This window comes from Psychromonas sp. psych-6C06 (genome assembly GCF_002835465.1).
In the GTDB taxonomy this organism is placed as follows: Bacteria; Pseudomonadota; Gammaproteobacteria; order Enterobacterales; family Psychromonadaceae; genus Psychromonas.
On sequence record NZ_PIZM01000007.1, the window covers coordinates 115,343 to 173,013 of the forward strand.

The 57,671-nt window shown below is 40.6% G+C and carries 42 protein-coding genes (2 of these 42 running past the window's edge); 26 read left to right on the forward strand and 16 right to left on the reverse strand.

The window, feature by feature from the left end; translation table 11 throughout:
- The 3 genes from CW745_RS11505 to CW745_RS11515 form a co-directional block, all read right to left on the reverse strand.
- Positions 1-6,913, reverse strand: partial view of a hypothetical protein gene (locus CW745_RS11505; protein ID WP_101108829.1) — the 5' portion only. It extends 5,945 nt beyond the left edge of the window; the window shows 6,913 of its 12,858 coding nt (coding positions 1-6,913); the start codon lies at positions 6,911-6,913; the stop codon falls past the left edge of the window.
- Positions 6,914-7,064: 151 nt separating this feature from the next.
- Positions 7,065-7,580 carry a hypothetical protein gene (locus tag CW745_RS11510; RefSeq protein ID WP_101108830.1) on the reverse strand — a complete coding sequence of 172 codons (516 nt, stop codon included), beginning with the start codon at positions 7,578-7,580 and terminating at the stop codon, positions 7,065-7,067.
- Between the two features lie 25 nt (positions 7,581-7,605).
- Positions 7,606-9,120, reverse strand: a complete 1,515-nt coding sequence (locus CW745_RS11515; RefSeq protein WP_101108831.1) for a YifB family Mg chelatase-like AAA ATPase — start codon at positions 9,118-9,120, stop codon at positions 7,606-7,608.
- A 235-nt stretch (positions 9,121-9,355) separates the two neighbouring features.
- Here CW745_RS11515 and ilvG point away from each other — a divergent pair, with 235 nt between their 5' ends.
- The 5 genes from ilvG (at position 9,356) to CW745_RS11540 (ending at position 22,391) form a co-directional block, all read left to right on the forward strand.
- A complete protein-coding gene (ilvG, locus tag CW745_RS11520) occupies positions 9,356-11,002 on the forward strand; it encodes an acetolactate synthase 2 catalytic subunit (RefSeq protein WP_101108832.1) in 1,647 nt (548 codons plus the stop codon).
- Complete coding sequence (gene ilvM, locus CW745_RS11525; RefSeq protein ID WP_101108833.1) at positions 10,999-11,256, forward strand: acetolactate synthase 2 small subunit; 258 nt, start codon at positions 10,999-11,001, stop codon at positions 11,254-11,256. The genes ilvG and ilvM overlap by 4 nt, the downstream gene beginning before the upstream one ends.
- A gap of 201 nt (positions 11,257-11,457) precedes the next feature.
- Complete coding sequence (gene ilvD / locus CW745_RS11530; protein ID WP_101108834.1) at positions 11,458-13,296, forward strand: dihydroxy-acid dehydratase; 1,839 nt, start codon at positions 11,458-11,460, stop codon at positions 13,294-13,296.
- A 396-nt stretch (positions 13,297-13,692) separates the two neighbouring features.
- Positions 13,693-22,038, forward strand: coding sequence for an RCC1 domain-containing protein (locus CW745_RS11535; RefSeq protein WP_101108835.1), 8,346 nt, complete (start codon positions 13,693-13,695; stop codon positions 22,036-22,038).
- A 47-nt stretch (positions 22,039-22,085) separates the two neighbouring features.
- Positions 22,086-22,391 carry a hypothetical protein gene (locus CW745_RS11540; RefSeq protein ID WP_193755596.1) on the forward strand — a complete coding sequence of 102 codons (306 nt, stop codon included), beginning with the start codon at positions 22,086-22,088 and terminating at the stop codon, positions 22,389-22,391.
- An 87-nt stretch (positions 22,392-22,478) separates the two neighbouring features.
- Here the strand turns inward: CW745_RS11540 and CW745_RS11545 are convergent, their stop codons facing one another.
- Complete coding sequence (locus tag CW745_RS11545) at positions 22,479-23,507, reverse strand: DUF2860 family protein (protein ID WP_101108837.1); 1,029 nt, start codon at positions 23,505-23,507, stop codon at positions 22,479-22,481.
- A gap of 187 nt (positions 23,508-23,694) precedes the next feature.
- Positions 23,695-25,683, reverse strand: a complete 1,989-nt coding sequence (gene tkt, locus CW745_RS11550) for a transketolase (RefSeq protein ID WP_101108838.1) — start codon at positions 25,681-25,683, stop codon at positions 23,695-23,697.
- A gap of 181 nt (positions 25,684-25,864) precedes the next feature.
- Between tkt and CW745_RS11555 the strand changes: the two genes are divergently transcribed.
- On the forward strand, positions 25,865-27,124 hold the full coding sequence (locus CW745_RS11555; protein ID WP_101108839.1) for a chloride channel protein: 1,260 nt from the start codon (positions 25,865-25,867) through the stop codon (positions 27,122-27,124).
- Between the two features lie 13 nt (positions 27,125-27,137).
- Here the strand turns inward: CW745_RS11555 and CW745_RS11560 are convergent, their stop codons facing one another.
- Entirely contained in the window at positions 27,138-27,488 is a 351-nt protein-coding gene (locus CW745_RS11560) for a DUF6572 domain-containing protein (RefSeq protein WP_101108840.1), read from the reverse strand.
- A 17-nt stretch (positions 27,489-27,505) separates the two neighbouring features.
- A complete protein-coding gene (gene glpE / locus CW745_RS11565; protein ID WP_101108841.1) occupies positions 27,506-27,811 on the reverse strand; it encodes a thiosulfate sulfurtransferase GlpE in 306 nt (101 codons plus the stop codon).
- Between the two features lie 159 nt (positions 27,812-27,970).
- On the opposite strand from glpE, the gene rfaD reads away from it, so the two are divergent.
- From rfaD to CW745_RS11595, 6 genes are all read left to right on the forward strand, one after another.
- Complete coding sequence (rfaD, locus tag CW745_RS11570; RefSeq protein ID WP_101108842.1) at positions 27,971-28,924, forward strand: ADP-glyceromanno-heptose 6-epimerase; 954 nt, start codon at positions 27,971-27,973, stop codon at positions 28,922-28,924.
- A gap of 138 nt (positions 28,925-29,062) precedes the next feature.
- Positions 29,063-30,253, forward strand: a complete 1,191-nt coding sequence (locus tag CW745_RS11575) for an O-antigen ligase family protein (protein ID WP_101108843.1) — start codon at positions 29,063-29,065, stop codon at positions 30,251-30,253.
- Between the two features lie 27 nt (positions 30,254-30,280).
- Positions 30,281-31,327 (forward strand): lipopolysaccharide heptosyltransferase II, encoded by a 1,047-nt coding sequence (gene waaF, locus CW745_RS11580; RefSeq protein ID WP_101108844.1) that lies wholly within the window; start codon positions 30,281-30,283, stop codon positions 31,325-31,327.
- Positions 31,321-32,604, forward strand: coding sequence for a lipid IV(A) 3-deoxy-D-manno-octulosonic acid transferase (waaA, locus tag CW745_RS11585; protein ID WP_101108845.1), 1,284 nt, complete (start codon positions 31,321-31,323; stop codon positions 32,602-32,604). The genes waaF and waaA overlap by 7 nt, the downstream gene beginning before the upstream one ends.
- A gap of 3 nt (positions 32,605-32,607) precedes the next feature.
- Positions 32,608-33,729: a glycosyltransferase family 9 protein gene (locus CW745_RS11590; protein WP_101108846.1), complete on the forward strand. Its 1,122-nt coding sequence runs from the start codon at positions 32,608-32,610 to the stop codon at positions 33,727-33,729.
- Positions 33,726-34,538 (forward strand): glycosyltransferase family 2 protein, encoded by an 813-nt coding sequence (locus CW745_RS11595; RefSeq protein WP_101108847.1) that lies wholly within the window; start codon positions 33,726-33,728, stop codon positions 34,536-34,538. The genes CW745_RS11590 and CW745_RS11595 overlap by 4 nt, the downstream gene beginning before the upstream one ends.
- Positions 34,539-34,766: 228 nt before the next feature.
- On the opposite strand, the gene CW745_RS11600 is transcribed toward CW745_RS11595, so the two are convergent.
- The 3 genes from CW745_RS11600 to CW745_RS11610 all read right to left on the reverse strand — a co-directional run bounded on the left by CW745_RS11600 (position 34,767) and on the right by CW745_RS11610 (position 37,535).
- Positions 34,767-35,762, reverse strand: a complete 996-nt coding sequence (locus CW745_RS11600) for a glycosyltransferase (protein WP_101108848.1) — start codon at positions 35,760-35,762, stop codon at positions 34,767-34,769.
- A gap of 13 nt (positions 35,763-35,775) precedes the next feature.
- Complete coding sequence (locus CW745_RS11605; RefSeq protein WP_202973192.1) at positions 35,776-36,729, reverse strand: glycosyl transferase family 90; 954 nt, start codon at positions 36,727-36,729, stop codon at positions 35,776-35,778.
- 107 nt (positions 36,730-36,836) lie between these two features.
- Entirely contained in the window at positions 36,837-37,535 is a 699-nt protein-coding gene (locus CW745_RS11610) for a 3-deoxy-D-manno-octulosonic acid kinase (protein ID WP_101108850.1), read from the reverse strand.
- A gap of 37 nt (positions 37,536-37,572) precedes the next feature.
- Here CW745_RS11610 and CW745_RS11615 point away from each other — a divergent pair, with 37 nt between their 5' ends.
- Positions 37,573-38,628, forward strand: a complete 1,056-nt coding sequence (locus CW745_RS11615; protein WP_101108851.1) for a glycosyltransferase family 9 protein — start codon at positions 37,573-37,575, stop codon at positions 38,626-38,628.
- A 27-nt stretch (positions 38,629-38,655) separates the two neighbouring features.
- Here the strand turns inward: CW745_RS11615 and pgi are convergent, their stop codons facing one another.
- Complete coding sequence (gene pgi, locus CW745_RS11620) at positions 38,656-40,308, reverse strand: glucose-6-phosphate isomerase (RefSeq protein ID WP_101108852.1); 1,653 nt, start codon at positions 40,306-40,308, stop codon at positions 38,656-38,658.
- 223 nt (positions 40,309-40,531) lie between these two features.
- Between pgi and ubiE the strand changes: the two genes are divergently transcribed.
- The 6 genes from ubiE (at position 40,532) to tatC (ending at position 45,109) form a co-directional block, all read left to right on the forward strand.
- A complete protein-coding gene (gene ubiE, locus CW745_RS11625) occupies positions 40,532-41,287 on the forward strand; it encodes a bifunctional demethylmenaquinone methyltransferase/2-methoxy-6-polyprenyl-1,4-benzoquinol methylase UbiE (protein WP_101108853.1) in 756 nt (251 codons plus the stop codon).
- Between the two features lie 58 nt (positions 41,288-41,345).
- On the forward strand, positions 41,346-41,948 hold the full coding sequence (locus CW745_RS11630; RefSeq protein ID WP_101108854.1) for an SCP2 sterol-binding domain-containing protein: 603 nt from the start codon (positions 41,346-41,348) through the stop codon (positions 41,946-41,948).
- Between the two features lie 67 nt (positions 41,949-42,015).
- Entirely contained in the window at positions 42,016-43,656 is a 1,641-nt protein-coding gene (gene ubiB, locus CW745_RS11635) for a ubiquinone biosynthesis regulatory protein kinase UbiB (protein WP_101108855.1), read from the forward strand.
- Between the two features lie 59 nt (positions 43,657-43,715).
- Positions 43,716-43,958, forward strand: coding sequence for a Sec-independent protein translocase subunit TatA (tatA, locus tag CW745_RS11640; RefSeq protein ID WP_101108856.1), 243 nt, complete (start codon positions 43,716-43,718; stop codon positions 43,956-43,958).
- The gene (gene tatB, locus CW745_RS11645; protein WP_101108857.1) at positions 43,958-44,332 is read left to right on the forward strand and encodes a Sec-independent protein translocase protein TatB; all 375 of its coding nucleotides are present in this window, start codon (positions 43,958-43,960) and stop codon (positions 44,330-44,332) included. Before tatA ends, tatB begins: the two co-directional genes overlap by 1 nt.
- On the forward strand, positions 44,333-45,109 hold the full coding sequence (gene tatC / locus CW745_RS11650) for a twin-arginine translocase subunit TatC (protein ID WP_101108858.1): 777 nt from the start codon (positions 44,333-44,335) through the stop codon (positions 45,107-45,109).
- A gap of 42 nt (positions 45,110-45,151) precedes the next feature.
- Here the strand turns inward: tatC and CW745_RS11655 are convergent, their stop codons facing one another.
- From CW745_RS11655 to hrpB, 5 genes are all read right to left on the reverse strand, one after another.
- Positions 45,152-45,871, reverse strand: a complete 720-nt coding sequence (locus tag CW745_RS11655) for a GGDEF domain-containing protein (protein ID WP_101108859.1) — start codon at positions 45,869-45,871, stop codon at positions 45,152-45,154.
- 97 nt (positions 45,872-45,968) lie between these two features.
- Positions 45,969-46,883 carry a 23S rRNA (adenine(1618)-N(6))-methyltransferase RlmF gene (rlmF, locus tag CW745_RS11660; protein WP_101108860.1) on the reverse strand — a complete coding sequence of 305 codons (915 nt, stop codon included), beginning with the start codon at positions 46,881-46,883 and terminating at the stop codon, positions 45,969-45,971.
- On the reverse strand, positions 46,876-47,292 hold the full coding sequence (locus tag CW745_RS11665; RefSeq protein ID WP_101108861.1) for a SufE family protein: 417 nt from the start codon (positions 47,290-47,292) through the stop codon (positions 46,876-46,878). The genes rlmF and CW745_RS11665 overlap by 8 nt, the downstream gene beginning before the upstream one ends.
- A 27-nt stretch (positions 47,293-47,319) precedes the next feature.
- Positions 47,320-49,500: a penicillin-binding protein 1B gene (gene mrcB / locus CW745_RS11670; RefSeq protein ID WP_101108862.1), complete on the reverse strand. Its 2,181-nt coding sequence runs from the start codon at positions 49,498-49,500 to the stop codon at positions 47,320-47,322.
- A gap of 11 nt (positions 49,501-49,511) precedes the next feature.
- Positions 49,512-51,971, reverse strand: a complete 2,460-nt coding sequence (gene hrpB / locus CW745_RS11675) for an ATP-dependent helicase HrpB (protein ID WP_101108863.1) — start codon at positions 51,969-51,971, stop codon at positions 49,512-49,514.
- Positions 51,972-52,218: 247 nt separating this feature from the next.
- Here hrpB and dksA point away from each other — a divergent pair, with 247 nt between their 5' ends.
- The 7 genes from dksA to panD all read left to right on the forward strand — a co-directional run.
- The gene (gene dksA, locus CW745_RS11680) at positions 52,219-52,668 is read left to right on the forward strand and encodes an RNA polymerase-binding protein DksA (RefSeq protein WP_101108864.1); all 450 of its coding nucleotides are present in this window, start codon (positions 52,219-52,221) and stop codon (positions 52,666-52,668) included.
- 64 nt (positions 52,669-52,732) lie between these two features.
- Positions 52,733-53,626, forward strand: coding sequence for a tRNA glutamyl-Q(34) synthetase GluQRS (gene gluQRS / locus CW745_RS11685; RefSeq protein ID WP_101108865.1), 894 nt, complete (start codon positions 52,733-52,735; stop codon positions 53,624-53,626).
- Positions 53,627-53,809: 183 nt separating this feature from the next.
- Positions 53,810-55,138, forward strand: coding sequence for a polynucleotide adenylyltransferase PcnB (gene pcnB, locus CW745_RS11690; RefSeq protein ID WP_238596795.1), 1,329 nt, complete (start codon positions 53,810-53,812; stop codon positions 55,136-55,138).
- An 86-nt stretch (positions 55,139-55,224) separates the two neighbouring features.
- Positions 55,225-55,719, forward strand: coding sequence for a 2-amino-4-hydroxy-6-hydroxymethyldihydropteridine diphosphokinase (gene folK / locus CW745_RS11695; RefSeq protein ID WP_101108867.1), 495 nt, complete (start codon positions 55,225-55,227; stop codon positions 55,717-55,719).
- Positions 55,720-55,751: 32 nt separating this feature from the next.
- Positions 55,752-56,546, forward strand: a complete 795-nt coding sequence (panB, locus tag CW745_RS11700; RefSeq protein ID WP_101108868.1) for a 3-methyl-2-oxobutanoate hydroxymethyltransferase — start codon at positions 55,752-55,754, stop codon at positions 56,544-56,546.
- A 57-nt stretch (positions 56,547-56,603) separates the two neighbouring features.
- Positions 56,604-57,470 (forward strand): pantoate--beta-alanine ligase, encoded by an 867-nt coding sequence (panC, locus tag CW745_RS11705; protein WP_101108869.1) that lies wholly within the window; start codon positions 56,604-56,606, stop codon positions 57,468-57,470.
- Between the two features lie 72 nt (positions 57,471-57,542).
- On the forward strand, positions 57,543-57,671 hold the start of the coding sequence (gene panD / locus CW745_RS11710) for an aspartate 1-decarboxylase (protein ID WP_101108870.1). 252 nt of this gene lie beyond the right edge of the window; only the first 129 of its 381 coding nucleotides appear in the window; the start codon lies at positions 57,543-57,545; the stop codon falls past the right edge of the window.

Genomic DNA, 57,671 nt, shown 5'->3' on the forward strand with positions numbered 1-57,671 from the left:
TAATAAGCAGGTTTTGATCGCTGATATCGTTATCGCCATCGGTCACACTGACCACAATAGGAATATTCAATATATCTACGTGTTGACCATTATTTGAAAGCTGATCAATAGCTTTAAAGAGTGTCACTTGGTAATCTAAGTCGCTCATCGTTTGTGTTTCTAGAGAGCCAATAATTTCAACCGTAAACACGGTTTCTTCAGGATTATCCGTATAAGCGATCAGCTTGCTGTTTACATCAACTTTATAAAGGATACTCAACCCACCGGCAGTCAAAGAAGGCTGCTTACTAATATCAAAAGCCACTGATACAGTTTCATCACTGCCAGGATTTACACTAAAACTGCCTTGTCCAATGACTGCACCAAGCGTTAGATCAGCTTCATCTAGCGTGGCTTCGCTATCATTGGTTATAATCGCATTATCGCCATCATTAACCGCCCAATTTAAGACCCCATAGGTTATCTCTGTTCCATCGATATCAAAGGCCGTAATACCCAATGCTAGAAACACTTTATCGCTACTTGTATGATCAATTGGTTGGTTTTGTGTGAAGGTAGCAGTCGCTTTTAAATCAGCACCTTGGCTGACTGCATTTAATGAAATACTAAAGACAGCCCCATTAACTGTCATAGCAGTAATGATATTTTCTTGTACATTCAAGCTGTAAGTAATAGTTTCGCCATTACTTTGTAAACTTAAGTTATTTAAGGCATCAATAGTACTACTGAGAAAGACAATGCTACTGGCCACTAAATCATCCGAGCCCGCATTGATAATAAACACTTTTTGATGGTCAGTTTGTTGTGCGACCGTACTTTCACGGTGCGCCATACTCTGATTACTCATGATCCCAGAGTGGCCATCAACAATATCAAAAACCACATTAGCATCGCTCGTATCGCCATCATAATCGATGATTTGATAATCAAAACTGATTTGTTGTAATACGGTATTGTCTAAATTGTTACTGGCAACGAAGCGCCAACTACCGTCATAGGCAACACTTAAAATGCCTTTTCCTGTATCAATAACGGCATCATTACCCGCTGTTATAGGCCATGTCACACCATTAAAAGTGACATTATTAACGACCGGATCACCATCGATCGCAGTATCATTACTTAATAAGTTCCCAGTCGCTGTCTGCGCCTCTGTCAGTGTATAAGTATCATTAACCGCATTGGGAATGGAATCATTAATCGTAAATACAATCGGCATTACAGAACGTTCAGTTGTACCATCATCATCTGTTTGCAACGCTTTAATAAATAGTTCAGTCACTAAGCTATCACTGCCTAACGAATGATCCACCGCTTCGAAAATTGTTACCGATGCACTGCTACTTACAGGGTCAATGGTGGCATTTAAAACTAAGCGACCATCTTCATCTCGCCTTACTTCAATTGATAAACCATCGCTAGATAACGTCGCAGTCACTGATTGCCCCTCGGAAGTGATTGCAGCTAATTGAGGTTGATTATCGGTAAAAGAGAGAACTGTATTATCGCTATGAATATCTAACAATGTTGATGCAGAGGCAGAAGTACGATTTAATGCTTGTTCATCCAAGATCATTTCATCTGCTAAGTTGAGGGTTGGCATCGCATCGGAGGCATGATTTCCAGCAATATCATCCACATCAACCTGCATCTGCCAAGTCAGGCTGTTATCAAGTGGACTGATATCGATATTTTCAACTAGCCATCGTCCACTATTGTCCACTGCTGCTGTAAAACTAACGCTATTGGTGCCATCACTCACTGTGAGCGTCACCACTTGTCCAACTTCTGCATTAGTCGTACCGCCAAGTGTGGTATGTGCACCAGTCATGAAATCATAAGTGTTGTAGCCAGGGTAATTTGTAAAGCCGTTATTACTGTCAGTATCGATATCGATGGTCACATCAGTATCTTTTTCGACATTATCAATCGCGTTCGCAACATTACCAGCGGTATCATAAGCCTGTGCATCTACTTCAAGTAATCCATCTTCCAGGCCACTTAAGTCGACATTAAGCGCTTCAAATTGCCCCCCCGCAATAACTGCAGTGGTAAGAACGGTATTACCCGATTGGTCACTAATAGTGAGTGATACCTGCTTGCCCTCTTCAATCCCCGTTGCATCACCAAAAATTCGACTACCCGATGTGATTTCAGCGCTGTTTAAATAATTATCGTTGCCAGAATCAATAGTAACGGTCAACGTTGCGAGGGTATCTTTTGAAGTACTATCTACCGCTTGTACGCTATTTCCTGCAATATCGCTCACCGTTGCTGTCGCACTAATATTGTTCGTACCATCCACTAAGCTGCTTAGATCAACTGCGGGTAATGTCCATATCCCAGCATTTACCGTCGTAGTAAATGTTAAACTGTTGCCAGCCCCATCTACCACAACGACGGTGACTAGCTGACCATCTTCAACATTTACGACACTGCCACTAATCTCTGTTTGTTTACTTTCAGGGCGGTTGATCACTTGATCAACCGTATCGCTGTCGGTTTTTATATCGATGGTAATGCCGGCCAAAGTATCTTTTAGCACGGTGCTATTAGCATTAAAAACGTTACCAGCAATGTCACTGACCGTGGCATTGACTGTGATAGTACCTTCATTAAAACCACTAAAATCGATATTCGCTACCGACCAAACGCTACCAGTAACAGTGGCTGTGTAAACCGCAGATGTATTGACACCATCGGTGATGGTAAAGCTAACAACTCGCCCATCTTCAACATCATTTACATGGCCAAATACACGCACAGCATCAACTTCTGAAGCATTGAGGGTATTATCTCCGGCGCTAAAGATCCCCACAGAAAGCTGAGCTAGGGTATCGATAACGATATCATCAGAAGCACTAGCAGTGTTGCCTGCAACATCCTGCACAGTCACTTGAGCCTCAAGTATCCCCTCAGCAAAATCACTGCCCGTTGGGCTTAAATCCACACCGGTTACTTCCCAGCGTCCATTGGTCACAATAGCGGAAAGCGTCTCGGTGCTACCTTGGCTATCCGTTAGAACGATAGTCACGCTTTGGCCATCTTCAATATGCGTAACGGAGCCTGAAAAAACGACATTACTCAGCTCTAATTTATTAAGATAACCATCGCCCTGATCATCAATAGTTATTGATGTTTCAGCCAGTACATCTTTAACGGCAGTGGCACTTGATACTGCGATATTTCCAGCAATATCACTCACAGAGACATCCACATTAAAAGGACCGTCATCCAGCATGCTTAAATCGATATTATCAACAGACCAAAGGCCACCAATTACAACTGCGGTTGGGGTGAGTGAAAGGCGGTTACCATTAATATCAGTAATAATTAGTGACACAGTTTGACCATCTTCAACATCGGTCACAGTGCCATGAATATGCACTGCACTTACTTCTGCACTATTGATAAATTGATCGTTGCCACTTTCGATGATGACATTAATAGCAGCGCTGGTATCTTTTATAATCGAAGTTTGTGCAGTACTACTGTTACCCGCTTTATCTATCGCAGTCACCTGTGCAATTAACTCACCATCTACCAAACTTGTTAATTCGCTTTTAGGGACAAGCCAAATACCAGCAACGACTTGGGTATTGAAGGTAAGCACATTATTTAATGTATCGGTCACAGTCACTGTCACAAACTGGCCATTTTCAATATTTGTCACACTACCGCGCAAGTTTTCATTGTCACTTTCGCTACTATTTAAGAGAGAATCAGAGCTTTCTTGCTCTGTCGTTATTGTGACACTGGCTAAAGTATCTTTATTTACCGCGCTATTATCTGTGGCGCCATTTCCTGCAATATCTTGACTGGTAGCGGTAAAGCTCAGTGCCCCTTCATTTAATGTACTTAAATCAACACCCGCGATAGACCAACTATTAGCGTTAATAGTGGCAGTGAAAGTCAACGTGTTAATACCATCAGTTACTAACACTGAGACTGTTTGCCCATCTTCTATATTGGCGCTAGTGCCTAAGATGGTTGTCGTAACAACTTCAGTCGCATTAAGCGTATTATCATTACCTGTTTCTACATCGATCGTAATTGAGGCTAACGTATCTTTTACTGTGCTAGTGTTAGCGCTGGCTTTATTACCATGTTGGTCGGTGACAAAGGCGTTAACCTGCAGATCACCATCACTCAAAGCGGAGAGATCAGCCGCGCTAATTTGATAGCTATTATTATTCACAACGGCAGTAAAAATAGCCGTTTTACCAAGAGGATCAGTTACACTGACGGTTACTGTTGCACCATTTTCAACGCCGTTGGTGGTGCCATGTAGTGTTGTCGCAGGGACTTCATTGGCATTTAATAGATCATCACCACCACTTTCAATGACCACGGTAATGGTTGCAAGGGTATCAATTTGTACACTAGTCTGTGTGCTCGCGGGATTGCCAGCATTATCGCTAATCGTTGCAACGACAGTAAAATCGCCATCAACAAAATGGCTTAAATCAAGACCCGTAAAAGCATATTGCCCACCAACTATTACTGCGGTGATGGTGCCGGTATTACCTGCGCTATCGGTGGCAATAATGGTCACTTGATTACCATCTTCAATATTCGTTACCGAGCCTGATGCTGACACATTACTAATTTCACTTTGATTTAAAACACCATCGCCACCGCTTTCAATGGTTAGCGTGATATCAGCCAGGGTATCTTTTTGTGCATTTGCATTGGCGTTAGCGACATTACCTCGTTCATCAGTAACGGTTGCTGTTCCTATCAGCTCCCCTTCATCAAGAGAACTTAAATCAGCAACAACAGAATATTGATTATTATTGACTGTCGCTGTAAAGGTAAGAAATTTTCCAGCACTGTCGGTGACGACAATAGTCACCATTGCGCCATCATTTACATCGCTGGTATGCCCAGATAGTTGACTAGTTGCTACTTCGGTAGCATTCAGGACACCATCACCATTAGTATTTATATTTAATGAAAGGCTCGCTAAAGTATCAATTAATGCAGTGTCTGTCGCCGTTGCAGGGTTCCCTGCGATATCACTAACGTTAGCGCTTGCGGATAAATCACCATCAACAAAATGGCTAAGATCGACATCGGCAATAATAAATTTACCATTATTCACGATCGCGTTAACTTGCTCACTATTGCCAACACTGTCAGTTAAAATGACGGTAACTGTTTGACCATCTTCCACACCAGTGGTGTTACCGGTTAGCGTTACCTCGGTTATTTCCGCCGCATTTAACCAACCATCCCCACCTTCACCAATGTTTATGCTAATTGTTGCAATGGTATCTTTGATTGCATCATCGCTAGCTGTCGCGGTATTACCGACATTATCTGTGACCGATGCGGTAACCGTTAATTTGCCTTCTGCTAATGCGGAGAGATCTTCTGTGATGCTATATAAACTATTCACATTAGTGGTACTAAATACTAAGCTTTTGCCGTTAACATCCGTTACCGTAAGGGTGATTGGCTCACCATCATCAACCTGAATGGTAAAACCCCAAATGCGTGTAGCAGTCACTTCAGCAGCATTAATTAAATTATCACCATGAGTGGCAATATGAGTAACAATACGTGCATTAGTATCAACTTGTATCGTATTCGCACTCGTAGCAGGATTTCCAGCTTTATCGCTTACCGTCGCCAACACATTCAAGCTACCGTCAGCAATGCCCGATAGATCCAAACCCGAGACACTATAAACGCCACCAACAATCGGTGTGCGAACTGTTCTAATATTACCATCGCTATCGGTCGCGATGATGGTCACTATCTGCCCGTCTTCAACGCCATTCACTGTTCCTTTTAGTGAAGCATTAAGGATCTCATCAGCATTTAACCAACCATCGTCACCAGTTTCGAGCGTTAGTGTAATGCTGGCAACGGTGTCTTTTACAATAGATATTTGATCAGTCGCTATATTACCAGCGATATCTTTCACCGTAACAAGTGCGCTTAATGTGCCTTCTGCAAAAGCGCTAAGATCATTATTATCAATAGCCCATTGTCCCGAAATCACAGTACTGGTAAACGTTTCACTATAACCATTAACATCAGTCACTATGACGTTAATCGCTTGCCCATCTTCAACGTTTTGAACCGTTCCAGCAAGGCCTTCATTAGCAACTTGAAAAATATTAATCACGTTATCATCAGCTTCACTTTCAAAGTGAACATCCACCTCAGCCAATGTATCGATAAAACTATCAGTAAGTGCATCAACTCGATTACCGTACTCATCTGCTACGTATGCATTAACCCTTACTTCCCCCTGCGCGAGTGAAGAGAGATCAACTTCCCCCAATGACCAACTATTATCTTTGACAAAAGCGTAAAAGGAGATCGTTTTACCTGCACTATCGGTAACATCGATATTAACCTGACGATCGTTGTCAATGTTAAGGGTGCTGCCATAAATAGGCGTTAAGGGGACTTCAAATTGATTGATGATCGCATCACGACCGGACTCGATAACAACACTAATCTGTGCATCATTATCTAACTTGCCCACTAATTCACTGCTTGGAGGTTCTATTACTGGATCATCATCATATGCCGTATCACGCGTTTGATATCCTGCATCAGCGAGCACTTCATTACTATCAATGTGTAAACGAGTAGTGACGCCTAGGCCACTGCCTGTTGAGTAAGCCACATTGGTTTCTGTACGATTATTTTCAGGGTTGAAGCTGGGGGTGATGCCAAATTGTAGTGCTTGTGGATCAATTACATAGGTTTGATTGTTGTAGCTAAAAACGACTTCTCCAGAGTTTTGCTGCTCAATAATTTGTTCAAGATTATTAAGCAAAGGCAAATCAGCATTAACCTGACTAATATCGGAGACCGCTTGCCAACTTCCATCCGCCATGATCATCCATAATTGACCATCTAACTCTACATATAATAAAACATTATCAATCATCGACTTGCACCACTTATAATAAAGAAAAGCTACAGGTGCAATTTAACAATAAAACAACATAAGTGAAATAAAGATACTAAAAATAGTGAACTATTTACCTATATTTAGAGTTTTAAATGAGGGGCAGAGCAAACTAAGCTTACATTACACTTCAACTTGAATTACTCATCTCGCGCCAAATCACAAGATCGATGGCTTCTTTTTTACTGTCTATTTTTTTTAAAACAACATTAAAACTATCTTGCCCTAAGCGAATTGTAACCGGCATATCTTTGATGAGCGCATGTGTGATCGTTGAATCAACCACCATCATCATTTCTCCCTCTTTCTTGTTAATACGTACTGAATGAGAGTCCCCACCAGCCTGTAACGCAAAGCCATAACGAATATTACTCGCACTTAAAAAAAGTAAGTCACCGCGCGGATTATTAACCTGCCGAAATAGCATCGCGCCGGGTAACATTTTTTTGGTGTAAAGATTAAAGGAACATTGCTCACAATGAGGAATAGCTTTATTTTTCCACTCGGTTAACTCATGCCCATCAAAATAAAGCTTATTTTTTTTCATCATAAATTGATTGTTAGAGTTCGCCTTTCCATCTCCGGAAAAGGGGTTGCATGCACTGAGCAATACGACTAAAAACCCAACCGCGAATGGTGTATACATAATTATTCCTTGATTTAAAATCCTGTTAAGAAACACTTTTTAATAACCTATCCATGGCGCGGTAATTGAGTGATTCTAATAAATGTGCTTTTTCAACCCTATCACTTTCTGCTAAATCAGCAATAGTTCTCGCGACTTTTAACAAGCTATGCCACGCACGAATAGAGAGCCCCATTTTATTAATCGCCTCCTCGAGGAAAACCGCATCTTGCTCACTGAGCTGACAATGCGCGCTAATCTCTTGTGTTGATAGGTAATGATTCAATTTCGCTTGGCGCTGAAGTTGACGTGTTCGGGCACTCAGCACACGTTGCTTTATTTGTGCGCTACTTTCTCCCTGATGCTTAGCACCAACCTGTGATGATGCAAGCATCCCCTTAGGCAAAAGAGGCACCATAATCGACAATGAAAAGCGATCTAAAAAGGGGCCAGATAAACGCCCTAAATAGCGTAATACTTGATCTGGCGTGCTACGTCGCAACTCGCCACTGATATGCCCACAAGGGCTCGGGTTCATCGCGCCTATTAATTGAAAATGCGCCGGAAAGGTCACTTGATTAGCGGCGCGTGAAATCGTCACGTCATGAGTCTCTAAAGGCTGTCGCAAGCTATCGAGTACCGTGCGTGGGAATTCCGGTAATTCATCCAAAAAAAGTACACCACGGTGCGACAGAGATATCTCCCCAGGTTTAGGTTTTCCCCCGCCACCAACCAATGCAACAGAAGACGCAGAGTGATGTGGGCTTCGATAGGGAGGTTGGAACCAATCATCACGCTGCTTACCGCACACGGAATAAATAGCGGCCGTTTGTAAGGCATGCGCTTCACATAGAAGAGGTAATAGCCCCATAAAACGCTCTGCTAGCATGCTTTTACCGGTACCCGGCGGACCAATCAAAAGCGTGTTATGTCCCCCAGCTGCCGCTATCTCCAAAACGCGCTTAGCCTGCTCTTGCCCTAACACATCGCCCATATCAGGCAATACTTTCTCCCCCACTTGGGGCTGTGCCTGCGCATTTGGTAATTCTTTAACGCCTTGTAAAAACGCACACACATCGGTCAAGCTATTAGCGACATAGGAAGTAACACCAGTCAGCGCCGTTTCATGTTGATTTTCTGGGCAAACAATAACACTACGTTGTGCAGCTTTAGCAGCTAAAACACAGGGAATGACACCATCTACAGGACGCAAGTCGCCTGCAAGGGTTAACTCAGCAAAACATTCCAACTGTTTAATTTTAGACTCAGAGAGTTGCTCAGATGCAATAAGAATGGCAATAGCTATCGCTAAATCAAAACGTCCCCCCTCTTTAGCCAAATTAGCGGGAGCGAGATTCACAGTAATTTTTTTATTAAAAGGGAATTTAAAGTTACTGTTGGTTATCGCACTCCGCACTCGCTCTTTAGCCTCTTTGACCGAGGTTTCTGGTAACCCCACTAACGAAAAACAGGGCAATCCAGTACTTAAGTGTACCTCTACCAGTACCTCTGGCGCATCGACACCAGACAGTGCGCGACAATAAAGCGAAGCTAATGCCATGTAAAACCCCTACTCATTAGTGATGCGGAAACAGCAATCTGAAAACAATACTAATTGAGTATAGGTAGTTACAAATAATTTACTTCATCAACCTTGTTGTCAATTTATTGCTCAAAAATGTGACAGTAATTGAAAATTACTGTCATTTTTGCTATAAAGACGCACTTTTTAAATGAAGATAGCCATTGAGAAACATTCAATCGCCAAGGACTTCAGTAAATTCAGGAAGAAAATAATGAATGGCGCTAACTTTGTTGTTCAAGCATTGAAACAACATAATATCAGTCAAGTGTTTGGTTATCCGGGAGGGGCTATTATGCCCCTATATGATGCGCTTTATGATGGCGGTGTTGATCACTTGTTGTGTCGTCATGAGCAAGGCGCGGTAATGGCAGCCATTGGCTATGCACGTTCTACAGGCAATGTTGGTGTCTGTATTGCAACCTCTGGACCAGGTGCAACTAACCTTATCACCGGACTTGCTGATGCAATGATGGATTCGATTCCTGTTGTCGCCATTACAGGGCAAGTAGCGAGCAATCTGATCGGTACAGATGCTTTTCAAGAGATTGATGTACTTGGTCTATCTCTTGCCTGTACCAAGCATAGCTTCATGGTGCAAAGTGCTGAACAGCTTGGCCCTATTATTGAGCAAGCCTTTGAACTGGCACTATCAGGTCGCCCAGGCCCTGTTTTAATTGATATTCCCAAAGATATCCAATTAGGCGATGCAGTTAATTACGCGCCAATTCATGCAACACCCAGCATTGATAGCGTCAATCAATTATCGATTAATAAAGCGCTTGAGATGATAAGCACTGCCAAGAAACCACTTATCTATGTCGGTGGAGGCGTGGGCATGGCAAAGGCAGTGCCTGTTTTGCGTCAATTCATTAAAAAAACAAAAATCCCCAGTGTTTGCACCCTTAAAGGCATTGGTGCCATTGAACATAGCTCAACTTACTTTATGGGCATGGTCGGCATGCATGGAAGCAAAGCGTCTAATTTAGCGATTCAAGAGTGTGATTTATTGCTCGCAATTGGTGCCCGCTTTGATGATCGTGTGACAGGAAAATTAGATGAGTTCGCGCAGAATGCCAAAGTGATTCATCTTGATATCGATGCAGCCGAAGTCGACAAACTACGGGCTGTTGAACTCGCCATGAATGAAGATATTAAACAGATATTACCACTGTTAGAAATTGAAACAAAAATCAGTGAATGGCAAAAACAGATCCTAAAAATGAAAGTCGATTTTGCGAATCGTTACGATCATCCCGGCGAAGCGATCTACGCACCTGCAATGTTACGCCAATTAGCAGAGATGCAACCGCGCGATACGGTTATCTGCACCGATGTTGGTCAACATCAGATGTGGGTTGCGCAGCATATGTTTGTGGATCGCCCAGAAAACCATATTTCAAGCTCAGGCTTAGGCACAATGGGTTTTGGTATTCCGGCAGCCGTCGGCGCACAAGTTGCTCGCCCTGATGATACCGTGATTGCCGTTTCTGGCGACGGTTCATTTATGATGAATGTGCAAGAGCTTGGCACCATTAAACGCAAAAAACTACCGGTGAAAATTTTACTCATCGACAATCAACGTTTAGGCATGGTGCGCCAGTGGCAAAAACTCTTCTTTGATGGTCGTTACAGTGAAACTATTCTCACCGACAACCCTGACTTTGTCACTCTCGCCAGTGCCTTTGATATTCCCGGCGAAACCATTGTGGTTAAGTCACAATTGCAAGATGCCTTAAGCAGAATGCTTGATAGCCAAGGCCCTTACCTATTACACGTTTCAATCTCTGAAGAGGAAAATGTGTGGCCATTAGTACCACCGGGTGCAGCCAACGATAAAATGATGGAGAGTTTACAATGAAATCGTTATTAATTATTCAAGGCCATAACAGCCCAGAAATGTTAGAGCGCCTATTACGTGTTGTCCGTCACCGCGGTTTTAGTGTTCAAAATTTACATGCAGAGACCTCTGAAAACGAGCAAACACTGCACCTTACCCTCACCGTTTACAGTGAGCGTGAAATAAGTTTACTAACCAAACAACTGGAAAAAATATTTGGCATCACTAAAGTGGCGACATTAAGCCAAGAGTCGATGATTAAAGCCAGTGCATAACTTGTGCAACACCCTGTTATCTGATTAAATCAGATAACAGATTTTGATTCAGAAACGCGCCGAATGTCCTAATCTAGTCTATCGGTGCAACATACACACAATGATGATCGCGCAAATAAATTAATTGTTATTTAGTGCGATATTAAAGAGTGTCCAACGTGACTTTCTCCTGAGCCGTTACATTCAAATAAAGGAATTTATATGCCACAGTATCGTTCAAAAACCTCAACTCATGGCCGTAATATGGCTGGTGCTCGTGCCCTATGGCGCGCAACAGGTGTTAAAGATGATGATTTCGGTAAACCAATCATCGCTATCGCTAACTCTTTCACTCAATTTGTACCAGGCCACGTTCATCTTAAAGACATGGGTCAATTGGTTGCACGTGAAGTTGAAAAAGCAGGCGGTATCGCAAAAGAATTTAATACTATTGCGATTGATGACGGTATCGCAATGGGCCACTCTGGCATGTTATACAGCTTACCTTCACGTGACCTGATTGCCGACTCAATTGAATATATGGTAAACGCTCACTGTGCTGACGCTATCGTATGTATCTCTAACTGTGACAAAATCACACCGGGAATGTTAATGGCGGCATTACGCTTAAACATTCCAGTGATCATGGTTTCTGGTGGTCCAATGGAAGCGGGTAAAACTAAACTTTCAGATCAAATCATCAAACTAGACTTAGTTGATGCAATGGTTATGGGTGCAGACAAAGACGTTTCAGATGAAGATGTTAAAAAAGTTGAGCGTAGCGCTTGTCCGACTTGTGGCTCTTGTTCTGGTATGTTCACCGCAAACTCAATGAACTGTTTAACAGAAGCATTAGGTTTATCACTACCAGGTAACGGTTCAATGTTAGCAACTCACTCTGATCGTGAGAACCTATTCTTAGAAGCGGGTCGCCGTATCGTTGATATCACTCGTCGTCACTACGAACAAGATGACTACTCGGTATTACCACGTTCAATTGCCTGTCGAGAAGCTTTTGAAAATGTAATGGCACTAGATATCGCTATGGGCGGTTCAACCAACACTATCTTGCATTTATTAGCCTGTGCACAGGAAGCAGAGATGGACTTTACTGTGGCCGATATGGATGAGATGTCTCGTCGTATTCCACAGCTTTGTAAAGTAGCCCCATCTACGCCTAAATATCATATGGAAGATGTGCATCGCGCCGGTGGTGTCATGGCGATTCTGGGTGAATTAGATCGTGCAGGCTTATTAAATAACGAAATTCCAACAATTCTTAGTCCAACCATGAAAGAACAGTTGGCTAAATACGACATTATGCAAACTAAAGACCAAGCGATTATCGATTTTTACCGTGCCGGCCCTGCTGGTATCCGTACCACACAAGCATTTAGCCAGTCTTGTCGCTGGGACACCGTTGATAATGACCGTGTAGATGGTTGTATTCGTTCGATTGACAACGCATTTAGCACCGAAGGTGGTTTAGCAGTATTGTTTGGTAATATGGCTATTGATGGCGCTGTGGTTAAAACAGCGGGTGTTGATGACGATAACCTAACATTTACCGGCCCTGCAAACGTATTTGAAAGCCAAGATGATGCAGTAGAAGCTATCTTAGGCGGTAAAGTAGTTGCAGGTGAAGTGGTGGTTATTCGTTACGAAGGACCAAAAGGTGGCCCGGGTATGCAAGAGATGCTTTACCCAACGTCATACCTAAAATCGATGGGACTAGGCAAAGCTTGTGCTTTAGTAACAGATGGTCGTTTCTCAGGTGGTACTTCAGGACTTTCTATCGGTCATGCGTCACCAGAAGCAGCTGCCGGTGGTGTGATTGGTTTAATCGAAAATGGCGACATTATCGATATCAATATTCCAACACGTGAAATGAACCTAAAAGTATCTGATGAAGTATTAGCAGAACGTCGCGTTAAACAAGATGTGTTTGGCTGGAAACCAGTTAACCGTATCCGCCCACTAACAGCCGCGTTAAAAGTCTACGCAACCATGGCAACCTCTGCCGATAAAGGTGCAGTACGTGATTTAAGTAAATTGCCATAGACACAGCTAACAGCTAACAGCTAACAGCTAAATCATTATAGAGCCAGTATCGTTAATTCGTTGCTGGCTTTTTTATTACAGCTCACCTTGATGCTTTACATTTAAAATATAGATTTATTTGTAACTTTAGCTTGATATCAATCAAAAGACACCACAATACTACCCGGGTAGGTAGTATCGATATTTTCATGTTTTAGTTACAATCTCGCGCTTAGGCTAAAGTACCAACATGATCATGATGATCTGTTTTAGCGCTAGTTAAACAAGGATTGTTTGCCTCTTATCTAACTGTTCCTATTCGTTTAATATCGCACACTACTTTTCCCTATCTAAATTTAAATAAACAGCCACGCATTAATGTAAGGCTAAATAAAATTATGGATAAGGTATTCCCCAATGTTTAAACGTCCCCCCTTCATACAACAAAGTTGCACTTTAGTTGTGTTTTTGTTGTTATCTATTTTATCAAGCAATGCTTTTGCACTGGATACTGATAGAGATACCCTTCCCGATGATTGGGAAATTGCCAATGGGCGAGATCCGCTGAAGGCGGATTATATTATTAAATCTAGTCGTAGCAGTAGCTGTTTATTAGCAGATAATGGCGTGGAGTGTTGGGGAGATTATGGTCAAGAATACGTGCCTGCGCTCAGTAACCCAACACAGTTAACGGCTGGCTGGCAACACTTTTGTGCACTCGATGACAATGGCGTGTCATGTTGGGGGCGCGAAAATGCAGAAGTAACAATAGTACCAGCGTTATCCAACCCGACGAGCATCGCTTCTGGCAACTACTTTTCATGTGCACTCGATGATACTGGCGTTGTTTGCTGGGGAGACGTAGTAAGTGGAATGCCCTCTTTTTCTAATCCAACAAAGATATTTGCAGGCCATAACAACGCCTGTGTGATAGATGACAATGGGCTGCAATGCTGGGGAAGTTTAGACTTATCCATGCTATCTACTTTAACTAATCCGCATACCATAAGTTTATCATATTATGCTGTTTGTGCATTAGATAACAGTGGTTTGCAGTGCTGGGGAAGTAATGATTATGGTCAATTAGACATACCTGCGTTAAGTAATGTACGTGATGTTTCCGTTAATTATAATTCAGTCTGTGCACTCGATGATAACGGCGTGCAGTGTTGGGGCACTGATAGATCAGGTGAAACCATCGCACCAGCGCTATCAAACCCAGCTGTCATTAGTGGTGCTTATGAACATGTTTGTGCACTGGATGATAATGGTGTGACGTGTTGGGGGGTAATGGACTCAGTTCCTGACGCGCTAATGATAGACCCTGACGGTGACGGCTTAGGCCTTAATAACGAGATCATCTATGGCACCGATAAATGGCTCGTCGATACCGATGAAGATACATTACCAGACGGGTTTGAAGTTAAATATGGCTTTGATCCCACTATTTACACCAGCATTAACAGTGACTTTGATGGAGACGGTTTAACCCTTGGGCAAGAGTTTACACTCGGTACTTCGCCTATAAGTGATGATAGTGATGATGATGGCGTCAAAGATAACATTGAAGTTACCCTGGGTTCAAATCCGCTAGAGAATGACGATACTGATGGTGATGGTTTACTCAATTTATTTGAAAGTAACGCAGGTTACAACGCGATTGATAAGGATGATAGTGCAAACGATTTTGATGGCGATGGTTTAACCGCCTTACAAGAGCAAGCCTTAGGCACCAACCCTATTAGTAATGATAGTGATGGTGATGGGCTGACTGATAACGATGAACTTAATACCTATCTAACAAATCCAATCCATAGTGACAGTGATTTTGACTCGCTACCTGATGGCTGGGAAATAACCCAAGGGCGTGACCCACTACACCGTGATTATTTGCTAAGTGCAAATAATTATAATGTCTGTGCAATTATTGATAACCAAGCCACCTGCTGGGGGAAAAATGACGGTGGACAAAACGATTTACCAAACTTAAGTAATCCAACTCAAATTGCAGTAGGCGATTACCACAGCTGTGCGCTTGATGATAATGGGGTGCAATGCTGGGCGGGTGAAGGTAATGCAAGCGGGGAAACAACCGTGCCTGCATTAAGCAATCCGTCCATGGTCACCGCAGGGCTTAGATTTAGCTGTGCCTTAGACGATAATGGCGTGCAGTGCTGGGGACAAAATAGGTACGGCAAGGCAACAGTGCCTGCATTAACCAACCCAAGCATAGTAAGTGCAGGTACATCTCATGCCTGCGCCTTAGATGATACCGGTGTTGTTTGCTGGGGCTCTAATGACGAAAGACAAACTGAAGTACCCACATTAACCAACCCAAGCACTGTGATGGCAGGCGGTGATGCTAGTTGCGCCATCGATGATAATGGTTTGCAGTGTTGGGGAGAGGTTTACCCTTTATCGATTAACCTAAACAGTAATGACAATCCCATTTCTGTGGCACTCTCTAGACGCACAGCCTGTGTGATTGATGATAATGGGCTGAATTGTCAGGGATGGTATACAAGCTCAGCTCCCACAGTGACTAACCCTATTGCAGTAGCGACAGGGTATGGTATGGTTTGTGTACTAGCCGATGATGGTATTACCTGCTGGGGCTATAATAGCGACGACAATACCGTCGTACCCGCGTCATTATTAATTGACCCTGATGGTGATGGTTTAGGTAATAAAGCAGAAGCCCTTGCAGGTACCGAGCGCTTGATTGCCGACACCGATACCGATGGCATTAGCGATGGTGTCGAAGTAAAAAATGGCTTAGACCCACTAGTCGCTAATGATAGTAGTGCTGATGAAGATGGTGACAATCTTACCTTAGCGCAGGAGCTATTATATGGCACAAACCCTCTCAGCAAAGATACCGATGATGATGGTATTAATGATGATGTAGAAATTAGCTATGACTCTGACCCATTAACACAAGATGATACCGATAATGATGGTTTACTTAATTTATATGAAACAACTTGGGGCCTAGACCCATTAGAAACAGACGAAAGTGCAACCGATGCTGATAGCGATGGTTTAACCGCCTTACAAGAGCAGGCCTTAAAAACCAATCCAAACAGTGATGATACTGATGGTGATAACCTTAAAGATAACGATGAAATAACACTTCACAATACCAGTCCAATTTATGCCGACAGTGATTTTGACTCACTGCCTGATGACTGGGAACTCGCCCAAGGGCGTGACCCGCTACACCGTGATTATTTGCTAAGTGCAAATGAGTATAATGTCTGTGCAATCATTGATAATCAAGCCACCTGTTGGGGGAAAAATGACGGTGGACAAAACGATTTACCAAACTTAAGTAACCCAACTCAAATTGCAGTGGGCTATTACCACAGCTGTGCGCTTGATGATAATGGGGTGCAATGCTGGGGAGATAATACAAACGGGGAAACAACCGTGCCTGCATTAAGCAATCCATCCATGGTCACCGCAGGGTCTAGATTTAGCTGTGCCTTAGACGATAATGGCGTGCAGTGTTGGGGAGAAAATAGGTACGGCAAGGCAACAGTGCCTGCATTAACCAACCCAAGCATAGTAAGTGCAGGTACAGCTCATGCCTGCGCCTTAGATGATACCGGTGTTGTCTGCTGGGGTTACAATGGCGATGACCAAACAGATGTTCCAACATTAACCAACCCAAACGCAGTGATGGCAGGCGGTTATGCTAGTTGCGCCATCGATGATAATGGTTTGCAGTGTTGGGGAGAGGTTCATAATGCACCGATTAACCTAAACACTAATGACAATCCAATTTCTGTGGCGCTAGCAGAAGACGTAGCCTGTGTGATTGATGATAATGGACTGAATTGTCAAGGATGGTATGCAAGCTCAGCACCCACAGTGACTAACCCTATTGCAGTAGCGACAGGTGATGGTATGGGGTGTGTACTAGCCGATGATGGCATTACCTGCTGGGGCTATAATAGCGACGACAATACCGTCGTACCCGCGTCATTATTAATTGACCTCGATGGTGATGGTTTAGGTAATAAAGCAGAAGCCCTTGCAGGTACCGAGCGCTTGATTGCCGACACCGATACCGATGGCATTAGCGATGGTGTCGAAGTAAAAAATGGCTTAGACCCACTAGTCGCTAATGATAGTAGTGCTGATGAAGATGCTGACAATCTTACCTTAGCGCAGGAGCTATTATATGGCACAAACCCTCTCAGCAAAGATACCGATGATGATGGTATTAATGATGATGTAGAAATTAGCTATGACTCTGACCCATTAACACAAGATGATACCGATAATGATGGTTTACTTAATTTATATGAAACAACTTGGGGCCTAGACCCATTAGAAACAGACGAAAGTGCAACCGATGCTGATAGCGATGGTTTAACCGCCTTACAAGAGCAGGCCTTAAAAACCAATCCAAACAGTGATGATACTGATGGTGATAACCTCAAAGATAACGATGAAGTAACACTTTACAATACCAGTCCAATCTATGCCGACAGTGATTTTGACTCACTGCCTGATGACTGGGAACTCGCCCAAGGGCGTGACCCGCTACACCGTGATTATTTGCTAAGTGCAAATGAGTATAATGTCTGTGCAATCATTGATAATCAAGCCACCTGTTGGGGGAAAAATGACGGTGGACAAAACGATTTACCAAACTTAAGTAACCCAACTCAAATTGCAGTAGGCTATTACCACAGCTGTGCGCTTGATGATAATAGGGTGCAATGCTGGGCGGGTGAAGGTAATGCAAATGGCGAAACAACCGTGCCTGCATTAAGCAATCCATCCATGGTCACCGCAGGGCTTAGATTTAGCTGTGCCTTAGACGATAATGGCGTGCAGTGCTGGGGAGAAAGCTCGTATGGTAAGACAACAGTGCCTGCATTAACCAACCCAAGCATAGTAAGTGCAGGTATATCTCATGCCTGCGCCTTAGATGATACCGGAGTTGTCTGCTGGGGTTACAATGGCGATGACCAAACAGATGTTCCAACATTAACCAATCCAAGCACTGTGATAGCAGGCGGAGATGCCAGTTGCGCCATCGATGATAATGGTTTGCAGTGTTGGGGAGAGGTTCGTAATGCACCGATTAACCTAAACACTAATGACAATCCAATTTCTGTGGCGCTAGCAGAAGACGCAGCCTGTGTGATTGATGATAATGGACTGAATTGTCAAGGATGGTATGCAAGCTCAGCACCCACAGTGACTAACCCTATTGCAGTAGCGACAGGATATGGTATGGGCTGTGTACTAGCCGATGATGGCATTACCTGCTGGGGCTATAATAGCGACGACAATACCGTCGTACCCGCGTCATTATTAATTGACCCTGATGGTGATGGCTTAGGTAATAAAGAAGAATCTGCTTTAGGTACAAACCGTTTATTAGAAGATACCGATGGCGACACCATTAATGATGGTTTTGAGGTGGTTTATAAGTTAAACCCACTTTCTAAAGACAGTGATGAAGATGGTAGCTTTGATAATATTGATGAATTTCCACTTGACCCTAATGAAAGCACTGATACAGATGGTGATACAATAGGTAACAACGCCGATTCTGATGATGATAACGATAAGTTCTTAGATGCAGATGAATTAGCAGCTGGATCAAACCCGTTAGTTACCAGCAGTACACCAAGTGATAACGACGGTGATTTCATCTCTGACGTTACTGACACAGACGATGATAACGATAGCGTATTAGATGTGAATGATGCATTGCCATTAGATCCAACAGAAACACTCGATACCGATTTAGATGGCGTTGGTAACAATGCTGATAATGATGACGATGGTGATAGTGTATTAGATGTTAATGATGCTTTCCCATTAGATGCAACTGAAACACTCGATACTGATTTAGATGGTATTGGTAACAACGCTGATAATGATGACGATAATGACTCTGTGATGGATGAAGAAGACGCATTCCCATTAGATACAACTGAAACTATCGATACTGATTTAGATGGCATTGGTAACAATACTGATTCAGATGATGATAATGATGGTGTTAGTGATGTTGATGATGCTTTCCCACTGGATAAAACTGAAGCACTTGATACTGACTTAGACGGTATTGGTAATAATGCTGACTCTGATGACGATAACGATAAGTTCTCTGATATTGATGAGTTAGCAGCTAGCTCCGATCCGTTAGTTACAAGTAGCACACCCAGTGATAACGATGGCGACTTCATCTCTGACTTTACAGACACAGATGATGATAACGATAATGTATTAGATGTAAATGATGCATTTCCATTAGATGCTTCTGAGTCCCTTGATACTGACTCAGATGGTACTGGCAACAATGCAGATAACGATGATGATGGCGATAAGTTCTCTGATACTGATGAATTAGCAGCAGGCTCAAACCCGTTAGTTGCAAGCAGTACACCCAGTGATAACGACGGTGATTTCATATCTGACTTTACAGATAAGGATGATGATAATGATAATGTATTAGATGTGAATGATGCATTCCCATTAGATGCCTCCGAAACGCTTGATACTGATTTAGATAGTATTGGTAACAATGCAGATAACGATGACGATGGTGATAAATATACTGATGCAGATGAAATTTTGGCAGGTTCTGACTCATTAGACTCAGGCAGCTTACCGCTTGATACTGATGCTGACTTTATATCCAATGCAACAGATTTAGATGATGACAATGACGGTGTTAAAGATGTGAATGATGCATTTCCATTAGATGCTTCTGAATCACTTGATACTGATTTAGACGGTATAGGTAACAACGCAGATTCAGACGATGATAACGACTCATACTCTGATAGTGATGAAATTGCAGCCGGCAGTAATCCTCTCGATGCGAAGAGCCTCCCTGGTGATAACGATGGAGATCTAATTCCAGACATTACCGACACTGATGATGATAACGATAATGTGCTAGATGTGAATGATGCGTTTCCATTAGATGCGTCTGAGACCCTTGATACTGACTCAGATGGTACGGGAAACAACGCTGATTCTGACGATGATAACGATAAGTTCTCTGATGCTGATGAATTAGCTGCAGGCTCAAACCCGTTAGTTGCAAGCAGTACACCGAGTGATAACGATGGGGATTTCGTTTCTGACTTTACTGACACAGATGATGATAACGATAACGTCTTAGATGTGAATGATGCATTTCCATTAGATGCGTCTGAGACCCTTGATACTGACTCAGATGGTACGGGAAACAACGCTGATTCTGACGATGATAACGATAAGTTTTCAGATATTGATGAATTAGCAGCAGGCTCTAACCCGTTAGTGGCAAGTAGCACGCCAAGTGATAATGATGGCGACTTCATTTCTGACTTCACAGACACGGATGATGATAACGATAACGTGCTAGATGTGAATGATGCATTTCCATTAGATGCTTCTGAAACACTTGATACTGACTTAGACGGTACGGGTAACAACGCAGACACTGATGACGATAATGATAAATTTTCAGATGAGCATGAATTAGCTGCTGGTAGTGATCCATTAAACGCAAGCAGTAAACCAAGTGATAACGATGGTGATTTCATTCCTGACTTTACCGATAACGATGATGATAATGATAATGTCATTGATGCACTTGACGCGTTCCCATTTGATGCATCTGAAACCATTGATACTGATTTAGATGGGATTGGTAATAATGCCGATACTGATGATGATGGTGACAAATACACTGATAGTGATGAAACAGCAGCGGGCTCAGATCCACTAGATACAACCAGTCTGCCACTTGATACAGACGCTGACTTTATCTCAAATTCAACAGATGAAGATGATGATAACGATGGTATTAAAGATGTGAATGATGCGTTCCCATTAGATGCATCTGAAGCGCTTGATACTGATTTAGATGGCATTGGTAACAATTCAGATAACGATGACGATGGTGATAAATACACTGATGCAGATGAAATTTTGGCAGGGTCTGACTCATTAGACTCAGGCAGTCTACCGCTTGATACTGATGCTGACTTTATCTCAAACTCAACAGATGAAGATGATGATAATGATGGTGTTAAAGATGTGAACGATGCATTCCCATTAGATGCTACAGAAACTCTTGATACTGATTTAGATGGCATTGGTAACAATTCAGATAACGATGACGATAACGATAGTGTTATCGATAGCGAAGATGCGCTCCCATTAGATGCAACTGAAACTATCGATACTGACTTAGATGGCATAGGTAACAATGCAGATGAAGATGATGATAATGATGGTGTTAAAGATGTTGATGATGCTTTCCCACTTAACAAGGAAGAGTACTTAGATTCTGATAACGATGGTTTGGGTAACAACATTGATAGCGACGACGATAATGACGGCGTACTTGATAAAGATGACCTAGATGCGGACGGTGATGGCTTTAATGATGCAATGCCAGTGCTTAAAGCACCTTCAATGGATAACAATACGGCAGTGAGCACATTTGTAGCGACAGATGCTGAGCAAGTGGTACTTAACTTCAACTTAGAAAGTGATTCTAATGATGCACATATTTATGAAATTAGCTTTGCTTCAGTGGGTACACTAAATGAAGTGAATGACATCAGCATCGCCAAGCTTTATTACGATGCTAACCAAAATGGTGTAGCTGATGAAAATGAGTACTTAGCTGAAAGTCACTACACGCAAGATGACGGTGAAATTACCTTTATCTTAGCTAGCCCACAACAATTAGCCACCGGTGAAAACCACTTGTTAATGACCTACACGTTTTAAAGGATATGATGCACTCTAGTTCACTAGAGTGCATCAATAAGGAATAAATGATGAATCAACAATTTTTAAACACAATAAAACTAGCGTTAACAATACTCACACTAATAACACTAACAGCCTGTGGAGGTGGCGGAGGTGGTGAAGGTGAAAGTAATGCGGCTCAACCGGTTCAGGATAAGCCAACTCAGGGTAATACTGAGAATGAAAACCAAACAGTTGAGGCTAGCACAAACAAAACCTTTACTATTAGTGCCTCTTCTATCGTGATCAAACGTATCAGTAACGATGAAAATGTTGCAGTGGATATTTCAGGTATTAAGTCTGCGCCATTAACCCTAAAAAGTGGCAGTTAACCAGCCTAATATTGAAGTATAAAAAAAGCCAGTATCGTTAATTCGTTACTGGCTTTTTTTATTGTGCTCGTTAAAGTGATGTAAACGTCAGAAAGTATAAGCGAGACCTGTTGATACTATTAAGCCGTTTTCATTGTGAAAGGTAATGCCTGAATCTTTTTGGTTATAGCCGGCAATCACACTGAAAGTCAGTGGCTTAACATTAAACGCGTGTGCATAGCTATAAACCGAGAAAATACCCATGTTGGTGGAATCCTGCTTATTACCAAAAATAGGGTTGAGTTGATCGTAAGCGGTACTGCCTATATTGAAGGTGGTAATTGATGTGTGTCTTCCTGCAAATACTAAGAGCCCTAATTGGAAATTATAATCGTCGTAACTCATCGCATCGCCATCAGCAATACGTGTTGTGTATTGTAGAGTTGGTTTGAGGAACACTTTAGGCTGCGCTATATAAACCGGAAACATGGTCTCAACGGCAACACGGTGATATTGACTACTGCGCTGTAGGCTTTGAAGTTGCGAAGCGGATAACTGATTGCCATTATCTGACCAGCTTTCACCGCTGTTATCGTTATCGACTTTGCTACGAGCATAGGCATATTTCAGGGTTATAGGCCCACCAGCAATACGGGATAATTCAATACGTCCCCCCTGTGCGTTATCGTCAGTTTTGATACGCGTTTGTCCGACCAAGTAAGGGTCTTCCCAAGTTTCATTAAATAGGGGTAACTCAGGAAAATAAGCCACTGTTAATTGGCTTTTATTTTCAAATTGATGAATAACACCGAGCTCATATTGAAATTGTGATGTGGAGATTTGATCACGACTGTTACCAAGAAAAATCTGTGTTTTTAAATCATCAGTCGTATATTGGATCCGGGCAAAAGGAAAGCCAATAAAACTACTGCTTGTCTCGGCTTCGCTTTCTAAATCAGTAACAAGCTCGTTATCATCAGAGGTAGAAAGGTTTGACTGCCCGCTGACAAAGCCGGCATTTAAACTGATTGTGAACTCCCAACCACCTTCTTGGGCTAAGGGTTTGGCGTTAGCTGAGGCACTTGCAAGCACGCTTAATACGCCACTCACTATCAGTGCTGAATACACTTTTTTCATTATTATCTTTCCTTGATAGTGCAGTAAAGAGGCTCTACCTTAACAAATAACAGTTATTTTAAAAATATTATTACTATTTACTGCGCTAAAATACGAAGCAAGTCTGTAACTAGATCATATACCTATAAAAAGCAGGCATAAAAAAACCGCGACAAGCGCGGTTTTTAATAAATGCTTAACGACTAATTTATAGTGCGTTAGCTGTTTCTACTACATTTTTCACTGTGAAACCAAACATTTCAAATAGTTGCTCAGCTGGAGCAGATTCACCAAAGGTAGTCATGCCAATCACTTTACCGTTCAGGCCAACATATTTGTACCAGTAATCAGCAATACCCGCTTCGATAGCGACACGTTTAGTAACAGCCGCTGGTAGTACCGATTCTTTGTATTCTGCAGATTGAACTTCAAACTGCTCAGTACATGGAATTGATACAACTCGTACCGCTTTACCTTGTGCTGTTAGCTCGCTAGCAGCTTGAACCGCTAACTCAACTTCTGAGCCTGTTGCGATTAGAATGATTTCAGCAGGAGTCGCAGAGTCGACTAATACATAACCACCTTTAGCAACATCAGCTAATTGCTGCGCGTTACGTGCTTGTGGTTTCAGGTTTTGACGGCTAAAGATCAATGAACTTGGCGCATCAACTGATTCAATTGCAAATTTCCACGCAACCGCTGACTCAACAGAGTCACAAGGACGCCATGTGTTCATGTTAGGCGTTAAGCGTAAACTTGCGATTTGCTCAACAGGTTGATGCGTTGGTCCATCTTCACCAAGACCAATTGAGTCATGGGTGAACACTTGAATTGCACGTTGCTTCATTAGTGCAGACATACGTAGTGCGTTACGTGCATATTCCATAAACATTAGGAATGTTGCGCCGTAAGGTGCAAAACCTTTATGCAGTGCGATACCATTAATAATAGCAGCCATTGCAAATTCACGTACACCGTAGTGGATGTAGTTACCAGATGCATCATCAGCAGTGATCGCTTTCGTGCCTGACCACATTGTTAAGTTAGATGGCGCTAAATCTGCAGAACCACCTAATAGCTCAGGTAACATTGCGCCGTAAGCTTCGATACAATTTTGCGATGCTTTACGTGTTGCGATATTAGCTTGGCTGTTTTGTAAATCAGCAATGTAAGCAGATGATTTTTCTTCCCAGTCAGCAGGTAATTCGTTATTAACACGACGTTTGTATTCTGCAGCGAGTTCTGGGTAAGCAGCAGCGTATGCAGCAAATTTTTCATCCCAAGACTGTTCTGCTTGTTGGCCTTGTGTTTTTGCATCCCAACCCGCGTAGATATCTTCAGGAATTTCGAAATCACCGTAGTTCCAGCCTAGCGCTTTACGGGTAGCAATGATTTCATCAGCACCTAGTGGCGCACCGTGACAGTCATGTGTACCTTGCTTAGCAGGAGAGCCAAAACCGATGATTGTTTTACAACAGATCATGGTTGGTTTTGTTGTTTCAGCGCGTGCAGCAATAATGGCAGCTTTGATCTCTTCAGGGTTGTGACCATCAACAGAGATAACATGCCAGCCGTAAGACTCAAAACGCTTAGGTGTATCGTCTGTGAACCAACCTTCAACTTCACCATCGATAGAGATACCGTTGTCATCCCAGAATGCGATCAGTTTACCCAGACCTAATGTACCCGCTAATGAACATGCTTCATGAGAAACACCTTCCATTAAGCAACCGTCACCTAAGAAAGTGTATGTGTAGTGATCAACAATCTCGTGACCTTCTTTATTAAAAGAAGCCGCTAGTGATTTTTCAGCAATCGCCATACCAACAGCGTTAGTGATACCTTGACCTAGTGGGCCAGTTGTCGTTTCAACACCCGGTGCGTAACCATATTCTGGGTGGCCTGGTGTTTTTGAATGTAGCTGACGGAAGTCTTTAATGTCGTTAATTGAAAGATCGTAACCCGTTAAATGCAATAGAGAGTAGATAAGCATTGAGCCATGACCATTAGATAAAATAAAACGGTCACGATCCGCCCATTCAGGGTTAGTGGGATTATGTTTTAGAAAGTCTGTCCATAGAACTTGCGCGATATCAGCCATTCCCATTGGTGCGCCTGGGTGACCTGAATTAGATTTCTGAATGGCATCCATGCTTAAAGCACGAATCGCGTTAGCTAGCTCTTGACGAGATGGCATAAAACTCTCCTGATATGGTGTGGTTTGGGTAATTCGATGTTAGTTGGGCGCAATTATCACAAAGGTTAGGGGCAAGATGCAATGAAAAAGTTAAATTTTAGCCACATATTTTAACAAAATTAATATAAACAAGGTGGTAGCCCCTATATTTAATGAAGGTGAATAAATAGGGCGTAACATTATGGACCAACCGAGCTACACCATCAGCAAGCTATTACCGCTTGTATTATTTTGCAGCAGTATTGCTGTCATTGTGGTCTATGCTTTCCGCTATATTGCACTGCATCCCTTGTATCATCAGCTAGCAACACAACATAGTTATTTTATGCCTGCACTCATCGCTATCCCACTATTGATAATGTTATTTTTCCTATTTGCAAAACATTTAAGTTCGGGCTTACCACATGTCGTGCTTGAGTTTCACTTAGGCCTAGGCAAACTGCCTTATTTGAACTTTCTCTTTCAATTTTTCAGTGCTTCAGTGGCGTTATTAACAGGCTTTGCAATTGGCGCAATTGGCCCCGCTATTCATATCGGCGCAAGTAGCGCCAACCTTACCGGGCAACTGTTTAAGATTCGCCCCTGTACTTTACGTATTCTCAGTGCATGCGGAGCCAGTGCCGCAATTACCATAATGTTAGATACGCCATTAATGGCGATACTGTTTACCTATGAAACCATTATTCGTCAGTTTCGCGGAAGAACATTAATCTTAGTTGTCGCCTCAACACTTTTCGCCCAATGGTTTGGCCACCAAATTGGCGTTACTCCTTTACACATTGAGGTACCACCTTTCCATTTGTCATTACCGCTAGCAGGGCTTTGGTTATTGTTTGGTTTGTTATGCGGTGTGTTATCTGCATTTTTCCTCAATAGCATCGATTTATTCACTCAAAAAGTACGATTGAATTATTGGATGAAAATAACCCTTGCAGGCATTATTACAGCCTGTTTATCAGTGGTTTCACCCGAAGCGATTGGGTTAGGCTACCAATTATTACAGTCTTTGCTTTATGAAGAGCAATTCACTGCATTGATTCTTTTGTGGTTTTGCGTTCGTTTTATTGGTTCGATGGCAGTGATCGCACTCGCTATCCCCGGTGGTGCATTGGGGCCGAGCCTTATTTTAGGGGCACTGGCAGGGGCTATGTTTAGTCAGTTTTTATCGCTTGAAGTATCACAACTGTTTATTGTCATTGGAATGGGGGCGTTTTTGGGGGCTGTTTTACATGTGCCCTTAGCGGGTATCTTATTTGTGCTTGAGACAACGCACGATATAAGTTTGTTGATTCCTTGTATCATCACTTCTTACAGTGCCTATTTTTTACATCAACACTTTTGCAAACACAATAACTTAATTGAGCTACTACTCTTTCGGCAAAAAATAATTTTACGGGATAGCCCATCATTAAAGAAAAAGCGACTTACGTCGCCCTTATAAGTCTGTCATCAAACTACGATTGCTGTTCAACGTAACCGCTGTCTTTGTTAGGACCAAAAACAAAAACAATACCTTTATCAAACAGTATTTGCATAGTGCTATCAAAAAACGAAATAGCCTCATCGCTAGGCATATGTTTTAAAATCAGTTCAATAGCGATATCACATCCTTTACAGTCTGGCATCGCCTTGTATAACTCGCCCGATTCAACAAAGTGTAAATAGGTATTTATCTTCTCTTGTAAGGTAAAAAGATGCACATTTTCATCATCCCACGCTAATGGGTCGATAATAGTAAGAAAGACACGTTTTGCTTCTTTATCTAAGCCGATAGCATCAATACTACCGGTATCTACAACACTCATTTATTATAATCCTATACTTAAAAGTCTTGAATACGCCAACTTTCAAAGCCACCATCAACGCTATACACATCCTGATAACCTTGATCACATAAATATTGTGCAACGCCTTTACTTGAGTTGCCGTGGTAACAAAGCACCAACACCGTTTCAGTAAAAGGAGTTTCTTTTATGAATTGACTAATACTCTCATTAGTGAGGTGAAATGAACCCGCGACATTAGCCGTATCAAAGGAGTGTTCATCGCGAATATCAACCATTTTAACATGCTCTTGTGTTAAGCGCTCTTTTGCGCCTTGAACGTCGATTCGTTGGAATGTTGCCATGCCCTTCTCCTAAATTAAACCAAAAACCAAAGCGCTAATTTAACAAAAATTAACAAATTTTAACAATTTTTCATTTTAGGAATCGAAAACTATTGGTATTTTTAGTTGTGTAACCAGTATAATCCCCTCTAATTCACTATTATAAATGAGGAAATAAACATGTTCATAGTCACTGGTGGCGCAGGCTTTATTGGTAGCAACATAGTAAAATCTTTAAATGATCGTGGTATTACCGACATTTTAGTAGTGGATGACTTAACCGATGGTACGAAATTCGTTAATTTAGTGGACCTACAGATATTAGATTATATGGACAAAGATGAGTTCATTAACCAGATTGTATCTGGACAAGAATTTGGTGATATAGAAGCTATTTTCCATGAGGGCGCTTGCTCTGCCACTACTGAGTGGGATGGAAAATTCATGATGGAAAACAATTATGAATATTCCAAAGACCTTCTACATTATTGTATTGATCGCGACATTCCCTTTTTATACGCTTCTTCTGCGGCTACCTACGGTGGTAACGACACCTTCAAAGAAGCCTTACAATTTGAAAAACCGTTAAATGTATACGGCTACTCAAAATTCCAATTTGATCAATATGTAAGAAACCTTTGGAAAGACGCACAGGCGCATGGTGAGACATTGCCACAAATAACCGGTTTTCGTTACTTTAACGTTTATGGACCTCGCGAACAGCATAAAGGTAGTATGGCCAGCGTTGCTTTCCACCTTAACAATCAAATCAATGCAGGCGAAAATGCAAAATTATTTGAAGGTGAGCACAAACGCGACTTCGTTTATATCGATGATGTTTGTAAAGTGAACCTATGGTTTTTCGATAATAACGTTTCTGGCATCTATAACTTAGGTACAGGCAAAGCAGAGTCATTTTTAGAAGTAGGCAAAGCGGTAGTGAAATACCACAACGAAGAGAAAGGTAGCTCAGCAGAAATAGAGCGCATCGCCTTTCCAGATCATTTAAAAGGGCGTTATCAGAGTTTCACTGAAGCTGATTTAACGAATTTACGTGCAGCAGGTTATACCGATGAGTTTACCTCTGTAGCGCAAGGAACCGCTCAGTATATGGTTTGGTTGAATAAAGAATAGCAATAATACTAATTAAGGTCGCCAGTTCATATTTAGCAACTAGTGGCCGTTTATATTTTTATCTCACCTTTAATTCAAGAGTAAGTTTCAGCTCATGTTGTCCTTTCAATGCAATGCTATAAAAGTGAATGATTAGTAATGAATAAATTTAGAGATCATGTATCTCACAACCTTATTTATATTCCTCTTTTGTGGATAAGCACATTCATGTTTGGGGTAGAAAAGGCCGACAAAATACTGTTAATAATTGTACTGGTTTGTGCAATTACCTCTTTGTCAATTAATCGGTTTTCGATCGTTAAGTACAATTGGAATCATTTCCCTTGGATAAAATGGCTTCTATTTCTCACCATGTTTGGATTAGTTTCTGATTTAGTACATGGCTTCGGTAGCAGAGAATTAAGAGCGTTAGAAACTGCGACAATACTGCTACTTTTTATAGATATTAGAAAAATAAAGTTATCTTATATCACCTATTTGTTGCTTTTAGCAGCTATTTGCGCATTTGGTATCGCTTATTTTTATCAAAATATTGATATTGTGAATAGGCGAACCTGGCCAGTTAATGCGATTCCATTTGCGTCATACATTTCATTAATTATTACATTATCTGCACTATTAATACGTTATACAAAAAATATACTGCAACTCTGCATTTTGATCACTTCCTCATGCGTCGGTCTTGGGGCATTGATTATGACAGAGAGTAGAGGCCCCTTACTTGCCTTAGTATGTACTTTTATTTTAATATTTATCTACCGCTTAATTTATTCAAAGTTGAACTGGAAAGTATTATTTATAGGGGGGGCTTTGGCTACATTGATTTCTATTTTCAGTTTTTCATACATCCAAGAAAGATATAACAACACGCTAAAGGAGATGGACTTAATTTCAAATGGTTACAATCAAACATCTATTGGTTTAAGGTTATCATTATACTCAACAGGTTTAGAGTTAATTAAAGAAAAGCCTATATTAGGCTATGGTAAAGATATACGTTCATTACAACTAACAGCTATGCTAGAAGATAAAAAATTAACTAAACGTGAATATGAATCGTTAAACTGGAATTTTCATAATGGTTTTATAGAAAAAGGAGTCACCTCAGGTTTAATTGGAATAATTACCATGTTTTTTTGGCTTGGTATGCCAATAGTATATGCATGGAAATCACATAGAGAGCATTTCACATTGATTTCTGCCCCACCTTTACTTTATTTCTTTGCAAGTTTAACTGATACACCATCTACAAATGGCAGTAGCTATGTTACTTATTTAATATTTACAGGTATAATATTAGCGTTCCTAATAAATAAAAAAACCAATTAAATACACATTCGGTTAAGTGATATGTCTATGAAAATATTAATAGTTGGCCCCTCATGGGTGGGTGATATGGTGATGTCACAGACACTTTATATCGAATTAAAAAAAACACATCCGAATGCATCCATTGATGTGTTGGCCCCCGCTTGGTGTAAGCCGATCTTAGAAAGAATGCCTCAAATAGCCAAGGCCATTGAAATGCCACTTGGACACGGCGACTTTGCTTTTTTTACACGTCGAAACATCGGAAAATCGTTACTTTTAGAAAATTATGAACACGCCTTCATTTTAACTAATTCAGCGAAGTCAGCACTAATTCCTTTTTTCGCTAAAGTAAAACACCGCACCGGTTGGAAGGGGGAATTTCGCTACGGCCTCATTAATGATATGCGCACGAACCGCAAATCTTTTGACTTAATGATTGAACGCTATGTAGCACTCGCATACCCAAAAGAAAAAATGACCGGTTCGGGTTGTTTAGCTAATTTGCCGAAGCCGAAATTAAATATTGATAGACAAAAACAGCTTTCAGCCTTTGAAAAATTTTCATTACACAGTAAACGCCCCGTTATTGGTCTTTGCCCAGGCGCAGAGTTCGGCCCTGCTAAGCGCTGGCCAGCCGAGCATTTTGCAAATATAACACAAACGTTAATCAATAATGGTTATCAAATTTGGTTATTTGGCTCTGCTAAAGATCATGAAGTAACGGAATCAATCAAAGAATCCTTACCGCTTGAATTACAGAATAATTGTCACAACTTAGCAGGTGAAACAAGCCTTATTGAGGCGATTGATTTAATGGCAGCCTGTAATATTGTTGTTAGTAATGACTCAGGATTGATGCATATAGCGGCAGCAGTAGGATGCAAAGTAGTTGCATTGTATGGCTCTACTTCACCAGGCTATACTCCGCCATTAAGCGATACTGTGGAGATATTACATACTGATATAGATTGTCGCCCCTGTTTTAAAAGGATCTGTCCTCTCGAACATTTGAACTGTCTAAAAGAGTTAACGCCAGATATGGTGGTTAATGCCATCAATCGCCTTAACCAAATTAAAGTAATACAATGCTAATAGGTGTTTTTTACACACTATTATTATTTTTAGCCTCTCCCCTTTTACTGTTTAAGCTTTATCAGAAAAAACAGGGGAAGCCTTCCTTTGGCAAACGCTGGAAAGAGCACTTTGGCGTTACGCCAGTACTCCAAGACCAACAATGTAAGCCCATATGGATACATGCCGTTTCTGTCGGTGAGTCCATAGCGATCACTCCGCTGGTTAAAAAATTAAAAAAACAACATCCAACAATACCGATAGTGGTAACTACAACGACAAGTACCGGCGCAGCACAAATAAATAAACTTAGCGGGCTTGTTGAGCACCGCTATATGCCAATTGACTTTGCTTGGTGCGTAAAAGGATTTATCAAAAAGATAAAACCGCAGTTAATGATTATTGTAGAAACAGAACTTTGGCCAAATACACTGCGCTCAGTTAACAAAAAAAATATTCCGGTTATTGTTATAAACGCACGATTATCTGCTCGCTCTGCAAAACGCTACCAACAGTTCAACTTTATATGGAAAATAATTGCATGTAATATCGATCATTTTTTATGTTTGCATAACGATGATGCCTCACGTTTTATAAAACTCGGCGTTAATAGCAAAAAAATAACAGTGACCGGATCATTAAAATACGATATAGACATCCCTCAAACAGATTTACTTGAAGCAAAAAAACTACGACTATTGCTTGGAAAAGATCGCCCAATCATCATTGCAGCGAGCACTCATAAAGGTGAAGATGAAATTGTGTTAGATGCTTTTAAAGCTTTACTAAAAGATCAACCAAATGCACTTTTGGTCATTGTCCCTCGTCACCCTGAACGCTTTCATACTGTCGAAAAATTGTGTACTACGGCGCTTTTTTCTGTCGTTCGGCGTACTAGCAATCATTCAGTAACCAGTGATACGAATATCTATTTGGCTGATACAATGGGCGAAATGCTGGTATTAATAGGAGCCGCTGATATCGTCTTAATGGGGGGCAGTCTAATAGGAGATAAAGTCGGCGGACATAACTTTATTGAGCCAGCCGCGCTTCAGAAACCAATCTTATCGGGGCCAAGCTATTATAATTTTGCAGATCTTGCTCAGCAACTACTTGAGAAGGATGCACTCAAAGTGTGTAGTGCAAGCACATTATCAGACACCTTAAAGCAGATGATAAAAAGCCCCATCGACGCTAGCAATATGGGGAAAAATGCACTAAGAATAGTGCAGAAAAACCAAGGTGCATTGCGAAAATCATTGCTAATAATCGAAAATTTTTGCGAAAGTAACGAGTGATAGATGAACGAAAATAACTATAAAACTATATTGTTTTTAGCCACACCCGCAATAGGCGATTGCTTGTTAGCAACCTGCATAACCCATAGCTTACGGAAAGCTTATCCTGATGCGAAAATAGACGTACTTGTTCCGGATTCACGCGGTGAGTTAGTTTTCTCAAAAAACGAAGATATTAATGATGTGATAGTGATGGGGCTTAAGCCCACACTCAAGCAATACCTTACATTTATAAGAAAATATTGGCGAAGTTATGACCTAGTGGTTAACGATCGAAGCTCAGACAGATCTGCTATCTATGCTTTTATTACAGGGAAAAAGCGTATTGGTGTTATAGATTCACGCCATTCGAGTGCTAAATTCAAAAAAATTCTATTTTCTAATTATATTATTGAATCAGATGATATTGAACATCGTTTAATGCGTAACCTTCGCATACTTGATCCATTAGGTATCAAAAAGTATCCGGTGGTAATAGTGCCAGAAGATAAACAGACCAACCTTCAAAAAGAATTTAATATCCCGACTAAATATATCGTATTACATAGCCCCTCTTCGAATGAAATTAAACAATGGCCTGTGAGTCATTGGGCTGAATTAACAAAGCAGTTACTCGATAAAGGTTATTTCCTAGCTATCACAGGAGGAAAAACTGAAACAGAAAAAGAGATTGTAGAAGCGATTATTAACGAACAACAACAAAATAACGTCATCAACCTCAGTGGCAAGATTAGCTTTGCTCAATTATCAACACTCATAAAAAATAGCCAAGGATTTATAGGGCCTGATTGTGGCCCCGCCCACCTTGCATCGAGTGTTAATATCCCCATTTTTACTATTTTTGGCCCCACTCCGGTTTCGATGTGGTCACCGTGGCCATATAAAAAAGAACAGGAAAAATCAGGCTTTATCGCTAAAATTCCCACAACTACTATTGATAACATCACTGTTTTTCAATCTAGTAGAGAGTGCGTACCTTGCTATGGAAAGCGCTGTACAATAAAAAAAACACAATACTCGCCTTGCTTAGAAGATATAAAGCCGATGCAGGTATTCAATGCTGTTATTGATATTATTCCATTAAATCCCCCAATCCCCCCAGTTACTAAAGCGAGCCAATTATGAAGATTAGTTTAATTATCACGACCTATAACTGGAAGGAAGCACTCGAAGCGGTACTTGAAAGCGTCAAGAGACAAACTCAATTACCAGATGAAGTGGTTATTGCTGATGATGGTTCAACTGCGAGTACACGAGAATTAATCAGTCAATTCAAAAAAAATTTTCCTGTTCCTCTAATTCACTCTTGGCAAGAAGATGATGGTTTTCGTGCAGCGCAAAGTCGCAATAAAGCATTAGCAAAGACAACTGGCGATTATATTATTATGATAGATGGCGATATAATCTTATCGCGAAACTTTATTAAAACCCATTGCCTTCACGCATCTCCGGGTTGGTTTGTACAAGGTGGCAGAGCTAAGTTAAACGAGAGCCAAACAGAAAAAATATTAAAAAAACTTGTTATACCGAATATTTTTAGTAGAGGCATTAAAAACCGAAAAAACAGCCTAAGCAGTCATTTTTTGAGTAAATTATTTTCCTATAAAAGCAATACAGCTAAAAAAACAAGAACATGCAATTTGGCTGTCTGGAAAAAAGATATAATTGCAATTAATGGATTCGATAATAACTTTATTGGATGGGGAAGAGAAGATAGTGAATTTGTCGAACGCCTTTTATTTTCAGGCAAAAATAGACTTTACCTAAAATTCGCGTCAATTTGCTTTCACCTCCATCATAACGAGAATGCTCGCCTCCAACTTCCCGAGAATCAAAAAATTCTAGAGAATACTATTCGCCATAAAAAAATTAAAACTGAAAACGGCATTGATTATTACTTGGCAAAAAAAACAAGTGACACCTCGACGAAGTAGTTTTTCCTTGATGCTATTTCACCTCAGCTTTGGATAAGACTGCGATACAATACCAATACTTCTTCAGGTTTCTGCGTTAAATTATCTAACAATCCCCCCTTTATTGGACGATAATTATCCTTAATAGCGGAAACCAACTACATTGCACCGTAAAAATCATCACTATCTAATTAAAAATACGATAACGCTTCCATTAATCAAAATTAAGGAGGTTTAGGTCTAAATGATCTATATTTTTTGCCACTGTTCAACCTGCTCAAGGGCACCATATTTCACAACAGGAGCTATTGTATGAATACTTTTTCCCGATAAAACCTTCTCATACAACTTTAGGTACTCGGTAGCCATAACGAGATGATTAAAATTATCAACAGCAAGGGAATGACAAAGGCTTCTATCATATGCATCTGCTTGTAAAATAGCTTCCCTTAATTGTGTTGAATCATTTGATAAAAAGCCTACGCTATCGGTCACTAACTCGGGTAATGAACCATATTTAGTGCCAAATACAGGGCAACCATAATAGAGGCTTTCAATGATCGCAAGACCAAATGGTTCGTGCCACAACACTGGAAAAACTAGCCCTTTAGAAGCATTCAATGCATTGTATTTTTCTTCACCTCCCACCATCCCTTTGAAGGATATTTTAGCGCTAAGCGTTAGCCTAAACCCCATTTTTATATTAAGACGATGCCCTCCTAAAACAGTTAATGTTTCATTCTGACAATGCTTAATAATATCAATTGCACCACTTACATTTTTCCTACGCCATGCAGCCTTACCTAAAAAATGAAAACCTTTACGGGTGTGATTTAAAATTGGAGATTGATACTCATCCCAATCTAACCCGTTATGAACAAATACTTCACCACCGTGCCGCTGAGCGTGACTATTTGAGATAAAAACAGTATTTTTATCTAACTGTAGACCTTTATTTAATGTGCCGTGTAGAGTAGAAAGGTAAGAGACTCTCATGTTCTCATTCGCGAGTGAATCATGAAAATGCACAACATCAATTAATTCAGGAATTTGATCTTCAATTTTTTTACTAGGATCATAATGAATAATATTTGCAAAATCACAAACAGAGCCCTCTTTCACCATAAAAGTGACTTTGTGGCCCATTGATGTTAAAGCTTTACCTAGCCCCCATATAACCCTTTCTGTCCCACCATACTTAAACGCAGGAATAACACTTGTAGCTTTTATAATTAAAATATTCATATACAACTACCGATTAATTATTTAAATGAGCAAAGTATTTTTGTGCGACGAGTAAAGACAATACCTGCTCTTTTTTTAGGTCTTTAAACTGCTCTACAAACTGATTAGCATTCGCAATGATTTTTTTAGCTTCTTCTGTATGAGCTTGATAATATTCTATTTTTTCAATCAGGTCAGAATAGTCATCTTTTAACTCAACGTAGTGGACCCCCGCGACTAATAACCCTTCCATAAACCACGTTTCATATATTGGTTTAGCCATTAAACATAATGACTTAGATGACATTACCCATTTAAGATTAGTAGCGACATCATTGCCCTCTATACACAATATAAATTTATAATGTAGCTGTTCTTCAATAGTCATAACCTCTTTGACCCACTCAGCAGGTAAAGCAGGTTTTGTTTGTCCAATGTTACATAATGGATGATTATAAAATTGCTCCAAGACCCTTTTTCTATGAGGTTGAGTAACTGTTCCACGCCAAACTGCAATTCCTTTTTTATTATCAAACTCAATAGCATCATTAATAAAATTAAAATGCCGAATTTCATTAAGCTTTAGTAATACAGAGTTCTCATTAGCACCATTTATTGGTCTACTTTTGACAAAGCTTGGTTTATTAGGAATTGTTGTTACATCACCGCAAATCAAAGAAAAACGAAGCTTATTTGGAAAAAAACGGATAACTTTGCGGGTATCAAAAAAGTATGTAGTTCCATGCTTTTTTTTAAAATTAGCGATTACTATCGGTAACTTCGTTTGCACGTTTTTGTTTAATTTATTGTAGTAATTGAGCCTTTTCAACTCTGCTTCACTGATCGGATTTTTGGCAATTAATCCCTTTAAACGAATACGGTAGAAAAAATCTGGAATAGCCCATAAAACTGAATTTTTAAGATAGTAGAAAAAACGTTTAAAATTACTTCTATGCTTCAAGATGTTATCTCCATCTATTTTTACCAATACAGAATTCGTTAAATTCTTATCATACTATTCTTACTGCAAGATAAGCTATTTAAAATAAAATTTATGGATAAACAAGTTAACCTCAATGAAAGCACTTGCTCGGATTAATATGATTGAATCAACAAATCCCAATCACGCATTTGCCATTTTATTTGACGCTTATTAAGCTCTTTATTAAAAGATCTTAATAAGCGCTGTAAGTTTTTCTCTTTCCATTTTTCACCAGATTGCTGATAGCACTTATCAAAATCAATCAGCCATACCTTACCTTGCTTATCGAGCAAAATATTATGAATATTCAAATCCGTATGATTGACTTGTGCTTGATGCATTTTTTTAATCTGTTTTGCTATGGCACTATATTCATCTGCGGTTAAAGATCGCTGCTGTAAAATAGCAACTAAATCCTGAGCATCTGGAACTTTCTCTGACAACAAATCGGCTTGATAGGTCCCCCATTTTTTCTTTACACGCGCTGCAATCGGTTTAGGGACATTAACATTGGCATCACGTAGTTCTCGCAACAGGTGAAACTCTGCAATTGAGCGGGTTTTTTGCCAACACGTAAAAAAGTAATGATCGGAGATTATTTTGCCTAATAATCCACCACGTCGGTAATGGCGCAACGCTCCTTGAATCTCAGCTAATTGAATGAACCATGTCGTGCCTCTACCAGTTGCCGAGCCAATGACCTTATTACTTTTTTGCCAGAATTGAACATCAAAGCAGCATTCTATATTGTCATTAATTAAGCTATCATCAAAAACGATATAGTTATTATTCTGCTTGCGTGTTTCCAGCATGACTCTGTTCCATTGACCATAAAAATAAGATATTAACATGCCTCTATTTACAACTGCACCAAAATCTATCTGCTTATTGAGACTATCTGCGATTGGTGATGTTTGCCATGCAGTTGCGATGGTACAAGCGATCCAAAAACAATGGCCATCAACCAAGATCACTTGGATAATGGGTAAAATTGAGGCACAACTATTACATGATCTCCCTAATATCAATGTCGTTGTTTTTGATAAAAAAAGTGGACTAAAAGGGATGCAAGCAATCTGGAAGCAACTAAAACACCAACAATTTGATGCACTATTGCATATGCAACTCGCTCTTCGAGCAAGTGCACTTACCTTAGGCATTAAAGCCCAATATAAAATTGGCTTTAACTTTAAACGCGCTAAAGAAGCACAATGGTTATTTACCAACAAAAAAATACCTGATATCGCTTCTAGCCATGTTTTAGATAGCTTTTTTGAGTTTGCCTCTTTTTTAGGCATTGATAAAACAGCTGCGACTTGGCAGATCCCCTTATCCGAAGCAGATATTGAGTTCGCACAAAACATCATAGTCGATAATAAACCGTTATTTGTGATTAGCCCGGCAGCGAGCAAGGATGAGCGAAATTGGCTAGCTGAGCGTTATGCTGCCGTTGCAGATTATGCTGTAGCGCAAGGCTTTCAAGTCATATTATGTGGCTCACCAGCGCCAAGAGAGAGAACGTTAGGTGAGCAAATAGAGCGCTTAATGCAAACAAGACCAAGCAACTTAATAGGTAAAACGTCGTTAAAGCAATTAACTGCCATTATCAAAAAGTCAGCTCTGTTGCTCGCGCCAGACTCTGGCCCCGCACATATTGCGACAACACAAAGCACGCCAGTCATTGGCTTATATGGGCACAGTAACCCTAAACGGACAGGGCCCTACCTGAGCCTCGACAACGTTGTCAGTGTTTATGAGCAACATGTGCAGAAACAATATAACAAACCTTTAGAGGAGCTCCCTTGGAGCACACGCGTCAAAGGAGAAAAAATAATGGCAGATATTAGTGTTGCGCAGGTAATTGAACAATTTGATAAACTCACTCAACAAAAAAACCGCTTATAAAAGCGGTTTTTTACAATGAGAGCCTATTTATTTCCAAGCTTTCCAAGTGTTAATCAGGCCATTTGTCGAACTATCATGAGCATCGACTTTATCGCTATTACTTAACGCAGGTAGAATTTGTCCTGCTAATTGCTTACCCAACTCAACGCCCCACTGGTCGAAGCTGTAAATATTCCAAATAACGCCTTGTGTAAATATTTTTTGCTCATACATTGCAATCAACTGCCCTAAAGTTTTAGGCGTGATTTTATTGACTAAAATAGAGTTACTTGGCTTGTTACCTTCAAACACTTTGAACGGTACTAAATGCTCAACTTCTGCTAACGTTTTGCCAGCTGCGGTAAACTCAGCTTCAACCTGTGCTTTAGTTTTACCAAAAGCCAAAGCTTGTGTTTGTGCAAAGAAATTAGAAAGCAACTTAGGATGATGATCGCCAGCGGGGTTATGACTGATTGCTGGCGCAATAAAATCACACGGGATAAGTTTAGTCCCTTGGTGAATTAATTGATAAAATGCGTGCTGACCATTAGTCCCCGGCTCTCCCCAAATAATTGGCCCGGTTTGGTAATCAACTACATCACCATTACGATCAACATTTTTACCGTTTGATTCCATGTTACCTTGTTGGAAATAGGCAGGGAAACGGTGCATATATTGATCATAAGGTAAAATAGCTTCCGATTCAGCGCCATAGAAGTTGTTATACCAGATGCCGATAAGTGCCAAAATAACCGGAATATTATCTTCAAACTCTGTTTCAGCGAAATGTTTATCCATTTCATGAGCACCGGTTAACAACTCTTCGAAGTTATCGTAGCCAACCGTCAAAGCAATAGATAAACCAATTGCAGACCAAATTGAGTAACGACCGCCAACCCAATCCCAAAAGCCAAACATATTTTCTACATCAATACCAAATTCAGCAACAGACTCCGCATTAGTTGAAAGTGCCGCAAAGTGTTTTGCAACATGTGCTTCATCTTGAGCAAAATTTAAGAACCAATCACGCGCACTGTGTGCATTAGTCATGGTCTCTTGCGTAGTAAAGGTTTTTGATGCGATTAAAAATAAAGTACTTTCAGGATCGACTTTCGCTAATGTTTCTACGATATGCGTTCCATCAACATTCGACACAAAGTGTGTTTCGATACCGTCAACCTTATAAGCCCCTAGCGCTTCAGTGACCATGTATGGCCCTAAATCTGAACCACCAATACCGATATTGACGATGTCAGTAATACGTTTACCGGTATAACCTTTCCACTCACCAGAGTGGACTTTGGTGCAAAAGGCTTTCATTTGCGCCAACACTTCATTGATTTGAGGCATCACATCGATACCGTCCACCATCACTGGTGAATTGCTTCGATTACGCAGTGCACTATGTAATACAGAGCGGTTTTCAGTAATGTTAATAGTATCACCGGAGAATTGAGCCTTGATTGCACTGCTTAAGTCGACCTCTTTAGCCAATTTAAGTAGGCTATTAAAAATCTCTTCTGTAATTAAGTTTTTAGAGAAGTCGACTAAAAGCTCACCGTTAAACTGACGAGAGAACTGTTCGAAACGATTTTCATTTTGAGAAAACAGTGATGAAATCTGCATATCGGAATGGCGTGTAAATAAAGTGTTTAGTTCAGACCAAGCATTGGTTTGTGTAGGATTAACATTTTTCAACATAACAAATTTCCAAAGTTAAGGGTTCATAAATGATTAATTAATCATTACAAAAAAATCAGGTTTAATCTATCAATATTAACCCGATGATTATTGATCTGCTGTAACAAAAAGTAACATTGATCAAGCTTTCGACCTTCTGCTAAAAAATTGTTATTATGCTCGCTTACTGCAAGCGCCTATTTTTAGTACTCATTTTAGGTACTATTTTTAAAAAGAGATTTCCATGAGCGAGATACAAGAGAATACGACCCATTTTGGCTTTAAGACAGTTGAAGAAGATAAAAAAGCGGAATTAGTTGCTGATGTTTTCCATTCAGTGGCAGCAAAATATGATGTGATGAATGATGTTTTATCCATGGGCATCCACCGTGTGTGGAAGCGTTTTACCATTGATTGCTCCGGCGTTCGCCAAGGGCAAAAGGTATTAGACCTTGCCGGTGGCACGGGCGACTTAACCGCTAAGTTCTCGCGTATTGTTGGCCCAAAGGGCCATGTTGTATTAGCGGATATTAACGACTCGATGCTCAAAGTGGGACGTAGCAAGTTGCGCGATCTTGGCATCGAGGGTAACGTAGAATACGTACAAGCGAATGCCGAAGAGTTACCCTTCCCAGACAATCACTTTGATTTGGTCACTATTGCTTTTGGGTTACGAAATGTAACCGATAAAGATAAAGCGCTGGCTTCTATCTATCGCGTATTAAAACCGGGTGGGCGATTACTGGTATTAGAGTTTTCAAAGCCACTCTACAAACCAGTGAGTAAGTTTTACGACTTTTATTCGTTTAATATTTTGCCAAAACTGGGCAAACTTATCGCCAATGATAGTGAAAGTTATCAATACCTTGCTGAAAGCATCCGCATGCATCCAGACCAAGAAACGCTTAAAGGTATGATGAACAACGTCGGCTTTGAAGGCTCTGAGTTCTTTAATTTAAGTGCTGGTATTGTTGCGTTACATCGTGGCTATAAATATTAATCCGCTTGTTGCCATGCCTTGTTAGTTACACGAAGCGAATACAGTCAATAGGACAATTATGCCATTAGATAATCTTGTATGTGGTTTATTAGAAACAGGTGTCAACAAATTACACCAGTTAGACAGCAGTGCACCACAGAAACGCAAAGCCCTTAACGGCAACATTATTGGCGTCTCGCTAAAAGAGATAGAGAAGCCACTTTATTTCGTTATCAGCAATCAGCAAATAGACCTACTTAGTCGGTTCGAAGGGCAAGCTGATTGTTTTATTCGCGTTAACGCATTGGCATTAATTGAGCTTCAGGATAACCACCAGCTAACCAACCTGATTAAAAGTGGGCAATTAGAGGTAGATGGTGACATTAAAATTGTGCAACAGTTTGCACAGTTGCTGACCGAAATGGAGATAGACTGGGAAGAACACCTATCAAGTAAAATAGGTGATCTATTAGCTCATAAACTTGTTTACCACGCTAAGCAATGTAAAAAATTAGTCTGTAAACAGAGTAAGAAAGCACACCAACAACTCTCCGAAATCATTACAGAAGAACTAAAACTAGCGCCAGGCCCCTTAGAGGTCGCCTACTTTTGTGACCAAGTGAGCGACATTGAAAAACAGGTTGCTCGATTAGATAAACAGCTAGCTAACTATTTTAACTAAATGCTCTTGTACCTTTCATTAAAAGCTAATTTACGCGCTTAGCAGACTCGTTCAAACAGGAATTTCGATGATAAAACTTAAAGAACTGTCGCGTTTATATAATATCAATAAGACCGTAATCGAGTACGGATTGATTGAACTATTACCCCGTGAACACCGCCCTCTCTCCTATTCACTAATGCGTATTATGCTGTTTTGGATACGTACAAAACATAAAAAACTTCCGCTTCCTGAGCGTCTCCGTTTAAGCCTGCAATCTCTGGGGCCCATATACATCAAACTTGGGCAGATGTTATCTACACGTCGTGATTTACTACCACCTATTTACGCAGATCAATTAGCGTTCCTGCAGGATAACGTAGCGCCATTTTGTGGGGAGGTAGCAATCAAACAGATTGAGTCTTCACTGGGTAAATCAATTGATGAGCTGTTTGAAAACTTTGATGTGAATGCACTGGCATCCGCTTCAATCGCGCAGGTTCATAGCGCAACACTGCGTGAAGACAATCGAGAAGTTGTAATCAAAGTCATTCGTCCTGAAATCGCTAAAACCATTCATGCTGATATTCAGTTAATGAAATGGTTAGCATCATTGATGCAACGTTTCTTAAAAGAAGCTGAGCGCTTACGCCCAGTTGAAGTGGTGCATGAATATGAAAAAACTATTCTCGATGAACTCGACTTAATGCGAGAAGGTAGCAACGCTATCCAATTAAGACGTAATTTTTTAGACTCTAAGTTACTTTATGTTCCTGAAATCTATTCCGATTACTGCACTAAAAATGTATTAGTCATGGAGCGAATTTACGGCATCCCGGTTTCTGATATCAAGTCATTAGAAGCACAGGGTACCAATCTGAAGTTACTGGCAGAACGAGGAGTCGAAGCGTTCTTCACTCAAGTGTTCCGTGATAGCTTCTTCCATGCAGATATGCACCCAGGTAATGTATTTGTCTCCTACGAGCATCCAGAAGATCCACTTTGGATAGGCATAGACTGTGGCATAGTCGGGACACTCAATAATGAAGATAAACGCTATTTAGCTGAAAATTTTATCGCTTTCTTTAACCGAGATTATAGACAAGTTGCACAACTTCATATCGACTCAGGATGGGTACCAGAAGACACTCCCGTTGAAGAATTTGAATTTGCTATTCGCGCTGTCTGCGAGCCTATTTTTGAGAAGCCATTATCAGAAATATCCTTCGCGACCGTATTGCTCAATCTTTTTAGTACCGCACGCCGTTACAACATGAAAGTACAACCGCAACTAGTCTTGCTGCAAAAAACCTTACTCTATATTGAAGGGTTAGGTCGTCAACTATACCCTCAGTTAGATTTATGGGATACCGCTAAACCTTTCTTGGAAAACTGGATGAAAGAGCAAGTTAGCCCGCAGACATTAATGAAAAAGTTGCAACAAAAAGCACCTTTTTGGCTTGAAAAACTGCCAGATCTACCAGAGCTAATTTATCATAACTTGGCAAATGGAAAGTCATTGCAAAAGCAGCAAAAACAATTAATTGCGTCAATTAACAAACAGCAAACAAGAAACAGCAAAAGTTACTTTTATATTGGCATTGCGGCTACCTTAACACTAGTATCAGCACTTGCTTATCTACAAAGCGATAAACATTTAGCATTAATTACAGCTTTACCAGCTACTTTTACATGGTTCTTGGCATGGTGTAATACAAATAGCGATTAAAGTTTGTTATAAAGGTTTTAGAGACAAACCAATATTTACTTAATAAAAGGAAAGGCATCATGGGTGGTATCAGTATTTGGCAGTTAGTTATTATTGCTGTAATTGTAGTTTTACTTTTTGGCACTAAAAAATTACGTGGTATAGGCGGGGATTTAGGTGGTGCTGTAAAAGGCTTTAAGAAAGCAATGAGCGAAGAAGATAAAACAGCACAGGCTAAAGAGGCAAAAATTGAAGATCAAAATGATGCCTCTTTTAACAAAGAAAACAGCGACGAAAAAAGCAAACAAAAAGACCAAGCATAATGTTTGATATCGGTTTCTGGGAGATCGCTTTGATCTCCGTAGTTGGGTTAATCGTACTCGGACCAGAGCGTTTGCCTACAGCTATTCGAAGTGTTATGCAGTGGATAAATACTGCAAAAAACATGGCAAACTCGGTCAAATCAGAAATATCTCAAGAGCTAAAACTACACGAGCTGAATGAGATGAATGACAATATGATTAAAGCCAGTAAAGAAGGTGTTGAAATACTGGATGATGATATGCAAGCATCGATTGATGAGATGAAAAAAAACGCGCAGGAGTTAGTAAATCCCTACAAAAAAGAAAGTAAACCAACAGCAGATGAAACAGGTAGCAACAAACAACAAGCATCCGAGCAACAGGATAAAAAATAGATGAGTGGAAACGATCCTCAAGCGCAAAATAAAAATGCACAACATAGTTTACCTCTGATCAGTCATCTATTAGAGTTGCGAGACCGATTATTACGTATCGTTGCAATCGTAATGGTGTTGTTTCTTTCTTTGGTATATTTTGCTAATGATATTTACCAATACCTCGCTATTCCACTCACAAGCCAATTACCAGAAGGCTCAAGTATGATTGCAACCGGGGTAGCGACACCATTCTTTACCCCAATAAAATTAACTATCGTCCTGTCTATTTTCATCGCTATACCTGCAATTTTGTATCAAGTATGGGCGTTTATCGCACCAGGTTTATATAAACAAGAAAAACGTTTAATTGCTCCCTTAGTTATTAGTAGCGCATTGCTTTTTTATCTCGGGATGGCTTTTGCATATTTTGTAGTCTTCCCCCTGGCATTTTCTTTTTTCACCAGCACCGCTCCGGAAGGTGTAACCATTGCCACTGATATCAGTAGTTATTTAGACTTTGTTCTGAAGTTGTTTTTTGCTTTTGGACTGGCTTTTGAGATTCCGATAGCCACGCTTGTTCTTTGTTGGACAGGCGCGACGACGCCCAAAAAACTAAAAGAGAAGCGCCCTTATATCGTTGTGGCTGCCTTTGTTTTTGGAATGTTATTAACACCGCCTGATGTAATATCACAAACTTTATTAGCGGTGCCGATGTTACTTCTTTTTGAGATAGGTTTACTGTTTGCACGTTTCTATGTGCCACAAACAGAAAATAAGATCGAACAGGAAAGTTGATTGATAAGATAACTCAAGCAGTATTAATGAACACTCCTTGAGTTATCCCGTTACTACGCAATTTTTACCACGCTTTTTAGCCTTATGTAGCGCTAAATCAGTTCGCTTCATCAACTCTTCTAATGTGCCATCAGGGTGAGATTGCGCTACCGCAAAACTAGCGCTTAATTCAACGCCATCCTTTAGAGTCCGGTATATCGCTGCGCGGAGCTTTTCTGCAATTGCAGTCGCTTGTTCTGTTGTACAGACCGGGCAAAGTATCAAAAACTCTTCTTCTCCCCAACGTCCAACTGAATCCGTTTTGCGTGTATTGTTGGCCACTATTTTAGCGACATCTATTAATACACGATCTCCTTCAACATGACCGAGCGCATCATTAATATCACTAAAGTCATCAATATCAAAAAGCACCACACAAAAATTTTCATGGTAACGTTGATAGCGATCCCATTCGCAGGCTAAAGCGCGCTCTAAAGTACGACGGTTAAGTAATTTAGTAAGCGAATCTTTTGAGGCCTGTGCTTCCGTTTCACGTGCATATATAACGCTATTACGCCAAAGTCGCCCAAGCAGGTAAATACAGCTCAATAAAAGTGAAATACTTAAAGGAATCAACTCATCAAGTTGTAATGATTCATAATCACGAGAAAAATGATAAACGCGCTCAAATAGATCCATCTCAATAAATACATAAATAAGCACTGCATTTACCAAAATAACCAAAATCAACTCGAGCCAGATGGTTTTCTTTTGCACAGACATACTCAACACCTATTCCATAGTAATAAGGTAAGTTAAGTCTAGACTATTGATTTACCCCTCGTTGCCGAATCAGCTAACATTGAGATTCATTTTACCTTTAAGTTATTGAAAAATCATTAAAAGACCATGCGATAAAACGACTTATTTTTTGTCCTTGTGCCATTTTAACCACCTTAATCTGCTTTGCACCAAGCCCCTCGAGATGTTTCTTAATCGGTGCAACATTTTCAGATTTGGATACCAAACTAGAAAACCAGTTAACCTGATTAGCAAACTCGCAACTCTCAATAACCATCTGCTTTAAAAAGGCAATTTCGCCTCCCACACAACATAGCTCATTCTCTTGACCTGCAAAATTTAGCGTCACCGCTTGCTCGGTCTTACTTTTATTAAGGTTTTTTACTTTACGCGCAGTCCCTGCCTGCGCTTTTTCTAACGATGAATGGAAGGGAGGGTTACAGATGGTAAGTGCAAATTTATCCTGTTTAGTAATTATGTGTTTAAAGATCGATTGTTTATCTTTTTGTAAGCGTAATTTAATAAATGGCGTCAGGTTTTTATTAGCACTGGCAATCAGCCCTGCTGTTTTCAACGATATTGCATCGATATCACAACCAACAAAAGACCAGCCATAACTTTGACTGCCGATAATCGGATAAATGCAGTTCGCCCCCACCCCAATATCCAATACTTTGATCTGCTTACCAGTTGGAATATTGCCACCCGTACTGAGCAAATCCGCAAGCGCATGAATATAGTCTGCTCGTCCAGGGATAGGGGGGCAAAGGTAACCTTCGGGTAACTGCCAAAAATCGACCCCATAATATTGTTTTAGTAGTGCTTGATTGAGTGCAACAACCGCTTCTGGATCACTAAAATCTATTGTGCGAGTTCCATATTGATTCGTAAATACAAAAGCACCTAATGGCGAAGAAGCACGGCATAACAACTCGAAATCATAACTTCCCTGATGCAGGTTGCGTGGATGTAAACCTTTTTTAGTCTTACTCATTAGCACTCCCAGCCATTTTAATTTTATCAACAATCGCTAATAATCCATTCGCACGTGATGGGCTTAAGTGGTGAAGTATGCCTAATTGTTTAAAAATTGCGTCAATATCGATTTTATTGACCTGTTGTACTGTCTTACCTTGAAAAATAACCAATAAAATCATCATCAACCCTTTAACAACACGTGTATCACTGTCCATTTGCAGGTGTAAGCACTGCTCGGGTTGCTCAATGACTAGCCATGCAAGACTTTCGCATCCTTTTACTTGGTTAGCCTCTATTTTTTTCTTTGCGTCTAATTCAGGTAACTTTTTACCCAATTGGATGATCAGGCGGTACTGTTTATCCCAACCTCTATTCTCATTAAACTGTGCGATTAATTGCTCAACGGGCATCAGTGCTTCTGTCATCATTTTCCTTTGTGCGCGTATGCGCCATCAATTATTTTTTTGTTTCATATATTGTGAAAAGAGCACTAAAGCGCCACTACTCCCGGTGAGCTCGGCACTTTTATTGTCATCTCGACCTACCCACGTGGTCACCACCTCTTCACTGTCAAAACCAACAAACCAACTATCTTTAAGGTTGTTAGTTGTGCCCGTTTTTCCTGCAAAAGACTGACCAGGATTACGCCAACGCAAACTGCGTGCAGTGCCTTCGCTGGTGACTTTAGAGAGAGTATTGGTTAACTGGTTTACTGCTACTGTGCTAAAACGTTGCTCACTGCTTTGATCGCGTTGATAAAGTAACTCGCCCTCTTTTGCAACAATAGAGCGGATCATTTGTAAAGGCTGGTAACGTCCTTGCGTGGTGATCGGCTGATACATCTGCGCCACTTCAAAGGGTGACAGAGAAACACTGCCTAGTACTAAAGAGGGATACGCTTTAATTTTTTCTTGAATGCCAAGTTTGTGCAATGTATCAATCACATTGCCTAAACCTACCTTCATACCTAGATTCACTGTCGGGACATTTAAGGATTTATACAATGCTTCTTCAACACTCACAGAGCCACGAAATTTGCGATCATAATTATTTGGTTGCCAACGTTGGCCTGTGCTGTTTTTTAATACTATTTGCTTATCATCAAGCTTATCCTGTAATTGATAGCCTTGTTCTAAAGCAGTTAAATACACGGCAGGTTTAACCAGTGACCCTATGGGACGATTGGCATCTAAAGCGCGATTAAAACCACTAAATTTAACATCACGTCCAGAAACAATGGCACGTAACTCAGCAGCTTCTCTATCGCTAATAACCATTGCCCCCTGAAGCGAGGCGGGTTGTTTTTTATCAACTAAAGCAAGCCCTTTTTGCACCGCAAACTCAGCACCTTGTTGTGCGACAGGGTCAATAGAGGTAAAGATATGTAAACCACTTTGTTTACGAACCGCAGCAGGTACTTGCCTTTTAAGTTCGCGATGTAAAAAACTAATAAAAGCAGGGTTAGCCCGATGATTAAGTGCCGTGCGATCACTTAAGCTTAAGGGATCAGATACTGCATATTTATAATCATTACTGTTAATCAGCCCCTTTTCCACCATCATACGTAATACTAAATCACGCCTTGCTAATGCGCGCTCAGGGTTACGACGCGGATTATAATAAGAAGGCCCTTTTATAATCGCAACCAACAGAGCAATTTGTTCAATGCGTAATTCATTAATAGGCCGTGCGAAGTAAAAGTCACTGGCTAGCCCAATACCATAAACGCCTGATTTTCCATTCTGAGCAAGGTAGACTTCATTCAAATAAGCTTCAAGTAACTTATCTTTACTGTATTTATAATCCATTAATACAGCGATATAAGCCTCTTGAAATTTACGCCACAAACTACGCTCTTGTGTTAAAAACAGGTTTTTAGCCAATTGTTGCGTGAGCGTACTCCCGCCTTGAACCGTATAACCCGCCTTAAAGTTGACGATAAAAGCGCGCACAATAGCCAATGGTGAAATCCCCTGATGGTGATAATAATTTCTATCTTCCATCAATAATAAAGTATCTATAAAAAGATCTGGGATCCTTTCAAAGGGAACAAAAACGCGATCTTCAATTTGATCTGAGTGTAAACGAGATAACAATAATGGCTCTAACTTTACCCGTTCAAGCAATTGACCTTGGCTATTTTTGATCGATTTAACGATACCTTTTGTGAAAGTAATCGCCAACTTATCTTTACCTATAAAGCCATCAGGAAAATCAAAAGTACGACGGTAAATAGTGACACGTTCACCCTTAACTGAAAACTGCCCTGCACTATTAACAACCCGAACCGGGCGGTAATTAAGCATTTTTAATTCGCTGATCAGTGCGTTGGGAGAAAGTAATTGCAGTGGCTCAATAGTGAGTGGACGAGCATAAATCTGAGCCGGTAATGTCCAAGTGCTACCATCAAGTTTTCGTTCAATTTTTTTATCAAAATAGATACCGGCGATCACCATAAAAGCTACAAAGGCCAACGTACTTTTCCAAAAAAATCCCCATATGAAACTTAATAAACGTTGTCCAATAGATGCTTTGGTTGTGTTTTTTGCATTTTTACGCTTTTTAGCGCTCTTTTTAGCCGGCGTTTTTTTTATCGTATTTTTCTTGGTCACTGTTTTTTTTATTTGTGGCATTTATTTTCTACTTACATGTACTTTTTAGTGCGTTTAGTTGCTTGCGCTTGTAATGGATCATCAGGCCAATAATGTTTTGGATAACGTCCACGCATCTCTTTTTTGACTTCATTATACGCACCTTGCCAAAAGGTGGTTAAATCCTGCGTTAATTGTAAAGGTCTTCGTGCTGGAGATAATAACGCTAATTGTAACTTAATTCGTCCATCAAAAATGTAAGGGGTCTCTTGTTGCCCAAACAACTCCTGCAAACGTACCGACAAAACCGGACTTTCATTATTACGATAATTTATTTTTATTTTTGACCCCGTTGGCACTGTGCAATGGGTAGGAAAATGCGCTTCAAACTGCTTTAACACTGGCCAACTTAAACGCGCTAACAATGCAGCTTTAAGATCTAAACGTTTTAGCTGTTCAGGTTTATGGATACTACTTAAAAAAGGAGTTAACCACGTATCAAGCTGATCTAATAACGTAGCGGTTGAGAAGTCAGGAAAATCAAGTTCATATTGAGCGATTTGGTATTGTTGATAAGCATAACTTAAGCGCTGTAATAATTGCGCATTTTCATCGGACCAATTCAGCACCGATAAGCCAGCTTGTTTTATGCCAGCCATTAACGCATCACTTTTTTTGCTATTTGCAATCTCTGTCAATGGCTGTTTGCTGATAGTCAATTTAGCCAGCATTTGTCGTTTTTCAGCAATTAACTTAGGTTTGCCAGTGAACGACCAGTAAATGTGCTCTTGTTCGGAAAAGTAACCGGGCAAATATTCTTTCAGCGCCTGTAGAGAAACCCTTGCTGCTTTATAGATAACACTGTTAACCGTGCGCTCTGAAAAGGCTAAATCTGCAACCACTAACATTTTTTGGCCAAGCAAAGCCGACTCAAAATATAAAGAAGCGCCGATACCACAACTCAATTGGTAACTACCACTGTCATCTCGTGCTAATCCGATACGATCAGGAAAAGCGATCGCGAGCAATAAACCACAATGTTCACTGTTAATATGATGTTGATTTAGAGGGCTATTTAATCGCTTTAATAGTTGCTTTTGTTGCTGTTTAATTAAATAACTCGGCTTGAGCAGGCTTGCTTCAATATCATCGCCACTTTTTTCATTGCCCTCAAGCAATGCAACCAGTAAGCAAGCCGTTTCAACAATTCCTTCAAAAGGTAATGTTTGTGCGGTTAATAAAAGGTGCCCTAGACGCGGATTAACACCTAAGGCGCTAATTGCTTGCCCATGTGAGGTAATGCGCCCTTTATCATCTACGGCCTTAAAAGTCTTAAGAAGCGCTAAAGCGGCATCAATATTAGTTTGGGGTGGCTGAGTGATAAAGTTAAGTGATGCTGGACTAATGACTCCCCAGTTAAGTAATTCCAACATTAACGAAGTGAGTTCGCTACGTTTGATTTCTGGCTCACTTTGCGCTATTAATCGAGTTTCCGCGGTCCATAACCGGTAACAGTGCCCTGCACTTAATCGTCCAGCTCGCCCTGCACGTTGTGTCGCACTGGCTTCACTAATACGCTGCGTTTGTAATTTGCCAATGCCTGACTGTGCTTGATAGCACATACTACGCTCATACCCAGAGTCAACCACGACACTGATACCTTCAATAGTTAAACTGGTTTCGGCAATATTGGTTGCGACTACAATTTTACGTTGCCCAGTTGCACTCTCTGCAATCGCAAGTTGTTGCTCAGCTAAAGTTAATGCGCCATATAAGGGAGCAATAATAACTTCTTTAGGAAGGCGAGGTGCTAATTGTTCGCAACACTGTTTTATCTCTTTAATACCTGCGACAAACAGCAGAATATTACCGGTCTGCTCATTAAAAGCACGTTCAGTCAATTTCACCACATCCGCTACTATCTGTTGTTTAATCCGTTTATTTTCATTTTGGTAGTGATAGTCGATCGGATAACTTCGCCCTAATGAGCTAATAAACAGTGCCTCAGGGAGCTTTTCCTTTAATTGACTGTTATCTAATGTTGCAGACATGATCAGTATTTTCAATGATTCACATAAGCCTGCCTGCGCATCCAATGCTAATGCTAAACCTAAATCGCCTTGTAGATTACGTTCATGAAACTCATCAAAGATCAGTAGATCAACCCCCGTTAATTCAGGATCATTTTGCAATAGCCGTGTCAGCACTCCTTCAGTAACAATCTCTAACTTGGATTGCTTACCCACTCGGCTTTCTCCACGCATTCGGTAACCGATTGTTTCACCAACCTGCTCATTCAGCAATGAGGCAAGATAATAAGCGATATTTTTAGCGGCTAACCTGCGCGGTTCAAGCATAATAATTTTACCTTCAAACCAGCCCTCTTGAACCATTTTGAAAGGTAAGAAGGTCGATTTACCCGCACCAGGTGGCGCCTGTAAAATGACTTGCGTTGCACTCAATAATGTTGATTTTAGCTCGTTAAGGACAGATTCAATCGGTAAAAAAGACAAAATAGATAACCACTCCCTGCAGGGATAAAATAGATAAAGTGGTCAAATCACCACCAGTTAAGTAAAAAAATCAAGATTTGGCGTCGTAAATCAAACTTGTTTATTTGACTCGACACTTAATACTTGCTATAGATAGCCGCCGAAAATAAGCAGAGGCAATTTTAACATCAAATAACGGTCGCTTCTCGTTAATTAATAACTGAATTAAAGTTCACTCTTTACGAGACTTTGATTAGAGGAAAATACTATGCCCGCATCGCAAACAAAAAAAACATTAGGCATTCTAGCCATTGCTGGTGTTGAACCATACCAAGAATCAAAAAATGAAGAGTACATGAGCCAAGGCCAACTGGACCACTTCACGACTATTCTTGGCGCTTGGCGTAATCAACTTCGTGAAGAAGTCGATCGCACTGTTGGACACATGAAAGATGAAGCCTCTAATTTCCCAGATCCAGTTGATCGCGCGACGCAGGAAGAAGAATTTAGTTTAGAGCTACGTGCACGAGATCGTGAACGTCGTTTAATTAAAAAAATCTCTAAGACATTGAAAAAAATCGAAGAAGATGACTTTGGTTTCTGTGACTCTTGTGGCATTGAGATCGGTATTCGCCGTTTAGAAGCGCGTCCGACGGCAGACCTATGTATCGATTGTAAAACACTTGCTGAAATTAAAGAGAAGCAAATTATCGGTTAATTCAGACAGTGTTAATAGCAAACGGTTAGCCAAGTGCTAACCGTTTTTGTTTATGGAGTAATATTTGTCTCAATCTGGTTACATCGGGCGTTTTGCCCCCTCCCCTTCAGGTTCACTACACTTCGGCTCCTTAGTGGCGGCCCTTGGTAGTTATCTGCAAGCAAAATCAAAACAAGGGAAATGGTTAGTCCGAATTGAAGATATTGACCCACCGCGTGAAGTCGATGGGGCAAGTGAAGATATCCTAGCAACCTTATCCGCCTATGGTTTACACCACGATGACCGCGTTATCTATCAAAGCCAACAAAGTACTCATTATGAACAAGCACTTAAGGCATTCAAGCAACAACAGCTAAGTTATAATTGTGATTGCACGCGTAAAATAATCAAACAACAAGGCGGTTTATACCTCGGTTATTGCCGTGAGCGAGCACTATCTGCCGAAGATAATGCACTGCGTATTAATGTCGCGAAACTGGCTCAGCCCATCACCCACTTTTACGACCTACTACAGGGTGAAGTTACCTTAAATAAGCAACAAGCTGATGAAGACTTTATCATCAAACGCAAAGACGGTTTATATGCCTATAATTTAGCGGTGGTAATTGATGATATCAATCAGGGAGTTACTGAAATCGTGCGTGGTGCAGATCTGTTACCGACCACAGGAAAGCAGATATGTTTATACCAACTGTTAGGCCAAAAAACGCCCAGTTATATTCACTTACCACTCGTGGTTACTGAGCCGGGCCTTAAACTTTCAAAACAGAACCATGCACTGGCAATTGATAAACAAAACCCAATACCAACACTGCTTAAAGCACTGGCATTTTTAGGACACGAGGTGCCTGCTTTGGTTAATAAAGGGAGTTGTGAAAGTATTCTAAATTGGGCAGTTAAAAACTGGTGCTTAACAAAGGTCCCCAAACAGACTGAGATCCAACTACTGTCACCATAAAATTAATTTGTGTTTACAGGGGCGTGCACATAAAATAGACGCCTCAACTTTAGTCACCCTATCGAGGATAAGATCATCAAACGATTAAAAAAATTCGTTAAAAAAGTGTTTAACAAAGGCGCAAAAGAGCAACATAGCAACAAAACTAAAAATGCCCCCGTAGCCAATTATGACGCTTATAAAATCCCGCGCAGTGAGCACTCTATTTCGCGTAACGATATTGATGATAATGCTTTAAAGGTACTATACCGCTTGCATAATGCTGGCTTTCGCGCGCTGTTAGTAGGTGGTGGTGTACGAGATCTACTATTAGGGTTAAAACCTAAAGACTTTGATATTACAACTGATGCCACTCCTGAAGAGGTGAAAGCACTGTTTCGTAATTGCCGTTTAATCGGGCGACGTTTTCGTTTAGCACATATTTTGTTTGGCCGAGAGATTATTGAAGTGGCAACATTCCGTGGTCATCATGATGATGATAATGGTCAAGACAAACAAAAAGTAAAGCAATCTCAAGGTGGTATGTTATTGCGTGATAATGTTTACGGCTCTCTTGAAGAAGATGCCGAGCGCCGTGACTTTACTGTTAACGCCCTCTATTACGATATAGCAGACTTTTCTCTTTATGATTTTTGTGGAGGAATGCAAGATCTTGCCGATCGTAAGCTAAAACTAATTGGTGATCCTGAAGTACGCTACCGTGAAGATCCGGTGCGAATGCTACGTGCGATTCGTTTTGCAGGGAAACTCGATCTCGAAATTAGTGATGAATGTGCAGAGCCAATTCGACGTTTAGCACCTTTATTGCAAGACATTCCAGCAGCCCGCCACTTCGATGAAGTTATAAAACTACTGCTCTCTGGGCAAGGCCTTGATACCTATCGCTTGCTAAAAGAATATAAACTCATTCAGATGCTGTTTCCTATCCTATTTAAAGAGGGTGAAGATGACAAAGCAAACAGCATGATTGAACAAGCGTTAAAAGATAGTGACCAACGTATTCAACAAGGTAAACGTGTCACGCCAGCTTATATCTATGCGATTATGCTCTGGTATCCACTTGAACAACGCGCTCATGCTATAAGCTTTGAAAGTGGTATGGAGTATCATGATGCATTTTTATTAGCGATGAATGAAGTACTATCAATTCAAGTTAAAACTATTGCCATTCCAAAACGTTTTACTGCTACGATTCGTGATATTTGGAATCTGCAACTTCGACTACCTCGCTACGGTGGCAAACGCGCACAACGTGTTTATCATCATATTAAATTCCGTGCGGCTTTCGATTTCTTGGAACTTCGTGCGAAAGTAGAGCAAAGTCAAGAGCTTGCAGAGCTTACTGCATGGTGGCAAGAGTACCAATTACATAACGAGCTACCTAAGCACGATCATACACGCAAACGAAACAACCGCTCGACAGAGCAAAAGCCCAATGCAGAAAAAAGTGGTGCAAAAAAACCATATAAAAAGCGTCGCACTAAAAAACCTGCCCCCAAAAGCGCTGAGTAACAGCAAGCAAACCAGTAGTTACTATAAATGGTAACTACTGGATAACACTTCACCTGACAACGCAATAATAAGAGCAAACAATAGCGATGATTAGTTATATTGGAATCGGTAGCAATCAACAAGATCCGATCAAGCAAGCACAGCAAGCGATTGACGCATTAAAGCACATTCCCGATACACGACTAACAAACTGTAGCTCACTGTATTGTAGTGCGCCGATGGGGCCACAGGATCAACCTGATTACATTAATGCTGTTGCTGAAATTGATACGCAATTAACCGCTATAGAGCTACTTGATGCATTACAAGCAATTGAGCAAAACCAAGGACGCGTCCGTAAAGATAACCGCTGGGGTCCTCGCACCTTAGATCTGGATATCATTTTATTTTCCGATCAGCAGATAGAAAATGACCGCCTTATAATTCCTCACTATGGCATGCAAGAGCGTGAATTTGTGCTCTATCCACTGTTTGAAATCGCGCCAAATTTAACCCTACCAAATGGCATACAATTATCGCAATTAGTCACATTATGTGATAAAAATGGTCTGACCACGATAAGTGATAATGATCACTCTTAATAAAATTTAAATTTCCAAATGATGGAGTTAACATGGCTCGAATTAGCGTTTCTCGTTTAGCTAAAATGAAAACCGAAAATGAAAAGATCACCTGTATAACAGCTTATGATGCAAGTTTCGCTGCTATTTTTGATCAAGCAGGGATTCAAGTATTACTAGTCGGAGACTCGTTAGGTATGGTGTTACAAGGGCATGAATCTACTTTGCCAGTGACCGTTGAAGATATCAAATACCACACTGCTTCAGTCGCAAGTACAGCTAAAAACTCACTTATTATCGCTGATCTTCCTTTCATGAGTTACAGCACAGCAGAGCAAACCTTCGAAAATGCAGCCACCTTGATGCGCGCAGGTGCAAATATGGTCAAGCTAGAAGGGGGAGAGTGGTTAAGTGAATCTGTGCAAGGCTTAGTTGAGCGTGGCATTCCAGTATGTGGTCACCTTGGTTTAACGCCTCAATCTGTTAACGTTTTTGGTGGATATAAAGTACAAGGGCGTGAAGATGAACAAGCAGAAAAATTACTTGCTGACGCGCTGTTACTTGAAAAATCGGGTATTCAGTTATTAGTGCTTGAGTGTGTACCTGTGACATTAGCAGAACGAGTCAGTAAAGCACTTGCTATCCCAGTTATTGGAATAGGCGCAGGAGCACAAACCGACGGACAAATTTTAGTAATGCATGATGCTTTTGGCATCTCAGCGGGCTTTTGCCCTAAGTTTTCGAAAAACTTCTTAGTTGAAACTGGCGATATTCGTCGTGCAGTTGCACTTTATAAAGAGCAAGTTGAAGGCGGAATATTCCCAGCCGATGAACATAGTTTTTATTAATTTTTTAATAGCAGCCGATATAGATGCATTTAATATAGATAAATTAGGCAAAGATAGATGTTAGTGATTGACTCCCCTTGCGCATTACGTGAAGCAATTAAACAGTTCAAACAACAGGGTAAAGCGATTAGTTTTATTCCAACCATGGGTAACCTGCATTCTGGGCATATCGAGCTCGTTAAGCGAGGACAACAGATAGCTCCCGTTTCAGTGGTCAGTATTTTTGTAAACCCTATGCAATTTAATAATGCAGATGATCTCAAAAATTACCCTAAAACATTAACTGCTGATTGTCAGGCACTTGAAGCTGTAGGTGTAGATATCGTGTTTACCCCCAGTAGCGAGGTAATCTACCCAAATGGATTAGCCGCACAAACCTACATCGAAGTACCAGAACTGTCGAACTGTTTAGAGGGCGAACTTCGTCCAGGTCATTTTCGTGGCATGAGCACCATCGTTAATAAACTCTTTAATTTAGTACAACCCGATTACGCATGCTTTGGCGAAAAAGATTTCCAACAACTTGCGATTGTTAAACAGATGGTCGCCGATATGGCTTTGCCTATCGAAATCATACCTGTCGCAACCGTACGAGAGGAGTCTGGCTTGGCAATGAGCTCCCGTAATAACAAACTTAGTGAACCGGAAAAGCAACTCGCACCTTTATTGGCCAAAGTGATGAATCAACTTGCAAAAGATGTTCAAAAAGCAACAACGCAACATTCACTGTTAATTCATGACGCATCTCGCACTTTAAACGCCTCTGGTTTCGCGGTTGACGATATTCATATTGTCGATAGCGCAACCTTAAAGCCGGTGACAGAAACAACAAAACAAGCAGTTATATTAATGGCTGCTTTTTTAGGAACAACCCGCTTAATTGATAATAAAGTGGTAACTTTAAACGAGCATTTGCACCATTAAAGATTTTACTTTATAGTCGCCATCTTGCTGAAAAAGTCAGCAATTATTTAAAATGAAAAAGAAAGGTTTTGTATGCAAAAAACATTGTTGACTGGCAAACTTCACCAAGCACGCGTGACACATGCTGAATTAAATTACGAAGGCTCATGCGCTATTGACCAAGACTTTCTTGATCAATCTGGTATTCTAGAATACGAAAAG

Coding starts and splice junctions, on each gene's coding strand:
- CW745_RS11510 (WP_101108830.1), bottom strand. CDS start 7,580: ATGTATACACCATTCGCGGTTGGGTTTTTAGTCGTATTGCTCAGTGCA.
- CW745_RS11515 (WP_101108831.1), bottom strand. CDS start 9,120: ATGGCATTAGCTTCGCTTTATTGTCGCGCACTGTCTGGTGTCGATGCG.
- ilvG (WP_101108832.1), top strand. CDS start 9,356: ATGAATGGCGCTAACTTTGTTGTTCAAGCATTGAAACAACATAATATC.
- ilvM (WP_101108833.1), top strand. CDS start 10,999: ATGAAATCGTTATTAATTATTCAAGGCCATAACAGCCCAGAAATGTTA.
- ilvD (WP_101108834.1), top strand. CDS start 11,458: ATGCCACAGTATCGTTCAAAAACCTCAACTCATGGCCGTAATATGGCT.
- CW745_RS11535 (WP_101108835.1), top strand. CDS start 13,693: ATGTTTAAACGTCCCCCCTTCATACAACAAAGTTGCACTTTAGTTGTG.
- CW745_RS11540 (WP_193755596.1), top strand. CDS start 22,086: ATGATGAATCAACAATTTTTAAACACAATAAAACTAGCGTTAACAATA.
- CW745_RS11545 (WP_101108837.1), bottom strand. CDS start 23,507: ATGAAAAAAGTGTATTCAGCACTGATAGTGAGTGGCGTATTAAGCGTG.
- tkt (WP_101108838.1), bottom strand. CDS start 25,683: ATGCCATCTCGTCAAGAGCTAGCTAACGCGATTCGTGCTTTAAGCATG.
- CW745_RS11555 (WP_101108839.1), top strand. CDS start 25,865: ATGGACCAACCGAGCTACACCATCAGCAAGCTATTACCGCTTGTATTA.
- CW745_RS11560 (WP_101108840.1), bottom strand. CDS start 27,488: ATGAGTGTTGTAGATACCGGTAGTATTGATGCTATCGGCTTAGATAAA.
- glpE (WP_101108841.1), bottom strand. CDS start 27,811: ATGGCAACATTCCAACGAATCGACGTTCAAGGCGCAAAAGAGCGCTTA.
- rfaD (WP_101108842.1), top strand. CDS start 27,971: ATGTTCATAGTCACTGGTGGCGCAGGCTTTATTGGTAGCAACATAGTA.
- CW745_RS11575 (WP_101108843.1), top strand. CDS start 29,063: ATGAATAAATTTAGAGATCATGTATCTCACAACCTTATTTATATTCCT.
- waaF (WP_101108844.1), top strand. CDS start 30,281: ATGAAAATATTAATAGTTGGCCCCTCATGGGTGGGTGATATGGTGATG.
- waaA (WP_101108845.1), top strand. CDS start 31,321: ATGCTAATAGGTGTTTTTTACACACTATTATTATTTTTAGCCTCTCCC.
- CW745_RS11590 (WP_101108846.1), top strand. CDS start 32,608: ATGAACGAAAATAACTATAAAACTATATTGTTTTTAGCCACACCCGCA.
- CW745_RS11595 (WP_101108847.1), top strand. CDS start 33,726: ATGAAGATTAGTTTAATTATCACGACCTATAACTGGAAGGAAGCACTC.
- CW745_RS11600 (WP_101108848.1), bottom strand. CDS start 35,762: ATGAATATTTTAATTATAAAAGCTACAAGTGTTATTCCTGCGTTTAAG.
- CW745_RS11610 (WP_101108850.1), bottom strand. CDS start 37,535: ATGCTGGAAACACGCAAGCAGAATAATAACTATATCGTTTTTGATGAT.
- CW745_RS11615 (WP_101108851.1), top strand. CDS start 37,573: ATGCCTCTATTTACAACTGCACCAAAATCTATCTGCTTATTGAGACTA.
- pgi (WP_101108852.1), bottom strand. CDS start 40,308: ATGTTGAAAAATGTTAATCCTACACAAACCAATGCTTGGTCTGAACTA.
- ubiE (WP_101108853.1), top strand. CDS start 40,532: ATGAGCGAGATACAAGAGAATACGACCCATTTTGGCTTTAAGACAGTT.
- CW745_RS11630 (WP_101108854.1), top strand. CDS start 41,346: ATGCCATTAGATAATCTTGTATGTGGTTTATTAGAAACAGGTGTCAAC.
- ubiB (WP_101108855.1), top strand. CDS start 42,016: ATGATAAAACTTAAAGAACTGTCGCGTTTATATAATATCAATAAGACC.
- tatA (WP_101108856.1), top strand. CDS start 43,716: ATGGGTGGTATCAGTATTTGGCAGTTAGTTATTATTGCTGTAATTGTA.
- tatB (WP_101108857.1), top strand. CDS start 43,958: ATGTTTGATATCGGTTTCTGGGAGATCGCTTTGATCTCCGTAGTTGGG.
- tatC (WP_101108858.1), top strand. CDS start 44,333: ATGAGTGGAAACGATCCTCAAGCGCAAAATAAAAATGCACAACATAGT.
- CW745_RS11655 (WP_101108859.1), bottom strand. CDS start 45,871: ATGTCTGTGCAAAAGAAAACCATCTGGCTCGAGTTGATTTTGGTTATT.
- rlmF (WP_101108860.1), bottom strand. CDS start 46,883: ATGAGTAAGACTAAAAAAGGTTTACATCCACGCAACCTGCATCAGGGA.
- CW745_RS11665 (WP_101108861.1), bottom strand. CDS start 47,292: ATGACAGAAGCACTGATGCCCGTTGAGCAATTAATCGCACAGTTTAAT.
- mrcB (WP_101108862.1), bottom strand. CDS start 49,500: ATGCCACAAATAAAAAAAACAGTGACCAAGAAAAATACGATAAAAAAA.
- dksA (WP_101108864.1), top strand. CDS start 52,219: ATGCCCGCATCGCAAACAAAAAAAACATTAGGCATTCTAGCCATTGCT.
- folK (WP_101108867.1), top strand. CDS start 55,225: ATGATTAGTTATATTGGAATCGGTAGCAATCAACAAGATCCGATCAAG.
- panB (WP_101108868.1), top strand. CDS start 55,752: ATGGCTCGAATTAGCGTTTCTCGTTTAGCTAAAATGAAAACCGAAAAT.
- panC (WP_101108869.1), top strand. CDS start 56,604: ATGTTAGTGATTGACTCCCCTTGCGCATTACGTGAAGCAATTAAACAG.